The organism is Streptomyces radicis (assembly GCF_003626575.1).
Taxonomy (GTDB): Bacteria; Actinomycetota; Actinomycetes; order Streptomycetales; family Streptomycetaceae; genus Streptomyces; species Streptomyces radicis.
This window is the reverse complement of record NZ_RBDY01000002.1, coordinates 57343-113830: the sequence shown is the minus strand read 5'-3', so window position 1 is coordinate 113830 and position 56488 is coordinate 57343. Positions and strand designations below refer to the sequence as shown.

50 protein-coding genes and 3 tRNA genes (1 of these 53 cut by a window edge) are annotated in these 56488 nt (G+C 73.6%); 42 read left to right on the top strand and 11 right to left on the bottom strand.

Features of this window, described 5'->3' with window-relative positions; genetic code table 11:
* Positions 1 to 224: 224 nt before the first annotated feature.
* Positions 225 to 431, top strand: a complete 207-nt coding sequence (gene bldC / locus D7318_RS03415) for a developmental transcriptional regulator BldC (RefSeq protein WP_019431930.1) — start codon at positions 225 to 227, stop codon at positions 429 to 431.
* A gap of 330 nt (positions 432 to 761) precedes the next feature.
* Here bldC and D7318_RS03410 read toward each other — a convergent pair.
* Both D7318_RS03410 and hrpA read right to left on the bottom strand, forming a co-directional pair.
* A tRNA-Asp gene (locus D7318_RS03410) sits at positions 762 to 836 on the bottom strand.
* A 51-nt stretch (positions 837 to 887) separates the two neighbouring features.
* Positions 888 to 4847, bottom strand: coding sequence for an ATP-dependent RNA helicase HrpA (gene hrpA, locus D7318_RS03405; RefSeq protein WP_120695335.1), 3960 nt, complete (start codon positions 4845 to 4847; stop codon positions 888 to 890).
* 163 nt (positions 4848 to 5010) lie between these two features.
* On the opposite strand from hrpA, the gene D7318_RS03400 reads away from it, so the two are divergent.
* On the top strand, positions 5011 to 5940 hold the full coding sequence (locus D7318_RS03400) for an ABC-2 transporter permease (protein WP_230423308.1): 930 nt from the start codon (positions 5011 to 5013) through the stop codon (positions 5938 to 5940).
* Between the two features lie 18 nt (positions 5941 to 5958).
* Here the strand turns inward: D7318_RS03400 and D7318_RS03395 are convergent.
* Together D7318_RS03395 and D7318_RS03390 are read right to left on the bottom strand one after the other, a co-directional pair.
* Positions 5959 to 6032: transfer RNA gene (locus tag D7318_RS03395), tRNA-Phe, on the bottom strand.
* Between the two features lie 4 nt (positions 6033 to 6036).
* Positions 6037 to 6111 (bottom strand) — tRNA-Asp (locus D7318_RS03390).
* Between the two features lie 212 nt (positions 6112 to 6323).
* Here D7318_RS03390 and mgrA point away from each other — a divergent pair.
* From mgrA to D7318_RS03270, 24 genes are all read left to right on the top strand, one after another.
* On the top strand, positions 6324 to 7319 hold the full coding sequence (gene mgrA / locus D7318_RS03385; protein WP_183091303.1) for an L-glyceraldehyde 3-phosphate reductase: 996 nt from the start codon (positions 6324 to 6326) through the stop codon (positions 7317 to 7319).
* Between the two features lie 208 nt (positions 7320 to 7527).
* Complete coding sequence (locus D7318_RS03380) at positions 7528 to 9492, top strand: DUF2264 domain-containing protein (RefSeq protein ID WP_120695333.1); 1965 nt, start codon at positions 7528 to 7530, stop codon at positions 9490 to 9492.
* 241 nt (positions 9493 to 9733) lie between these two features.
* A complete protein-coding gene (locus D7318_RS03375) occupies positions 9734 to 10258 on the top strand; it encodes an SgcJ/EcaC family oxidoreductase (RefSeq protein ID WP_120695332.1) in 525 nt (174 codons plus the stop codon).
* Between the two features lie 546 nt (positions 10259 to 10804).
* Entirely contained in the window at positions 10805 to 11773 is a 969-nt protein-coding gene (locus tag D7318_RS03370) for a sensor histidine kinase (RefSeq protein ID WP_183091304.1), read from the top strand.
* A complete protein-coding gene (locus tag D7318_RS03365) occupies positions 11770 to 12375 on the top strand; it encodes a response regulator transcription factor (protein WP_120695330.1) in 606 nt (201 codons plus the stop codon). Before D7318_RS03370 ends, D7318_RS03365 begins: the two co-directional genes overlap by 4 nt.
* A 349-nt stretch (positions 12376 to 12724) precedes the next feature.
* Positions 12725 to 14188, top strand: coding sequence for an NDP-hexose 2,3-dehydratase family protein (locus D7318_RS03360; RefSeq protein ID WP_120695329.1), 1464 nt, complete (start codon positions 12725 to 12727; stop codon positions 14186 to 14188).
* Positions 14185 to 15183 carry an NAD-dependent epimerase/dehydratase family protein gene (locus tag D7318_RS03355; RefSeq protein WP_120695328.1) on the top strand — a complete coding sequence of 333 codons (999 nt, stop codon included), beginning with the start codon at positions 14185 to 14187 and terminating at the stop codon, positions 15181 to 15183. Before D7318_RS03360 ends, D7318_RS03355 begins: the two co-directional genes overlap by 4 nt.
* Before the next feature lie 11 nt (positions 15184 to 15194).
* On the top strand, positions 15195 to 15911 hold the full coding sequence (locus tag D7318_RS03350; protein ID WP_120695327.1) for a class I SAM-dependent DNA methyltransferase: 717 nt from the start codon (positions 15195 to 15197) through the stop codon (positions 15909 to 15911).
* A gap of 46 nt (positions 15912 to 15957) precedes the next feature.
* Complete coding sequence (locus tag D7318_RS03345) at positions 15958 to 17067, top strand: DegT/DnrJ/EryC1/StrS family aminotransferase (protein WP_120695326.1); 1110 nt, start codon at positions 15958 to 15960, stop codon at positions 17065 to 17067.
* An 84-nt stretch (positions 17068 to 17151) separates the two neighbouring features.
* A complete protein-coding gene (locus D7318_RS03340) occupies positions 17152 to 17778 on the top strand; it encodes a dTDP-4-dehydrorhamnose 3,5-epimerase family protein (RefSeq protein WP_120695325.1) in 627 nt (208 codons plus the stop codon).
* Positions 17775 to 19265: an FAD-dependent monooxygenase gene (locus tag D7318_RS03335; RefSeq protein WP_230423307.1), complete on the top strand. Its 1491-nt coding sequence runs from the start codon at positions 17775 to 17777 to the stop codon at positions 19263 to 19265. Before D7318_RS03340 ends, D7318_RS03335 begins: the two co-directional genes overlap by 4 nt.
* 101 nt (positions 19266 to 19366) lie before the next feature.
* Positions 19367 to 19690 (top strand): TcmI family type II polyketide cyclase, encoded by a 324-nt coding sequence (locus tag D7318_RS03330; protein WP_120695324.1) that lies wholly within the window; start codon positions 19367 to 19369, stop codon positions 19688 to 19690.
* Positions 19691 to 19721: 31 nt separating this feature from the next.
* Positions 19722 to 20996 (top strand): beta-ketoacyl-[acyl-carrier-protein] synthase family protein, encoded by a 1275-nt coding sequence (locus D7318_RS03325; RefSeq protein WP_120695323.1) that lies wholly within the window; start codon positions 19722 to 19724, stop codon positions 20994 to 20996.
* On the top strand, positions 20993 to 22246 hold the full coding sequence (locus tag D7318_RS03320) for a ketosynthase chain-length factor (protein ID WP_120695322.1): 1254 nt from the start codon (positions 20993 to 20995) through the stop codon (positions 22244 to 22246). Before D7318_RS03325 ends, D7318_RS03320 begins: the two co-directional genes overlap by 4 nt.
* Before the next feature lie 36 nt (positions 22247 to 22282).
* Positions 22283 to 23086: an SDR family NAD(P)-dependent oxidoreductase gene (locus D7318_RS03315; protein WP_120695321.1), complete on the top strand. Its 804-nt coding sequence runs from the start codon at positions 22283 to 22285 to the stop codon at positions 23084 to 23086.
* Positions 23087 to 23135: 49 nt separating this feature from the next.
* Positions 23136 to 24083: an aromatase/cyclase gene (locus D7318_RS03310; RefSeq protein WP_120695320.1), complete on the top strand. Its 948-nt coding sequence runs from the start codon at positions 23136 to 23138 to the stop codon at positions 24081 to 24083.
* 4 nt (positions 24084 to 24087) lie between these two features.
* Positions 24088 to 25536 carry an FAD-dependent monooxygenase gene (locus D7318_RS03305; RefSeq protein WP_230423306.1) on the top strand — a complete coding sequence of 483 codons (1449 nt, stop codon included), beginning with the start codon at positions 24088 to 24090 and terminating at the stop codon, positions 25534 to 25536.
* Positions 25533 to 26444, top strand: a complete 912-nt coding sequence (rfbA, locus tag D7318_RS03300; RefSeq protein ID WP_120695319.1) for a glucose-1-phosphate thymidylyltransferase RfbA — start codon at positions 25533 to 25535, stop codon at positions 26442 to 26444. Before D7318_RS03305 ends, rfbA begins: the two co-directional genes overlap by 4 nt.
* 18 nt (positions 26445 to 26462) lie before the next feature.
* Positions 26463 to 27467: a dTDP-glucose 4,6-dehydratase gene (rfbB, locus tag D7318_RS03295; RefSeq protein ID WP_120695318.1), complete on the top strand. Its 1005-nt coding sequence runs from the start codon at positions 26463 to 26465 to the stop codon at positions 27465 to 27467.
* A 61-nt stretch (positions 27468 to 27528) separates the two neighbouring features.
* Positions 27529 to 28683 (top strand): nucleotide disphospho-sugar-binding domain-containing protein, encoded by a 1155-nt coding sequence (locus D7318_RS03290; RefSeq protein ID WP_120695317.1) that lies wholly within the window; start codon positions 27529 to 27531, stop codon positions 28681 to 28683.
* A 20-nt stretch (positions 28684 to 28703) separates the two neighbouring features.
* On the top strand, positions 28704 to 29888 hold the full coding sequence (locus D7318_RS03285; protein WP_120695316.1) for a glycosyltransferase: 1185 nt from the start codon (positions 28704 to 28706) through the stop codon (positions 29886 to 29888).
* 66 nt (positions 29889 to 29954) lie between these two features.
* Entirely contained in the window at positions 29955 to 30230 is a 276-nt protein-coding gene (locus D7318_RS03280; RefSeq protein ID WP_120695315.1) for an acyl carrier protein, read from the top strand.
* Positions 30230 to 31291, top strand: coding sequence for a ketoacyl-ACP synthase III family protein (locus tag D7318_RS03275; RefSeq protein ID WP_120695314.1), 1062 nt, complete (start codon positions 30230 to 30232; stop codon positions 31289 to 31291). Before D7318_RS03280 ends, D7318_RS03275 begins: the two co-directional genes overlap by 1 nt.
* Positions 31284 to 32270 (top strand): acyltransferase domain-containing protein, encoded by a 987-nt coding sequence (locus tag D7318_RS03270; RefSeq protein WP_120695313.1) that lies wholly within the window; start codon positions 31284 to 31286, stop codon positions 32268 to 32270. The genes D7318_RS03275 and D7318_RS03270 overlap by 8 nt, the downstream gene beginning before the upstream one ends.
* Positions 32271 to 32374: 104 nt before the next feature.
* Here D7318_RS03270 and D7318_RS03265 read toward each other — a convergent pair whose 3' ends face one another.
* Positions 32375 to 32572 (bottom strand): MerR family transcriptional regulator, encoded by a 198-nt coding sequence (locus tag D7318_RS03265; RefSeq protein WP_120695312.1) that lies wholly within the window; start codon positions 32570 to 32572, stop codon positions 32375 to 32377.
* A complete protein-coding gene (locus tag D7318_RS32375; protein ID WP_147437605.1) occupies positions 32569 to 33162 on the bottom strand; it encodes a hypothetical protein in 594 nt (197 codons plus the stop codon). Before D7318_RS32375 ends, D7318_RS03265 begins: the two co-directional genes overlap by 4 nt.
* Positions 33163 to 33440: 278 nt before the next feature.
* Between D7318_RS32375 and D7318_RS03255 the strand changes: the two genes are divergently transcribed.
* Both D7318_RS03255 and D7318_RS03250 read left to right on the top strand, forming a co-directional pair.
* Positions 33441 to 34481, top strand: a complete 1041-nt coding sequence (locus D7318_RS03255; protein ID WP_120695310.1) for an ATP-binding cassette domain-containing protein — start codon at positions 33441 to 33443, stop codon at positions 34479 to 34481.
* Complete coding sequence (locus tag D7318_RS03250; protein ID WP_120695309.1) at positions 34478 to 35335, top strand: ABC transporter permease; 858 nt, start codon at positions 34478 to 34480, stop codon at positions 35333 to 35335. Before D7318_RS03255 ends, D7318_RS03250 begins: the two co-directional genes overlap by 4 nt.
* 36 nt (positions 35336 to 35371) lie before the next feature.
* Here the strand turns inward: D7318_RS03250 and D7318_RS03245 are convergent, their stop codons facing one another.
* The gene (locus tag D7318_RS03245) at positions 35372 to 38500 is read right to left on the bottom strand and encodes an ATP-binding protein (RefSeq protein WP_120695308.1); all 3129 of its coding nucleotides are present in this window, start codon (positions 38498 to 38500) and stop codon (positions 35372 to 35374) included.
* A gap of 203 nt (positions 38501 to 38703) precedes the next feature.
* Here D7318_RS03245 and D7318_RS03240 point away from each other — a divergent pair, with 203 nt between their 5' ends.
* Positions 38704 to 40242 carry a vanadium-dependent haloperoxidase gene (locus tag D7318_RS03240; RefSeq protein ID WP_147437604.1) on the top strand — a complete coding sequence of 513 codons (1539 nt, stop codon included), beginning with the start codon at positions 38704 to 38706 and terminating at the stop codon, positions 40240 to 40242.
* 156 nt (positions 40243 to 40398) lie between these two features.
* Positions 40399 to 41205 carry a transposase gene (locus tag D7318_RS03235; protein ID WP_120695306.1) on the top strand — a complete coding sequence of 269 codons (807 nt, stop codon included), beginning with the start codon at positions 40399 to 40401 and terminating at the stop codon, positions 41203 to 41205.
* Between the two features lies 1 nt (position 41206).
* Here D7318_RS03235 and D7318_RS03230 read toward each other — a convergent pair whose 3' ends face one another.
* Positions 41207 to 41848 (bottom strand): NAD(P)-dependent oxidoreductase, encoded by a 642-nt coding sequence (locus D7318_RS03230; RefSeq protein WP_120695305.1) that lies wholly within the window; start codon positions 41846 to 41848, stop codon positions 41207 to 41209.
* Between the two features lie 192 nt (positions 41849 to 42040).
* Here D7318_RS03230 and D7318_RS03225 point away from each other — a divergent pair, with 192 nt between their 5' ends.
* Complete coding sequence (locus tag D7318_RS03225; protein ID WP_120695689.1) at positions 42041 to 42925, top strand: SMP-30/gluconolactonase/LRE family protein; 885 nt, start codon at positions 42041 to 42043, stop codon at positions 42923 to 42925.
* Positions 42926 to 43054: 129 nt separating this feature from the next.
* Here the strand turns inward: D7318_RS03225 and D7318_RS03220 are convergent, their stop codons facing one another.
* Together D7318_RS03220 and D7318_RS03215 are read right to left on the bottom strand one after the other, a co-directional pair.
* Entirely contained in the window at positions 43055 to 44647 is a 1593-nt protein-coding gene (locus D7318_RS03220) for a S8 family peptidase (protein WP_120695304.1), read from the bottom strand.
* A gap of 258 nt (positions 44648 to 44905) precedes the next feature.
* Positions 44906 to 45499 (bottom strand): hypothetical protein, encoded by a 594-nt coding sequence (locus tag D7318_RS03215; RefSeq protein ID WP_147437603.1) that lies wholly within the window; start codon positions 45497 to 45499, stop codon positions 44906 to 44908.
* A gap of 348 nt (positions 45500 to 45847) precedes the next feature.
* Between D7318_RS03215 and D7318_RS03210 the strand changes: the two genes are divergently transcribed.
* The 4 genes from D7318_RS03210 (at position 45848) to D7318_RS03195 (ending at position 50281) form a co-directional block, all read left to right on the top strand.
* Positions 45848 to 47119, top strand: a complete 1272-nt coding sequence (locus tag D7318_RS03210; protein WP_120695302.1) for a hypothetical protein — start codon at positions 45848 to 45850, stop codon at positions 47117 to 47119.
* 65 nt (positions 47120 to 47184) lie between these two features.
* Positions 47185 to 48576 (top strand): sensor histidine kinase, encoded by a 1392-nt coding sequence (locus tag D7318_RS03205; RefSeq protein ID WP_120695688.1) that lies wholly within the window; start codon positions 47185 to 47187, stop codon positions 48574 to 48576.
* 4 nt (positions 48577 to 48580) lie between these two features.
* Complete coding sequence (locus D7318_RS03200) at positions 48581 to 49234, top strand: response regulator (protein WP_120695301.1); 654 nt, start codon at positions 48581 to 48583, stop codon at positions 49232 to 49234.
* A 594-nt stretch (positions 49235 to 49828) separates the two neighbouring features.
* A complete protein-coding gene (locus D7318_RS03195) occupies positions 49829 to 50281 on the top strand; it encodes an ATP-binding protein (protein ID WP_120695300.1) in 453 nt (150 codons plus the stop codon).
* 17 nt (positions 50282 to 50298) lie between these two features.
* Here the strand turns inward: D7318_RS03195 and D7318_RS03190 are convergent, their stop codons facing one another.
* Positions 50299 to 51027: a restriction endonuclease gene (locus tag D7318_RS03190; RefSeq protein WP_120695299.1), complete on the bottom strand. Its 729-nt coding sequence runs from the start codon at positions 51025 to 51027 to the stop codon at positions 50299 to 50301.
* Between the two features lie 368 nt (positions 51028 to 51395).
* Between D7318_RS03190 and D7318_RS03185 the strand changes: the two genes are divergently transcribed.
* From D7318_RS03185 to D7318_RS03155, 7 genes are all read left to right on the top strand, one after another.
* Entirely contained in the window at positions 51396 to 51770 is a 375-nt protein-coding gene (locus tag D7318_RS03185) for a hypothetical protein (RefSeq protein ID WP_147437602.1), read from the top strand.
* A gap of 299 nt (positions 51771 to 52069) precedes the next feature.
* Positions 52070 to 52624, top strand: coding sequence for a hypothetical protein (locus D7318_RS03180; RefSeq protein ID WP_230423305.1), 555 nt, complete (start codon positions 52070 to 52072; stop codon positions 52622 to 52624).
* Between the two features lie 147 nt (positions 52625 to 52771).
* The gene (locus tag D7318_RS03175) at positions 52772 to 53365 is read left to right on the top strand and encodes an SAF domain-containing protein (protein ID WP_230423302.1); all 594 of its coding nucleotides are present in this window, start codon (positions 52772 to 52774) and stop codon (positions 53363 to 53365) included.
* Positions 53362 to 54138: a P-loop NTPase family protein gene (locus tag D7318_RS03170; protein ID WP_147437601.1), complete on the top strand. Its 777-nt coding sequence runs from the start codon at positions 53362 to 53364 to the stop codon at positions 54136 to 54138. The genes D7318_RS03175 and D7318_RS03170 overlap by 4 nt, the downstream gene beginning before the upstream one ends.
* The gene (locus D7318_RS03165; protein ID WP_120695295.1) at positions 54135 to 55490 is read left to right on the top strand and encodes a CpaF family protein; all 1356 of its coding nucleotides are present in this window, start codon (positions 54135 to 54137) and stop codon (positions 55488 to 55490) included. The genes D7318_RS03170 and D7318_RS03165 overlap by 4 nt, the downstream gene beginning before the upstream one ends.
* Complete coding sequence (locus tag D7318_RS03160; RefSeq protein ID WP_120695686.1) at positions 55487 to 56416, top strand: type II secretion system F family protein; 930 nt, start codon at positions 55487 to 55489, stop codon at positions 56414 to 56416. The genes D7318_RS03165 and D7318_RS03160 overlap by 4 nt, the downstream gene beginning before the upstream one ends.
* Positions 56413 to 56488 carry the beginning of a type II secretion system F family protein gene (locus D7318_RS03155; RefSeq protein WP_120695294.1) on the top strand. It continues 821 nt past the right edge of the window, so 76 of the gene's 897 nt are visible here — the first part of the coding sequence; its start codon is at positions 56413 to 56415; the stop codon falls past the right edge of the window. The genes D7318_RS03160 and D7318_RS03155 overlap by 4 nt, the downstream gene beginning before the upstream one ends.

Sequence of the window (56488 nt, the reverse complement as noted above, 5' to 3'; positions counted from 1 at the left end):
TTATGGCATGGTCCAGTGGGCTTCCGCCGAGGTTGAACACCTGAGAGGGCAATTCCATCGGTTTGGCCGACCCGGCTAGACGGATGGTGTAGTTGTAGTGCCGAGGACAAGCCGTTCGTCCTATAACCGACTCGACCCCCGTCTCCCATTTCGGGCAACGTGGGTCAAGGTGCAGAATTTAGAGGAAAGAACCGTTTGGTTCGGTTCTCCCGAGGAGGCCGCTCATGACCGCTCGCACCCCTGATGCCGAGCCGCTGCTGACCCCGGCTGAGGTTGCCACGATGTTCCGCGTCGACCCCAAGACGGTCACACGCTGGGCAAAGGCGGGCAAGCTCACGTCCATTCGCACGCTCGGCGGGCATCGCCGCTATCGCGAGGCGGAGGTGCGCGCACTGCTCGCGGGCATCCCGCAGCAGCGCGGCGAGGCCTGAGCAGCACAGCACGACCCAGGCGCCGGGGCCCCCACCCCGGTCCGTCTGGACCCCGATCGCGTCGGACTCCGCCGGGTCCGACGCGATCTTTTTGTGCGTCCTGGCCATGTCCGACACCCCGTACAATTGCACATATTAAATTGGCGGGTGTCTCTACGGGGTCGGACGAGCTCAGCCCGCAATCAAGTTCAGTGACTCCCGTCACACCCCCCGCGCCTTGCCCACGCAGATGATCTTGCGGTAGGAAGCGCCGTTCATCCTCTCCTTCCCCTTCCCTTACCCAACAAGAGAGCCCGGATCCCCACTGTGGGGGATCCGGGCTCATGTGAGCGGTCCTGACGGGATTTGAACCCGCGGCCTCCACCTTGACAGGGTGGCGAGCACTCCAAACTGCTCCACAGGACCATCTGTGCGAGCGAGACTCTACCGCAGCGCGGGCGCGCTGGGCCAATCAGTTCACCGAGGGGGCGCCAGGGCGTCCACGGCCTTCACGATCCGCTTGTCGGAGACGGGATACGCCGTGCCCAGGGCGTGCGCGAAGTAGCTCACGCGCAGCTCCTCGAGCATCCAGCGGATCTCCCCCGCCGCCGCGGGCACGGGCCGCCCAGGGCCGAACTGCTCGAGCAGCCACGCGTATTCGTCCCGCATCTGGTGCACCTTGGCCATCCGCGCCCGGTCCTTCTCCGCCTGGTGCGGCAGCTGTTGGAGCCTGCGGTCCGCGGCCATCAGGTAGCGCAGCAGGTCGGGCAGCCGCCGGGCGCCGTGCGCGGTGACGAAGCCGGGGCCCACCAACGCGTCCAGCTGCTCGCGCACATCCTCGACCGCGGGGCGCAGCACCGGGCTCGTGACGGTCGCCAGGCGGCGCTCGCACGCCTGCCACGCGCCGAGCACCTCGCGCACCTGGCGCACGATCCGCTGCGTCAGGTCGACGATGTCGGCGCGCACCGCGTCGAACAGCTTGGTCCAGCCCTCCTCGTCCCACGCGGGGCCGCCGTGCGCCGCGATCAACTGGTCGGCCGCCGCCGTCACACAGTCGTCGAAGAGCGCCCCCACGCTGCCGTGCGGGGTGCTCGAGAGCGCGAGCTTGGCGGCGTTGTCCAGCTGCCGCTGCGCGAACTTGGCGGGATCGGAGGGGAGGTTGATGAGGATCAGCCTCCGGGTGCCGAGGGCCATCGCGGCGCGCTGCTCGTCCTCGGTGTCGAAGAGCCGCACCGCGACCGACGTCCGCTCGTCCACCAGCGCCGGATACGCCTTCACCGGCTGCCCGCCGCGCCGCGTCTCGAACGCCCTGGGCAGGGTCCCCACGGTCCAGGTGGTCAGCCCCGACGCGGTGGCCGTGAACGCCTCGGTGAGCGCCTGTCTCGCCTGCGGGCGCAGCCGCTCGCGCAGCGCGTCCAGGTCCTTGTCCTCGGCGTGCTCCCGCGGTCCTGGCAGCGGGCGCCCGCGCTCGTCCACGACGCGGAACGTGATCCGCAGATGGCCGGGGATCCGTTCCTCGTCGAAGTCGTCGGCCGCGACCCGCACCCCGGTCATCCGCGTCAACGAGCGGGCCAGCGCGGCGCGCAGCGGCTCCCGCGCGGGGTCGCCCGCCGCGTCGGCGGTCTCCGCGAGGAAACGGCGCGCCACATCGGGCGCGGGAACGCAGTGCCGCCTGATCGGCTTCGGCAACGACCTGATCAACTCGGTCACCAACTGCTCGCGCAGGCCCGGGATCTGCCAGTCGAAGCCGTCCGCGGTCACCTGGTTCAGCACGGGGAGCGGCACATGCACCGTCACGCCGTCCGCGTCCGCCCCCGGCTCGAACTGGTACGTCACGTGGAACGAGAGCCTGCCCTGCCGCCAGGTGTCCGGGTAGTCGTCCTTGGTGACACGCCCCGCCCGCTCGTTGATGAGCATGGACTTCTCGAAGTTGAGCAGATCCGGCTCGTCCCTGCGCTTCTGCTTCCACCATGCGTCGAAGTGCGCCCCGGAGACGACCTCTTCGGGAACGCGCCGGTCGTAGAAGTCGTAGAGCGTCTCGTCGTCCACCAGGATGTCGCGGCGCCTGGCCCGGTGCTCGAGCTCCTCGACCTCGGCCAGCAGCTTCCTGTTGTCGTGGAAGAACTGGTGCCTGGTCCGCCAGTCGCCCTCGACCAGGGCGTTCCTGATGAACAGGTCGCGCGAGACCACCGGGTCGATCCGCCCGTAGGACACCTTCCGCTGCGCCACGATGGGCACCCCGTAGAGCGTCACGCGCTCGAACGCCACCACCGCCGCCTGCTTCTGCTCCCAGTGCGGCTCGCTGTACGTGCGCTTCACCAGGTGCCCGGCAAGCGGCTCGATCCACTCCGGCTCGATCTTCGCGTTGATCCGCGCCCACAGCCGCGACGTCTCCACCAGCTCCGCCGACATCACCCAGCGCGGCGGCTTCTTGAACAGCGCCGAGCCGGGGAAGACGGCGAACTTGGCGCTCCTGGCCCCCAGGTACTCGTGCTTGTCCGGGTCCTTGAGGCCGATGTGCGACAACAGCCCCGCGAGCAGCGACTGATGGACGGGCCCCGGCTCAGCGTCCCGGTCCGACAGCTCGATCCCCAGCGACCTCGCCACCGTCCGCAGCTGCCCGAAGATGTCCTGCCACTCGCGTATCCGCAGGTAGTTGAGGAATTCGGTGCGGCACATGCGGCGGAACGCCGAGGAGGACAGGGCGCGTTGCTGCTCGCGGACATATCCCCACAGGGCGAGCAGCGCCAGGAAGTCCGACTCCTCGCCAGGGCCCTCGCGGAACCGCGCGTGCTTCTGGTCCGCCTGCTGCTGCTTGTCGGACGGGCGCTCCCTCGGGTCCTGGATGGAGAGCGCCGCGGCGATCACCATGACCTCGCGGGCACAGCCGTTCCGGTCGGCCTCCAGGACCATGCGCGCGAGGCGCGGGTCCACGGGCAGCTGCGCCAGCTTGCGGCCCGTCTCGGTCAGCTTGCCGCCGGGCCCCAGGGCGTTGAGCTCCTCGAGCAGCTGCACGCCCGCCTTGATCGACCGGTGGTCGGGCGGGTCGATGAACGGGAAGCGCTCCACCTCGCCCAGGCCCGCGGCGTTCATCTGGAGGATCACCGACGCGAGGTTGGTGCGCAGGATCTCCGCGTCCGTGAACTCGGGCCTGGAGAGGAAGTCGTCCTCCGAGTACAGCCGGACGCAGATGCCGTCGCTCGTGCGCCCGCAGCGGCCCTTGCGCTGGTTCGCGCTGGCCTGCGACACCGGCTCGATCGGCAGCCGCTGCACCTTGGTGCGGTGGCTGTAGCGCGAGACGCGGGCGGTGCCGGGGTCGATGACATACCTGATGCCGGGGACGGTGAGCGAGGTCTCGGCGACATTGGTGGCGAGCACCACCCTGCGGCCCGCGTGCGCCTGGAAGACGCGCTGCTGCTCGCCGTGCGACAGGCGCGCGTACAGCGGCAGGATCTCGGTGTGCGGCAGGCGGCGCTTCTCCAACGCGTCGGCGGTGTCCCTGATCTCGCGCTCGCCGGAGAGGAACACCAGGATGTCGCCCGGGCCTTCGGCCTGGAGCTCGTCGACCGCGTCGGAGATCGCGGTGATCTGGTCGCGGTCGGGCGCGTCGCCCTCCTCCTCGAGCAGCGGCCGGTAGCGCACCTCGACGGGGTAGGTGCGCCCCGAGACCTCGACGATCGGCGCGTTCCTGCCCTCGCGGTCCTTGAAGTGACGGGCGAAACGTTCCGGGTCGATCGTCGCGGAGGTGATCACGACCTTGAGGTCGGGGCGCCGGGGGAGCAGCTGGGCGAGATAGCCGAGCAGGAAGTCGATGTTGAGGCTGCGCTCGTGCGCCTCGTCGATGATGATCGTGTCGTACGCCCGCAGCTCGCGGTCGTGCTGCACCTCGGCCAGCAGGATGCCGTCGGTCATCAGCTTGACCAGGGTGGTGTCGCTCGCCTGGTCGGTGAACCTGATCTTGAAGCCGACCGTCTCGCCCAGCGGCCCGCCCAGCTCGTCCGCGACACGCTGCGCCACCGTGCGGGCGGCGATCCTGCGCGGCTGGGTGTGGCCGATCAGGCCCTTGACGCCGCGGCCGAGCTCCAGGCAGATCTTCGGGATCTGCGTCGTCTTGCCCGACCCGGTCTCACCGGCGACGATCACCACCTGGTGATCGCGTATCGCCTCCAGGATCTCGTCCTTCTTCCGGCTGACCGGTAGCTGCTCGGGGTAGGTGATCGCGGGAACGGCCGCCCGCCTGGCCTCGACGCGCAGCTCGGCGGCGTCGATCGCCTCGGCGATCTCGGCGAGGACGGCCCGCTGGGCCTCGGGCTTGCGCACGCGGCGCGCTCCGTCGAGCCGTCGGCCGAGCCGCCGCTGGTCGCGCAGCGTCAGCCCGGGCAGCCGCGTGGCCAGGCCCGAGAAGGAGGGCGATGCGGGGGAGGGATGTGTAGACATACGCACCCAAGCGTCTCACCTCCGCGCGGTGAGCGGCGAGCCGTTATCCGGCTGGGCGTGTTGTGGTGAATTGCCCGCATAGGGTGACCGGGTGGGTCGTTCCCTGCGCGCTTTCCGTCACTCTCGGTACTTTCCGGACTCTCGGTACCTTCCGGCCGCGGTCGTGGGGCTGCTCACGGCCGCATCGGCCGGTCTCTTCGCGGGCTCCTACACCTACGCCATGGCCAACCCCACGCCGCGCCACGTTCCGGTGGCGATCGTGGACCGCGCGGATCCGGCGTTCGTCGACGCCCTGGGCGATGGCCTCGGCACGTCGCTCGAACGTCACCACTACCGCACGCGTCCACAGGCTGTGGACGCCGTCCAGGATCAGCGGGTCTTCGGGATCGTGAGCGAGCGGGGCGGCGTCGTCGAGCTCGACACCGTGGGTGCTGCGGGCTCCGAGGTGGCCGCGCTGCTCGCCAGGACGGGGCGCGAGGCGGCGGCGGAGTCCGGCACCCGCCTGCGGGTGCGCGACATCAGGCCCCTGCACCGGGGCGACCCGCGGGGCCTCGCGCTCTTCTACGTCACGATCGCCGCGGTGATCGTCGGCTTCCTCGGCGCCGTGCAACTGGCGATCAACGCACGGGAGTTGCGGCCGCTTGAACGCGTCGCCTGCACGGCGGGCTACGCGGTGCTCGGCGGCTTCGCGATCGTCGGGGTGGTCAGCTGGCTCACGGGGGCCGCGGGCCTGCCGTTCGTCCAGTCCTGGGTGATCCTGTCGCTCACGATGTTCGCCTCGGGGATGATCTACACCATGTTCAACGCCCTGGTCGGGCGGTGGGCGCTGCTGCCGACGTGGGTGCTGATGGTGATGCTGGGCAACCCCTCGTCCGGCGGCGCGGTCTCGTGGCCGCTGCTCCCCGCGCTGCTCGGCGCGATCGGCCGCTGGCTCCCCCCTGGCGCGGCGGTCAACGCCCTCCACAACGCCGTCTACTTCCCGGGGCACCAGCACGCGCAGCCCTACGCGGTGCTGCTGGCCTGGACGCTGCTCGCCACGACGATCTTCGCCGTCCGGCGCGATCGCCACCCGGGCGGGAGGCCGGGGCGCTGAGCGGGGGAGGAAAGAAGGTGGCTGGGGCCGGGGTCGAACCGGCGACCTTCCGCTTTTCAGGCGGACGCTCGTACCAACTGAGCTACCCAGCCAGAGCGGTCCTGACGGGATTTGAACCCGCGGCCTCCACCTTGACAGGGTGGCGAGCACTCCAAACTGCTCCACAGGACCTGGCTTGTGCGACGCCCTGATCCGGGCCGATGTCGCTGAAGCAGCCTATCACGGGACGGGGGGCGGCCCGTTCGCGTTGTCCGAGGCAGGGCGCGGGGCGCCGACCCCAAAGTCCGGGTTGTGACGTTGCAAGGGGTGTGTCAGGATGCGGCGGTTCGTTCAGAACCACACCCGGAACGACGCGCAGGACGAGGCAGAGACGAGGGAGAATCGTGACATACGTCGCCTCCGAAGGCCGCTATGGCCCCATGCCCTATCGACGCAGCGGCCGGTCGGGCCTCCGGCTGCCCGCCATCTCGCTCGGCCTGTGGCACAACTTCGGGGACGCCCACCCGCTCGAGGGCCAGCGGGCCATCCTGCGGCGCGCGTTCGACCTCGGGGTGACCCACTTCGACCTCGCCAACAACTACGGCCCCGAGCCGGGCGCCGCCGAGCGCAACTTCGGGCAGATCCTCGCCGCGGACTTCCGCCCCTACCGCGACGAGCTGATCATCTCCACCAAGGCGGGCTACCACATGTGGGCCGGCCCCTACGGGGAGTTCGGGTCGCGGAAGTACCTGCTGGCCAGCCTCGACCAGAGCCTGGGCCGCATGGGCCTCGAGTATGTCGACATCTTCTACTCGCACCGCCCCGACCCGGACACGCCCCTCGAGGAGACCATGGGCGCGCTGGACACGGCCGTGCGCCAGGGGAAGGCGCTCTACGCGGGCATCTCCAACTACACGGCCGAGCAGACCCGCGAGGCCGCGCGGATCCTGCGGGAGCTCGGCACGCCGCTGCTGATCCACCAGCCGTCCTACTCGATGGTCAACCGATGGGTCGAGGACGGCCTGCTCGACGCCCTCGACGAGGTGGGCGCGGGCTCGATCGCGTTCTCGCCGCTGGCCCAGGGGCTGCTGACCGACCGCTATCTCAACGGCGTTCCCGAGGGCTCGCGGGCGGCGGGGGCCAGCCCGTTCCTCACCGAGGACCGCGTCGTCGGCGCCGTGGAGACCGCGCGGGCGCTCGACGAGATCGCCAAGCGGCGCGGCCAGACCCTCGCGCAGCTGGCCCTGGCGTGGGTGCTGCGCGGGGGCCGGGTCACCTCGGCGCTGATCGGCGCGAGCAGCGTCCGTCAGCTCGAGGACAACGTCGGGGCCGTCGCCAACCTCGGCTTCGAGGACGAGGAGCTGGCCGAGATCGAGGCGGTCCTCGGCGCGCGGGGCTGAGGCGCGGGGTCAGGATCTCGAGGGGGCGCGGGGCCGGGCTCACGGCCCCGCGCCCCTTCGCCGTGCGCGTCAACGGCCGGGGTGGCGGCGTCGAGGAGGGTGCGCGGAAACGGTTCGGTGCCCTCGTGGGGCGGAAGGATGGCCGAGTGGCGCCGGGAGATCGGCGACCGGATCCGTGCCGCATGCGAGGACCGAGGGAGAGCTTGCCGTGACCGACCCCCTGACCCGAGCCCCCGACCGCGCGTTCTGGACCGCGGCCGCCGACCGGCTGCTGCTCGCGCCCCGCGCGCACGCCACCGAGCGCCATGCCCAGATCCACCTGCCGGGCCCCGCCAGCGCGAGCGGCCGGTGGAGCGACGGCCTCGAGGGCTTCGCCAGAACGTTCCTGCTCGCGGGCTTCCGGCTCGGCGGCGCGGGCGGCGACGACCCGCACCACCTCGCCGAGTGGTACGCCGAGGGCCTGGCCGCGGGCACCGACCCCGAAAGCCCCGAGCGCTGGCCCACGTTCGCCGAGGTCAACCAGGCCAAGGTCGAGGCCGCGTCGATCGCGATCGCCCTGCACGAGACGCGCCCCTGGATCTGGGACCGGCTCGACGACCGCGTGCGGGGACACGTTCTCACCTGGCTCGGCCACATGGTGAACACGGACATGCCGGGCAACAACTGGGTCTGGTTCCAGGGGATCACCGAGGCGTTCGCCCGCACGGCAGGGGGGCGCTGGGACCAGGCCGACCTCGACCGCGCGATCGAGCTGACCGACCTCTGGTACGCGGGCGACGGCTGGTACTCCGACGGCCTGACGGGCGGGGCCCACCGCAACTACGACCACTACAACGGCTGGGCGATGCACTTCTACCCGCTGTGGTTCTGCCGGATCCTCGGTGACACCGTCGGCGACGTGGCGCCCGCGGGCCTGGCCGACCGGTACCGCGCGCGGCTCACCCGCTACCTCGACGACCACCGCCACCTCACGGGCGGCCATGGCTCACCGTTGATCCAGGGCCGTTCACTCACCTATCGGTTCGCCGCGCTCGCGCCCGTGTGGGCGGGCGCGCTCTTCGACGCGACGCCGCTGCCGCCCGGTCAGACCCGCAGGCTGGCCGGGCTGACGCTGCGCCACTTCGTCGACAACGGCGCGGTCGGCGACGACGGCCTGCTGCCGCTCGGCTGGCACCGTCCGTTCCCGCGCATCCGCCAGCTGTACTCGGGGCCCGCCTCGCCCTACTGGGCGTCCAAGGGCTTCGCCGGGCTGCTGCTGCCGCCGGAGCACCCCGTGTGGACCGGGCCCGAGGTGCCGCTTCCCGTTGAAGAGGGCTCGTTCACCCGGGTGTTGAACGCGCCCGGGTGGCTGGTGTCGGGCACGCGCGCGGACGGCGTCGTCCGCGTCGTCAACCACGGCAGCGACCACACCGACCCCGCCCGCCTCGTCGCCGACGACCCGGTCTACGCCCGCCTCGCCTACGCCACGCACGCCGCGCCCGAGATGCCCGCCGACCCCGCCCCTGGGCCGCTCGACTCCACGGTCACGCTGGTGGACGCCAGGGGCCGCGCCGCCCATCGCCGCCCGCTGGCCAGGATCGAGGTGGCCGGGCACACCGGCGTCTCGCGCAGCCGCGCGCACTGGCCCGTGGACGCGACGTGGGACCCGTTCGGGGGGCCCGAGATCGAGCAGCGCACCGGGCCCTGGATCACCGTGGCCTCCGTGGTCCGCGGCCCCGTCGAGGTGCGGCTCGCCCGGGTCGACCCGGGCGAGGACGACCTCGAACGCGGCCCGTTCACGCTGCGGTTCGGCGGCTGGCCGCTGACCGGACCCGGCGGGGCCGCGGTGTCCCAGGGCGCCGACGCGGCGGCGTCGTTCACCGGCGCCGGGGGCCTGGTCTCCGCGGTGGTCGCGCTGCGCGGCCTGCCGCACGCCGATGTCGCCATGGCGAAGGGGAGCAACGCGCTCGGGCCCGAGTCCGCCACCCCGCTGCTGACCACGGGCGGCGACGCGCCACGCCCGGGAGCGCTCCACGCCGCCGCGGTGGTGCTGGGCGCGGGGCCGCTCGACCCCGCGCGGCTCCCCACGCTCGCCGAGGGAGCCGACCCGGACACGGCGGTGCTGAGCTGGCCCGACGGGACGACCGACACCGTTCGCCTGCCCGCGCCCCCGGGCGCGCCCACCCCTCCGTAGCCGGACGCCTCACCGCGCCCGATGAGATCGACGAGCACGCCGCCGCGTCGGGCCTCGACCGGGTGGCCCCGTGGTCCGACCGGTCACACGCCCCGTACCGCGAGGACGCGGGTCCGTATATCGCCGTCTACCGCCGCCCTGCGGGGTGAGGACAACTCCTGGACAACTCCTGGGTCTTTCTTTGCCGTTCTTTGTTGTGATCGTGCGCTGGGCTTGACCGCACGCGAGCAAGGCTGGCGCCATGCAGATCACCTTCCGCGCCCGCCCGGCGCGTGTCGCCCTCGCCGTCGTCGCCGCGGGAACCCTGCTGGCCGGAGCCGCCTCCGGTGTCGGGGCGGCGGCGCCCGAGCAGCGCTCGGCGGGGCACCACCAGCCGAGCGAGGCCGAGATCCGGGCCCTCTTCGACGACTGGAACGACGCGCTCGCCACCGAGGACCCCGAGGCCGTGGCCGACCTCTACGCGCCCGACGCCGTGCTCGAGCCGACGCTGTCCGACGTCATACGCACCGACCGCGCCGGGATCGTCGACTACTTCGAGCACTTCCTGCTCCAGCGGCCTTCGGGCGAGATCGACGCGTCGTACGTCGAGCTGCTCGGCCGCGACGCGGCCGTCGACTCGGGCGCGTACACGTTCACGTTGACCGACCCGGAGACGGGCGAGGTATCCGAGGTGCCCGCCCGCTACACGTTCGTCTACGAGCGCGACACCCACACGGGCGCGTGGCGGATCGTGAACCACCACTCGTCGGCCATGCCGGAGGGCTGACGCCGGGTCAGCCGTTGACCGGCCGGGGGTGGTCGGGCGTTGGCCCTCCCGGTGCTCAACCGGCGGGGCGGCTCGCCTTCGTGCCCCCGGCGCGGGGTGGTTCCGGAAAGGCCGACGGGGCCCGAAGCCGGTGCGGGCAGCCTTCCTTGCCGCCGGACCTTGTGCCTATCATCGCTGTGCGTCTGCGTGTTCGCTGAAGGGGGCGGAAGCGGTGGGCATCGTGCGGAACGCGGGGGGAGTTGAGCTCGCCCCCGTCGTATTCACCCTGCTGTCAAAGGTTCAAGCACCACTGCGTATCGATTGACGTTTCATCGGTGCCGTTCCGACCAGGCGGCACTTCGCGGAGGCAACCGCACCGGGGGAATTCACATGATGGAGAGTGTCGAGGAATCCAGGCTCTCGGCCGATTCGACTGCGCGCCTCGCGGCCCTTGTCGTCGGATTGATCGGGCTGAGCGCCGTGGCACATGGCAAAATCAACTGGCTGAACAGCGGCCCCGCCCCTTCCCTGCTCCTTCCCGCCATCGTGCTCACCACCATTCTGGCGGTGACAAGTTACCGATTGGTCTCGTCTTCGGTGACCGACGGGTTCGATCCCGCCGATCACCCGGTGGACCTGGCGCTCTTCTCGTGCTCGACGCTGCTGCTGATCGCGGTGCTCGGCGTCTACGCCCAGAGCGTCGCCATCGCCTTCGTCGGCATCGCGTCCCTGGTGCTCCGACTGGTTCTCGCCGTCCTGCTGTGCCTGCCCGTCCTCGGCGTCGCCGCGGCGGTCCTGACGTCCAACGGCTTTCCGCCCGTCCATGTGCTGACCGTGATCGCGGCGGCGGTGACCACCGGCGGGGCGTGCTACTTCCTCGGCTGGCTGGCGTTCCGCTACCGGGAGATGCTCAGGGCCGCCTCGTGGGAGAAGCGCGCGGCGCTCGTCGAGGAGCGGCTCCGCTTCGCGCGTGACCTGCACGACATCCTGGGCCACAGCCTGTCGGTCATCGCGCTCCAGAGCGAGCTCGCGTCGCGGCTCGTCGGCTCGGACCCCGAACACGCGCGCGGCGCCCTGAAGTCGGTCGCCGACCTCTCCCGGCGGTCGATCGCCGATGTGCGCGAGGTCGTGGTCGGCTACCGGATGCCGCCGCTCGCCGCCGAGATCGACGAGGTCGCGGCGGTGCTGCGGGCGGCCGGGGTGGCCGCCGAGGTCAGCGTCCCCCGTGAGGGTGTGCCGCAGCCGGTCGAGCAGGCGCTCGGCTGGGTCGCCAGGGAGGCCACGACCAACATCCTGCGGCACAGCGACGCCGGGCGCTGCCTCATCCGGCTGTCCACGGAGGGCGGTCGGGTGCTCTTCGAGGTGCGCAACGACGGCGCCGGGCGCGGCTCGCGCGAGGGCGGCAGCGGGCTCGTCGGGCTGCGGTCCCGCGTCGAGGCGGTGGGCGGCACCCTCACCTGGGGGCACGACGACGGCTCCTGGTACGGCGTGCGCGCCGACATCCCGCTCGGCGGCGTCCCGGACGGCTGCGGATGATCAGGATCGTGGTGGCCGAGGACGAGGGGCTGACCCGCGAGGCGCTGGTCGCGTTGATCGGACTCGCCGAAGGGCTGTGCGTCGTCGCGAGCACGGGGCGCGGGGACGAGGTGCTGGTCCTGGCCGAGGAGCACGCCGCCGACCTCGTGATCCTCGACGTGGAGATGCCGGGCATGGACGGCATCCAGGTGGTCGAGCGACTCCAGGCCCTGCGAGCCGGGTTCCCCACCCTCATGCTCACCAGCCACGCGCGTCCCGGCAGCCTCCAGCGCGCGCTCAGGGCGGGCGCCCGCGGCTTCCTGACCAAGGAGGTCTCGGCGGAGCGGCTGTGGGACGTGATCCGCCGTGTGCACGGGGGAGACCGCTACGTGGACCCCGGGCTCGCCGCCGCCGCGCTCGCCGCCGGCGACAACCCCCTGACCGCGCGCGAGGCCGAGGTGCTGCGCTGGGCGGGCGAGGGCAACCCACTCGGCGTCGTCGCCGACAAGCTGAACGTCAGCGAGGGCACCGTGCGCAACCACATGTCATCGGCGATCAGAAAGCTGGGCGCGCCGAACCGCATCGTCGCCTTCCACCGGGCGACCGAGGCGGGCTGGATCTGAGCCCATTCCGGCCTGAATTCCCCTTCTCGGCCCCCGGCATGACTTTGTGCGCGCGGCGCCCATGACGCATGTCATGGGTGGGTCCCGGCGTTTCTCACGGTGAATTCCCCACCCAGCGTTCTCTGTTGACACCCGAGGACGGCACGTGTCACGCTCAATTCGGCAGGCGAGGTGTGCCCATATCCGCCCCGCCTCTCGGGCGCCGCCCTTTCCCGGCGGCGCGCCGCATTTCCCCGCGAGCCACCTTCAGGCCGCACTCCTCGCCCGTGGTGTCCCTTCCCGCCCCGGGTATTCCGCCGCGCGGGCGTGGCGATCAGGGGAGCCCGTTCCCGCAGAAAGGTCGGCCGTCATGCCGCCCTCCGCTTCCGCACGTCCGCAGGAGAACACCGAGAGCCGCGTGATCGCCTCCGCGCTGTCCCGCGGGCCCGATGGCTCGGGGACCGCGCGATTCCTCGCCGAACGCGAGCGTGTGGCGAGCCGCCGCTGGACCAGGACGACGCGCGTCCCGCTGGCCGAGCTCACCGGCTGGCACTGCGCCCCCGGGGCCGCCGCGTTCACCCACGAGAGCGGGGGGTTCTTCGCCGTCGAGGGACTGTCCGTCCACGCCGAGGGCGCCGCCGTCCCCCGGTGGCACCAGCCGATCATCCACCAGCCCGAGGTGGGGATCCTCGGCATACTCGCCAGGGAGTTCGACGGCACCCTGCGCTTCCTCATGCAGCTCAAGGCCGAGCCGGGCAACGCCGGGGGCCTCCAGCTCTCGCCCACCGTCCAGGCCACCCGCAGCAACTACCTGGGCCTGCACCGCGGCAGGCCCGTCCCCTACCTGGAGCACTTCAGGAACCCCGACCCCGAGCGCGTCCTGGTCGACGTCCGGCAGTCCGAGCAGGGCGCGTGGTTCCTGCGGAAGCACAACCGCAACATGGTGGTCGAGGCCACCGAGGACGTGCCGGTGCTCGACGGCTTCCACTGGCTGACCCTCGGCCAGCTCGAAGAGCTGCTGTTCGTCGACGACCTCGTCAACATGGACACCCGCACCGTCCTCGCGTGCCTCCCCCGCTGCGGCCCGCCGCCCGCGGGGGCCGACGCCCTCGCGGGAGACGCGTTCACCGCCGCGCTGTGGCGCTCCCTCGACCCGCGCCAGGGCGCGCTCCACCCCATGCGGTCGATCCTCAGCTGGCTCACCGGCACCCGCACGGGCACCCGACTCACCGCGGAGCGCGTCCCGTTGACCCGGCTGCCGGGCTGGGAGCGGGACGGGGAGCGGCTGTACCACCGCAGCGGGCGCTTCTTCGAGATCGTCGGGATGCGCGTCGAGGCGGCGGGGCGCGAGGTCGGCGGCTGGGACCAGCCGATGCTCGCCGTCGCGGGCACCGGGCTGCTGGCCCTGCTGGTCACCCGGATCAACGGCGTCCTGCACGCCCTGATGCACCTGAGGCCCGAGCCGGGGCTTCGCGACGTGGCCGAGCTCGCGCCGACCGTGCAGTGCCACGTCGACAACTACGACGCGCTGCCCCGCGCCGCCCGGCCCCGCTTCCTCGACGTGGTGCTCGACGCCGACCCCGCGGGCGTCCGCTTCGACACCAGGCTCTCCGACGAGGGCGGCAGGTTCGACCGGGTCGGCAACCGGCACCTCGTCATCGAGACCGAGCGGCTGCCCGAACCCCCCAGCCACCGCTGGATGCCCGTGCACCAGCTCGGCGCCCTGGTCGACCACAGCGGCTACCTCAACGTGCAGGCCCGCAGCCTGCTCGCCTGCCTGCACGCGCTCGCGGCCCACCGCCCCGCGCCCACCCGAGGAGGACCACGACCATGAGCGGCAGCGCACCGCGGGGCCTTCCCCCTCTCATCACCGTGCTCGGCGCCTCGGGGTTCGTCGGCGCCGCCGTCACCGCCGCCCTGGCCCGCCGACCGGTCCGGCTGCGCGCCGTCTCGCGTCGGCCGCCCGACGTGGCGGGGGCGGGCGCCGCGTCCTTCGAGGTCCACCCGGCCGATGTCACCGACCGGGCCGCCCTCGCGCACGCCGTCGACGGCGCGGACGTCGTGGTGAACCTGCTGCTCAACAGCGGCGGTTGGCGCGCCGCCGAGGAGGATCCCCGCAGCGAGCTGGTCAACGTCGGCGTCATCCGCTCCACCGCCGACCTGCTGCGCCGCCGCCGTGGAACGGGCCGGCCGCCGCTCGTCGTGTACAGCGGCTCCGCCTCGCAGATCGGCGTCCCGCCCGACGCGCCCATCGACGGCGGCGAGCCCGACCGGCCCGAGACGGCGTACGACCGGCAGAAGCTGGCGGCGGAACGGGCCCTGAAGGAGGCCACCGCCGAGGGGGTGCTGCGTGGCGTCAGCCTGCGTCTGCCCACCGTGTACGGCGAGCCCACGGGGTCGGGCAACGCGGACCGCGGCGTCGTCTCCACCATGATCGGCCGCGCGCTCGCGGGGGAGCCCCTCCGGATGTGGCACGACGGCACCGTGCGCCGCGACCTCGTCCATGTGACGGACGTCGCCCGCGCCGTGGAGGCCGCCATCGACCACCCCGACCGGCTGGTCGGCGGTCACTGGCTGATCGGCTCCGGCGAAAGCCCGGCCCTGGGCGACGCGTTCCGCCTCATCGCCGACTCCGTCGCGCGCCACACCGGGCGGCCACCGGTCCCCGTGCTCTCCGTCCCGCCGCCCGACCACGCCCCGGTGACGGACTTCCGCAGCGTCCTGATCGACCCCTGGCGGTTCCGCGCGGTCACCGGCTGGAAGCCGGAGCTCTCCCTCGCGGAGGGCGTGGACCGCACCGTGGCCGCGCTCACCGCCCACGCCTCTTGAAGGAGACACCCATGTACGGTCCCGAGTTCGCCAGGGTCTACGACCACGTCTACACCCTGCGCGGCAAGGACTACGCGGGGGAGACGGCCGACCTCGTCAAGCTCATCCGCTCGCGGGCCCCCGGGGCCGACTCGCTGCTCGACGTCGGCTGCGGCACCGGCGGCCACCTGGTGCATCTCGCCGGTCTCTTCGGCGAGGTGGAGGGGCTCGAACTCTCCCCCGACATGCTGGCCGTGGCCACCGAGCGGCTGCCCGACACCGTGCTCCACCAGGGGGACATGCGGGCGTTCGACACCGGGCGGCGCTACGACGCCGTGATCTCCCTGTTCGGCACGATCGGCCACGCCTACACCGAGCAGGAACTGCGGGCGGTGTTCCACGGCTTCGCCCGCCATCTGCGCCCCGGCGGCGTCGTGGTGACCGAACCCTGGTGGTTCGTCGAGGACTTCATCGACGGCTACATCTCGGCCGACGTCATCGAACCCGATGGCCTCACCGTGGCCCGCGTGTCCCACACCCGGCGCGACGGCGACAGCTCGCGCATGGAGGTGCACTACCTGGTCTCCGACGCGGAGCGCGGCACGCGGCACTTCTCCGAGTCCTACCGGCACCGGCTCTACACGCGCGAGCAGTACGAGGAGGCCCAGCGCGACGCGGGGTTCGCCACGGAGTACGTCCCAGGGCTGGCCCAGGGCCGCGGCCTGTTCGTCGCCGTGCGCGACGCCTGACGCCGACGAGCCGCGAGCCGAGCACGTGACAGGAGGAGAGATTCGGATGACCACACGCGTGTGGGACTACCTGCCGGAGTACGAGAAGGAGCGGGCCGAGATCCTCGACGCGGTCGAGACGGTGTTCAGGTCGGGCCAGCTCGTGCTGGGCGCGAGCGTCCGCGGCTTCGAGGAGGAGTTCGCCGCCTACCTCGGCACCGCCCACTGCGCCGGGGTCGACAACGGCACCAACGCGGTGAAGCTCGGCCTCCAGGCGCTGGGCGTGGGCCAGGGCGACGAGGTGATCACCGTGTCCAACACCGCCGCGCCGACCGTCGTCGCCATCGACTCCACCGGGGCGCGGGCCGTCTTCGTCGATGTGCGCGAGGACGACTTCCTGATGGACACCTCCCAGGTCGAGGCGGCCATCACCCCGGCCACGACGTGCCTGCTGCCCGTCCACCTCTACGGCCAGTGCGTCGACATGGCCCCGCTGCGCGCGCTGGCGGACCGGCGCGGCCTCGCCGTTCTCGAGGACTGCGCCCAGGCCCATGGCGCCGAGCACCACGGTGCCAAGGCGGGCACCCTCGGGGACGTCGCCGCGTTCTCCTTCTACCCGACCAAGGTCCTGGGCGCGTACGGCGACGGCGGCGCCGTCGTCACCGACGACGCGGAGACCGACGCGGCCCTGCGGCGCCTGCGCTACTACGGGATGGCCGAGCGGTACTACACGGTCGGCACCCCCGCGCACAACAGCCGCCTCGACGAGGTGCACGCCGAGATCCTGCGCCGCAAGCTGACCCGGCTCGACACCTACATCGCCGACCGCCGCCGCGTGGCCAGGCGCTACGCGGAGGGGCTCGGCGACACCGGGCTGCGGCTCCCCACGACCGCCCCCGGCAACACCCACGTCCACTACGTCTATGTCGTGCGCCATCCCCGGCGCGACGACATCGTCGAGCGCCTCAAGGCGTACGACATCCACCTCAACATCAGCTACCCCTGGCCGGTGCACACCATGACGGGGTTCGCCCACCTCGGCCGTGGGCGCGGCAGCCTGCCCGTCACCGAGCGCCTCGCGGGCGAGATCTTCTCGCTGCCCATGTACCCCTCGCTGCCCTTCGACGTCCAGGACCGGGTCATCGACGCCCTGCGCGAGGTGCTGTCCACCCTCTGAACGCGCCCAACCGCGCCCCTTTCTTCCCTCCCTCCCTCCCTCCCTCCCGTATCCCGTCCGTACCGCTGAGAGGCGGAAAGAGACATGAAAGCCAGAGAACTCGCCGTCGCAGGCGCCCTGGAGTTCACCCCGCGCGTCTTCGACGACGAACGCGGCCTGTTCGTCTCGCCGTTCCAGGGCGACGCGTTCGCCAGGGCGCACGACGCGCCGCTCTTCCCCGTCGCCCAGACCAACCACAGCGTGTCACGGCGCGGCGTGGTCCGCGGCGTCCACTACACGCTCACGCCCCCCGGCAACGCCAAGTACGTGTACTGCGCGCGCGGCGCGGCCCTCGACATCGTCGTGGACATCCGCGTCGGCTCGCCCACGTTCGGCAAGTGGGACGTCGTGCTGATGGACCAGCGGCACTTCAGGAGCATGTACTTCCCGGTCGGCGTGGGCCACGCGTTCGTCGCCCTCGATGACCACACCGTGATGTCCTACATGCTCTCCGAGGGCTATGTCCCCGAGAACGAGCTGGCCATCAAGGCGCTCGACCCCGCGCTCGGCCTGCCGATCCCCGACGACCTGGGCGCGCCGGTCCTGTCGGCCCGCGACACGGCCGCCCCCACCCTCGCCGAGGCGCGTGAGCGCGGCGAACTCCCCGACTACGGCAGGTGCCTGGAGATCGAGCGGGCCCACGCCGCGCGGCGGGAGGTGGCGGGCCGATGAGCGCGCGTGACGCGATCGACACCGGGGTGGTCGTCGTCGGCGCGGGGCCGACGGGGCTGATGCTCGCCGGGGAGCTGCGGCTCGCCGGGGCCGACGTCATCCTGCTCGAACGCCTCCCCGAGCCCACGGGGCAGTCCAGGGGCCTCGGCTTCACCGCCCGCACGATGGAGGTGTTCGACCAGCGTGGGCTGCTGCCGAGGTTCGGCGCGTTCCACGCCTCGACCGCGGGGCACTTCGGCGGCCTGCCCCTGGACTTCGGCGTCCTCGACGGCATCCACTTCCAGGCGAACGGCATCCCGCAGTGGCGCACCGAGCGCGTACTCGCCGAGTGGGCCACCGAGTTGGGCGCCGACATCAGGCGCGGCACCGGGCTGACCGCCCTCACCGACCACGGCGACCACGTCGAGGTCGCGACCGAGGGGCCCGGCGGCGCGGGGACGTTGCGCGCCGCCTTTGTGGTGGGCTGCGACGGCGGGCAGAGCACCGTCAGGGAGCTGGCGGGCATCGCGTTCCCCGGCTCGGCCGCGACCATGGAGATGTTCCTCGCCGACATCGAGGGCGCCGGGCTGCCGCCGCGCCCCATCGGGCAGCGCGTGCCGGGCGGGATGGCGATGAACGCGCCCATCGGCGACGGCATCGACCGCGTCATCGTGTGCGAGCGCGGCACGGCCCCGAAGCGGCGCGCGGAGGCACCGCCGTTCGCCGAGGTGGCGGCCGCGTGGCGGCGCCTCACCGGCGAGGACATCACGGGGGCGACCCCGCTGTGGACCAGCTCGTTCACCGACTCGGCCCGCCAGGCCGAACGCTACCGGCGCGGGCGGGTGTTCCTCGCGGGGGACGCCGCCCATGTGCACCTCCCCGCCGGTGGGCAGGGCCTCAACGTCGGCGTGCAGGACGCCGTCAACCTCGGCTGGAAGCTCGGCGCCGCGCTGCGCCGGGACAGCCCCGTGGACCTGCTCGACACCTACCACGACGAGCGCCACCCGGTGGGCGCCAGGGTGCTGATGAACACCCAGGCCCAGGGCCTGGTCTACCTCGGCGGTACCGAGGTCGATCCGCTGCGCACCGTGCTGGCCGAGCTGATGGCGTTCGACGAGGTCAACCGGCACCTCGTCGCCATGGTCAGCGGCATGGAGATCCGCTACGGCGACGTCGCCGAGGACGACCACCCGCTGGTCGGCCGCCGCGTGCCGCCGGTCGAGCTGGTCGTCGAGGGCCGCGCCACCGACCCGGTCGCGCTGCTGCGCGACGCGAAGGGCGTGCTGCTCGGCCTGGCCGGTGGCGACAAGCTCGCGCGCGTCGCCGAAGGCTGGGCCGACCGCGTCACGTTCGTGCGGGCGACCCGCAGGTCGGACGCGGGGCCCGACCCGCTGGCCGGCGCCGACGCCGTGCTCGTGCGCCCCGACGGCCACGCCGCGTGGGTCGCCCCCTGCGCCGCCGACGCGGCGCAGGCCCTCGAGCGCTGGTTCGGACCGCCCACGCGCTGACGCGGCACGCCGGGAGAAGGCCGGGAGAAGACCGGGAGAAGGCCGGGAAAGGCAGACAAGGCCAGCAAGGCAGACAAGGCCGTACGACGAGAGAGGCACCCATGTACAGCACGCTGATCGTGGCGCGGATGAAGCCCGGCGCGGCCGATGACATCGCGCGCGTCTTCGCCGAGTTCGACGCCACGGAGATGCCCTCCCGCATGGGCACGAGGCGCCGGGAGCTGTTCACCTACCAGGGGCTCTACTTCCACCTCCAGGACTTCGACACCGAGAACGGCCCCCGGAACATCGACGAGGCCCGCTCGCATCCGCTGTTCGTCAAGGTCAGCGCGGACATGCGGCCGTTCGTCGACCCGTACGACCCCGACACCTGGCGCTCCCCCGCCGACGCCATGGCCACCCGGTTCTACCGGTGGCGGGGCTGAGGGCGGGGACCGCGGCCGACGAGCGAGGGGGATGGCAGTGGCACGACGCGCAGTGATCACCGGGGTGGGCGTGATGGCCCCGGGCGGCACGGGCACCAAGGACTTCTGGAAGATGCTGGTCGAGGGCAGGACGGCGACCCGGGGGATCACGTTCTTCGACCCCTCGCCGTTCCGGTCCCGCATCGCCGCGGAGATCGACTTCGAGCCCGAGGCGCACGGGCTCGGCGGACGCGAGACGCGCCGCATGGACCGCGCCGCCCAGCTGGCGGTCGTCGCCGCCCGCGAGGCCGTCGCCGACAGCGGGTTCGACCCGGCCGCGGCCGAGCCGTGGCGGGTCGGCGTGAGCGTGGGCAGCGCGGTGGGGGCCTCGATGAGCCTGGAGGAGGAGTACCGGATCGCCAGCGACGAAGGCCGCCTCGCGGCGGTCACCGGCGCCTACCTCCCGCCGTTCTTCCACCACCACTTCGTGCCCAGCTCGTTCGCGGCCGAGGTCGCGTGGGCCGTCGGCGCCGAGGGCCCGGCCACGGTGGTCTCCACGGGCTGCACCTCGGGGCTCGACTCGGTGGGCCTGGCGGCCGAGCTGATCCGTGAGGGCACGGCCGACGTCATGATCTGCGGCGGCACCGACGCGCCCATCTCGCCGATCACCGTGGCCTGCTTCGACGCCATCAAGGCCACCTCGCCGCGCAACGACGACCCCGAGCACGCCTCACGCCCGTTCGACGCGTCGCGCAACGGCTTCGTGCTGGCCGAGGGCAGCGCCGTGTTCGTCGTCGAGGAGCTGGCCGCCGCCAGGCGCAGGGGCGCCCATGTCTACGCCGAGATCGCGGGGTTCGCCTCGCGGTGCAACGCCTACCACATGACCGGGCTGCGGCAGGACGGCAGGGAGCTGGCGGACGCGATCAGCTCGGCCCTCGACGAGGCCGGGCTCGACCCGTCCGACATCGACTACGTCAACGCCCATGGCTCGGGCACCAAGCAGAACGACCGCCACGAGACCGGGGCGTTCAAGCGGGCCCTGGGGGAGCACGCGCGCCGCACGCCCGTCAGCTCCATCAAGTCCATGGTCGGGCACTCGCTCGGCGCGATCGGGTCCATCGAGATCGCGGCGTGCGTGCTCGCGATGCGCGACAACGTGGTGCCGCCCACCGCCAACCACACGACTCCCGACCCCGAGTGCGACCTCGACTACGTCCCGGTCACCGCCAGGGAGTGGCGCACGGACGCGGTGCTCACCGTGGGCTCGGGCTTCGGCGGCTTCCAGAGCGCCATGGTGCTCGCCGACGCGGAAAGGGCGGCGCGATGAGGGCCGCGGCGAACGCCCCGCCGAACGCGCCCGCGAAGGCGCCCGCCGTCCTGGTCACCGGATGCGGCGTCGCCGCGCCCAACGGCCTCGGCACCGACGCGTACTGGGCCGCGACCCTGGCCGGGCGGTCGGGGATCGGCCCCGTCACGCTGTTCGACGCGCGCGGCTATCCGTCCCGGCTCGCCGGGGAGATCCAGGACTTCGCCCCGCGCGACCACCTCCCCGTCCGGCTGATCCCGCAGACCGACCGTATGACCCAACTGGCGCTCGCCACGGCCGAGTTCGCATTCGACGACGCCGGGGTGCGCCCGTCGGACGCGGGCGACTACGGCGCCGGCGTGGTGACGGCTGCCACGGCGGGCGGCTACGCGTTCGGCGAGCGCGAGCTGCGGAACCTGTGGAGCGAGGGCCCCGACCATGTGAGCGCCTACCAGTCGTTCGCCTGGTTCTACGCCGTCAACACCGGCCAGATCTCCATCCGCCACGGCATCCGCGGCGCGAGCGGCGCCCTCGTCACCGAAGGGGCGGGGGGCCTCGACGCGCTCGGCCAGGCCCGCAGGCTGATCCGCGGCGGGCAGCCCCTGATGCTCGCCGGAGGCGTGGACTCCTCGCTGTGCTCCTGGGGGTGGGTCGGCCACCTGTCCAGCGGCCGGATCAGCGGGAGCGCCGCGCACGACCGCGCCTACCTGCCGTTCGACCGCGCGGCCGACGGGCATGTCCCGGGCGAGGGCGGCGCCCTGCTGGTCCTCGAGGACGCCGACGCCGCGCGCCGCCGCGGCGCCCGCGCCCTCGGCGCGATCGCCGGGTACGCCGCCACGTTCGACCCACCGCCCGACAGCGGCAGGCCGGGCAACCTCGCGAGGGCGATCCGCGCCGCCCTGGCCGACGCGGGCGTCGGCCCAGGGGACATCGGCGTCGTCATCGCCGACGCCGCCGCCGTCCCCGACCTCGACCGGGCCGAGGCGGACGCCGTCACCGCCGTGTTCGGCCCCGGGGGCGTGCCGGTCACGGCCCCCAAGACGATGACGGGCCGACTGGGCGCGGGCGGCGGCGCGCTCGACGTCGTCACGGCGCTGCTCGCGCTGCGCGACGGGGTGATCCCGCCCACCGTGCACAGCGTCCCGGACCCCGCCCACGGCCTCGACCTGGTGACCGTGGCCCGCAGGGCGCCGCTGACCGCGGCGCTCGTCCTGGCCCGCGGCTCCGGAGGGTTCAACTCCGCCGTCGTCGTCACCGCCCCCACCCGTTGAACGGCCCCACCCGTGGAAGGTCCAGGTGAGCAGTCCATGGCCCAGCAGACACCGACACCGGCACGGCCCGCGCGCGTCGCGCTCGTCACCGGAGCCACGAGCGGCATCGGCCTCGAAGTCGCCCGCACCCTGGGCGCGCAGGGACACCGCGTGTTCCTGTGCGCGCGGGACGGCGGAAGGGTCGAGTCCACCGTGGAGCGGCTGCGCGACGAGGGCCACGACGTGGCGGGCCGGGCGTGCGACGTCACGTCCCGCGCGGACGTCACCGCGTTCGTCACCGCCGCCGTCGAGCGCTTCGGCCCGGTGGACATCCTCGTCAACAACGCGGGCCGTGGCGGCGGTGGCGTCACCGCCGACCTCACCGACGAGCTGTGGGCCGACGTCATCGCGACCAACCTCACCAGCGTGTTCGTCGTCACCCGCGAGGTCCTGACCACCGGGGGCATGCGGGACAGGAGGTGGGGCCGCGTCATCAACATCGCCTCCACCGCGGGCAAGCAGGGCGTGCTGCTCGCGGCGCCCTACACCGCGTCCAAGCACGGGGTGGTCGGCTTCACCAAGGCCCTGGGCAAGGAGCTGGCCCCCGCGGGCATCACGGTCAACGCCGTCTGCCCCGGCTATGTCGAGACGCCCATGGCCCAGGGCGTGCGCCGACGCTACGCGGCGGCCTGGGGGACGACGGAGGACGACGTCCTCGAGCGGTTCGAGGCCAAGATCCCGCTCGGCCGCTACTCCCTGCCGCACGAGGTCGCCGGGCTCGTCGGCCATCTGGCCACCGACACCGCCGCGTCGATCACCGCGCAGGCCCTCAACGTCTGCGGCGGCCTCGGCAACTTCTGAAGGACAGGGCACGGCGCCCGCTCCCACCACCGCACACCGAGGAGGCACCATGGGCCCCACAGGCCCCCAGGAGGTCGAGCACGGGATCACGGTGGCCGCTCCGGCCGCGGCCGTCTACGACCTGATCGCCGACGTCGCCGCCTGGCCTTCGGTCTTCCCGCCCACCCTGCACGCCGAGCGCGTGGCGGGCGACGACAGCGACGAGCGCATCCGCGTCTGGGCGACCGCCAACGGCGCGCCCAAGAGCTGGACATCGCGCCGCCGCCTCGACCGCGAGGCGCTGCGCGTCGACTTCAGGCAGGAGGTCTCGTCCCACCCGGTGGCCGCGATGGGCGGCGCCTGGATCGTCGAGCCGCTGCCGGGGGACCGCTCCAGGGTGCGGCTGCTGCACGACTACCGCGCCGTGGACGACGCGCCCGAGCACCTGGAGTGGATCGCCACGGCCGTCGACCGCAACAGCCGCGCCGAGCTCGCCGCCCTCAGGGACAGGGCCGAGCTGGCCGCCGCTGCCGACGAGCGCACCCTCACGTTCGATGACGCCCTGCGCGTCGACGGATCGGCGAAGGACGTCTACGACTTCCTCGACCAGGCGGGGCGTTGGGACGAACGCCTCCCACACGTGGCGCGCGTGAAGCTCACCGAGGAGGCGCCTGGGCTCCAGCGCCTCGAGATGGACACCCGCTCCCCCGACGGCTCCCTCCACACCACCGTCTCCTACCGGGTGTGCTTCCCGCACCACTCGATCGTCTACAAGCAGACCACGCTGCCCGCCCTGATGACCCTGCACACCGGGCGCTGGCTGCTGACCGAGAACCCCGACGGCTCCACCACGGCCGTCTCCCGGCACACCGTGACGATCGCCGCCGAGCGGATCACGGCCGTGCTCGGCGAGGGCGCCGGGCTCGACGAGGCACGCGCCAGGGTGCGCGACGCGCTCGGCGCCAACAGCCGCGCCACCCTCGGCCTGGCCAGGGCGTACGCCGAGGGGAAGCGTTGATCCGGTGCGCACGCAGGTGATCGTGGTCGGCGCGGGCCCCGTGGGGCTCATGCTGGCCGTCGAGCTGCGGCTCGGCGGCGCGGACACCGTCGTCGTCGAGCGGCGCACGGCGCCCGACGCCGCGTCACGCGCCTCGACGCTGCACGCGCGCACCATGGAGCTCCTCGCCCAGCGAGGACTGCTGCCCGCGTTCGGCGGACCGCCGCACACGGGCACGGGGCACTTCGGCGGAATCCCGCTCGGCCTCGACGAGGTGCCGAGCCCCTACGCGGGCCTGTGGAAGATCCCGCAGGCCCACGTGGAGCACGTCCTGGCCGGAAGGGCGGCCGAGTTGGGCGCGGTCGTCCTGCGCGGGCACACGCTGCGCGCGCTGGCGAACCGGCCGGACGGAGTCACCGCTGAGGTCATGGGCCCCACCGGGCCGATGACCGTCGAGGCCGGTCACCTCGTCGGCTGCGACGGCGAGGACAGCGCCGTACGGCGGCTGGCCGGGATCCCGTTCCCCGGCACCGAGGGGCGCAGGGAGCTGCTGCGCGCGGATGTCACGGGGGTCCGCGTCCGGGCCCGCCGCTTCGAGCGGCACCCGCGCGGCCTCGCCGTCGCCGGGCCGCTCGGCGACGGCGTCACACGGGTGATGGTCCACGAGTACGGCGCCGCGCCCCGCGACCGCGGCCCGGGCGGAGCGGTCGCGTTCGACGAGATCGCCGCCGCCTGGGCCCGCGTCACCGGCGACGACATCGCCGGGGCGACGCCGCTGTGGGCCAACGCGTTCGACGACACCGCCCGGCAGGCCGCGTCCTACCGGCGTGGCCGCGTCCTGCTCGCGGGGGACGCCGCCCACCGCCAGCTGCCCGTCGGCGGTCAGGCCGTCAACCTCGGCCTGCACGACGCCGTCAACCTCGGCTGGAAGCTGGCCGCCACGGCCCGCGGCCACGCGCCGCCGGGCCTGCTCGACACCTACCACTCCGAACGCCACCCCGCGGGTGCGCGCGCCCTGACCGCGATCGCCGCCCAGGCGCTCCTGCTGCTCGGCGGCCCCGGCGTGGACGGCGCGCGCGAGGTCGTCGCCGAGCTCCTCGCCCTGCCGACCGCCCGCGCCCAGCTGGCCGCCGCCATCGGCGGCTTCGACCCGGCCGCACCGCCCGGTCCCCGCCTGCCGCCCCGGGCCCTCGACGGGGCCGCCCCGCGGACCACCGCCCGCGGCCTGCTCATCGACCTCACCGGCGAACCCGCCAGGGCAGAGGCGCTGCGCGCCCGCGCCGCCGGGTGGGCCGACCGCGTGGAGGTCGTCGGCCGACGCCCCCTCACCAGCGGCCCGCTGGCCGGGGCGGGCACCGCGCTCATCCGCCCCGACGGCCACATCGCGTGGCGCGGCGGCCCTTCGGCCGGGCCCGACGAGGCGCTGACCGGGTGGTTCGGCGAGCCCGACCGCACCCAACGGAGGCAACCGTGAAGGGAATCATCCTCGCGGGCGGCAGCGGTACCCGCCTGCGCCCGCTGACCGGCGCCCTCTCCAAGCACCTGCTGCCGGTCTACGACAAGCCCATGGTCTACTACCCGCTCTCGGTGCTCATGCTGGCCGGGATCCGGGACGTGCTGGTCATCTCCTCCCGGTCGCACACCGAGCTCTACCAGGAGATCCTCGGCGACGGCGGACGCCTGGGCATCCGCATCGCCTACGCCGAGCAGGAGGAGCCGAGGGGCATCGCCGACGCGCTGGTCATCGGGGCCGACTTCGTCGGCGACGACCCCGTGGCGCTCATCCTCGGTGACAACATCTTCCACGGCCCCGGCTTCTCCGCGCTCCTGCGGGACAGCCGCCGACACCTCGACGGCTGCGCCCTGTTCGGCTATCCCGTGCGCGACCCGCGGCGGTACGGCGTGGCCACGGTGGACGCCACGGGCCGCCTGCTGTCCATCGAGGAGAAGCCACGGGCGCCCCGCTCCAACCTGGCCGTCACCGGGCTGTACTTCTACAGCAACGACGTGCTCGGCATCGCCAAGAACCTCGGCCCCTCCGCGCGGGGCGAGCTGGAGATCACCGATGTCAACCTCAGCTACCTGGCCCAGGGCCGGGCCCGGCTGACCGAGCTGGGCCGCGGGTTCGCCTGGCTCGACATGGGCACCCATGACTCCCTGCTCCAGGCCGGGCAGTACGTCCAGCTGCTGGAGCGGCGGCAGGGCGAGTGGATCGCGTGCGTCGAGGAGATCGCCCTGCGCATGGGCTTCATCGACGCCGACGCGTGTCACAGGCTCGGCCGCGAGATGGCGGCGTCCGACTACGGCAGGTATGTGATGGAGGTCGCCGCGCGGGGCGCCGCCTCCCCCGCGGCCTCGCCCGCCGCCGCCCCCGCCGACTGACGAAAGGCAGCGGAGACCATGCGTGTTCTGGTGACCGGAGGCGCCGGCTTCATCGGCTCCGCCTTTGTGCGGCAGCTGGTGCGCGGCGCGTACCCCGGCCTGTCGGCCTCCCGGGTGACCGTCCTCGACCTGCTGACCTACGCGGGCAACCTGGCGAACCTGGCCGAGGTCGCGCACCACCCGCGCCTGCGCTTCGTCAGGGGCGACATCTGCGATGTGGACCTGGCAGCGGCTCTGGCACGGGACGCCGACCTGGTGGTGCACTTCGCGGCCGAGTCGCACGTGGACCGTTCGATCGCCGACTCCCGCGACTTCGTCAGGACCAACGTGCAGGGGACGCAGGTGCTCCTTGACGCCGCGCTCGCGGCGGGCACCCGGCGTTTCGTCCATGTCTCCACGGACGAGGTGTACGGCTCGATCGAGCGCGGCTCATGGGCCGAGGACCAGCCCCTCGCACCCAACTCCCCGTACGCGGCGGCCAAGGCGGCGTCCGACCTGCTGGCCCTCGCCCACCACCGCACCCACGGTCTCGACGTCAGGATCACGCGGTGCTCCAACAACTACGGGCCCTACCAGCACCCCGAGAAGGTGCTGCCGCTCTTCGTGTCCAACCTGCTCGACGGGCTGCCCGTGCCGCTCTACGGGGACGGCGGCAACGTCCGCGAGTGGCTGCACGTCGACGACCACTGCCGCGCCATCGCGCTGGTCGCCACGTCGGGGCGGCCGGGGCGCGTCTACCACGTGGGCGGTGGCGCCGAGCTGAGCAACCGGCGCCTGACGGAGCGCCTGCTCGACCTGTGCGGCGCCGACGCGTCGGCCGTGCGCCGGGTGGCCGACCGCAAGGGCCACGACCGCCGTTACTCCCTTGACTCGTCCCGCATCACCCGCGAGCTGGGCTTCGTGCCGCGCGTCCCGTTCGAGCGCGGCCTGGCCGAGACGGTGGCCTGGTACCGCGAGAACCGCGCCTGGTGGGAGCCCCTGAAGCCCGGCGGGCGCGCCCGCGCGCTCGCCACGGGCCGCTGAGCCGCTGAGCCGCTGAGCCGCGCCCGAGCCCACCGAACGACCGACAAGGAAGGAGCGCCGCGTGCGCTACCTGTACGCCGTCATGCCGGGCCTCTCCCACCTGTATCCCCTGGTCCCCTCCGTCCGCGCCGCGCGGCTCGCGGGCCATGACGTGCTGGTCGCCACGTCGGGTGGCGCCGTCGGGCCCGCGGCCGGCGCGGGTCTGCCGGTCGTCGATGTGGCCCAGGACCGGGAGATCGCCCCCGTCTTCGACCGGCTGCTGGTCGATGTCCTCCGACCCGGCCTGAGCGACGAGGAGTTGATGGGGCTGATGGGCGCCGCGTTCGCCACCATCGGCGACCGCATGATCGACGGGCTGCTGTCCACCGCCCTGGAGTGGCGGCCCGACGCGGTGGTCTACGAGCCGGGGCTCGCGGGCGGCCTGATCACCGCGCGCCGACTCGGCGTGCCCGGCGTCGTCCACGGCGTCGGCCTGCGGCACCCCACCAGCTGGGGCATGTACGGCATGGGCCCGACGGCGGCGCGCCTCGGCATCGCCGAGCTGCCCGAGCACCCTGACGTCGAGGTCCGGATCAGCCCCGACTCGCTCGAGGAGCACAACGAGGCACCGGGCGAAGACCTCTCCGTCGTCGCCGAAGTGCCCATGCGCGCCTGCCCGTTCAACGGCGGCGGCGAGGTGCCCGACTGGGCCCTGTCCCGCGGCGACCGGCCCCGCGTGGTCGTCACCATGGGCTCGTCCGCCGCGACCACGGGCGAGGGCCGCGTCCTGGCCGACATCGTGCGCGGCGCCGCGGGGCTCGACGTCGAGGTGGTCGTGACCACGGGCAGCGGGGGGCTGCCCGACGCGCTCGACCCGCTGCCGAAGAACGTGCGGGTCGTGTCCTGGCTGCCGCTGAGCGAGCTGCTGCCGGTCTCGGACGCCGTCGTGCACCACGCGGGGATGGGCACGATGTTCGCCGCCTACGCGGCCGGGGTGCCGCAGCTGTCCGTTCCGCCGACCGGCGGCAGGCCCGCGCCGCACGAGGTGACGGAGGCACGCGGCGCGGGACTGACCGTTCAGCCGGGCGCGTTGACGCCGGACGGCGTGGCCGCGGCGCTGCGCGACCTGCTCGACGACCCCGGGTACGCGGCCGCGAGCCGCGAGGTCGCCGCCGAGATGGCGGCCATGCCGGGGCCCGACGCCGCGATCGACCGGCTCACCCGGCTCATCGGCTGAGACGGAAGGAAGGACACGCCATGCGCCTGCTGTTCACCACCACGCCCGGCTTCTCGCACACCACCCCCCTGCTGCCGCTCGCCCATGGCGCCCGGCTCGCGGGCCACCGGGTGCTGGTCGTCGCGGGCGGCCCGGCCCTGCGCGCCGCCGCCGACTCCGGGCTGCCGACCGTCGACGCGGTTCCGCACGACGATGTGACGCGCCCCTACGCGGCGCTCGCGGCCGCCGCTGCCGAGCGGGACATCCCGCCCGATGAGACGATGCGCCTGGTCTTCGGCGCGTTCGGCGAGATCTCGGCCATGATGCTGGAAGGGCTGGTCGCGGCCGCCCGCCGCTGGGGCGCGGACGCCATCGTGTACACGCCCATGCTGTCGAGCGGCCCGATCGCCGCGCGTGCCGTGGGGGCGCGCGCGGTCCTGCACGGCATGGGCCTGCGGCACCCCGCGTTCCCCGCCACACCCGCGCTGATCGAGGCCGCAGGGCGGCGGTACGGCGTCGACGCGGCCGATCTCCGCCCCGACGCCGAACTGGTCCTCGCGCCCGCCTCGTTGGAGCGTGTCAACCCCGCCGCGCCGCCCCCGGACGCCGCCGTGCCCACGCTTCCGACGCGCCCGGGGCCCGACAACGGCGGCGGCCGGGTGCCCGGCTGGGCGCTGTCCCGCGGCCGCCGACCCCGCGTGGTCGTGACCCTCGGCTCGGTGCCCTCGCACACCGACGGGCGCCAGGACGTGATGGCCGCGGCGCTCACCGGCCTCGCCGACCTGGGCGTCGAGGCGGTGCTCACCACCGGAGGGGCCGCGCTCGACACGCTCGGGCCGCTGCCGCCGTGGGCCCGCGCGGTCGGCTTCGTGCCGCTCACCAGCCTGCTGCCGTCGTGCGACGCGGTGGTGCACCACGGCGGCATGGGAACGATGTTCAGCGCGCTGGCCGCGGGCGTGCCGCAGGTCATCGTCCCGACGACGAGCGGCGACGCGCTCAGCAACGCCGAGGTCGTCGAGAAGCGCGGCACCGGCCTCGGCCTGATGCCCGCCGCGCTGTCCCCGGCGAGCCTCGCCGCCGCGGTGGGGGAGCTGCTCGACGAGCCCCGCCACCGCGCGGCCTCCCGCGAGGTCGCCGCCGAGCTGACCGCCATGCCGCACCCGGGGACCGTGGCCGACCTGCTGGCCGCGCTGCCCTTCCGACACCGGATCCGCACCGCCACGTGACAGCGACGACACGGCGACGGGACAGCCACGAGACAGCGACGAGACAGCGACGAGAAGAGGACGACGATGAGCGCGTTGAGCCTGGACAGCCTGCTGGAGACCATCAACCGGTGCCTGGGGGACGACGAGGAGGCCGTGGTCGGCCCCGACGCCGTGGACACCGACTTCGACGACCTCGGCCTCGACTCCCTCACGGTGCTCGAGACCCTCAACCAGATCGAGCGGCAGCTCGGCCTCAAGGTGCCCGAGGAGCTGCTCGCCGAGGTCCGCACCCCCGGCGCCCTGCTCACCCTGGTCAACGACCGCGCCGCGGCCCCCGACGCGGCGACGGGCGCGGGCTGATGACCGTCGGCGACATCTTCCTGGCGGGCACGGGCACCCGGCTGCCCCCCGCGGTCCCGGTGGCGGACGCGGTGGCCGCCGGGCGGTGCGACCCGGCCCTCGCGCGGGCGGCCGAGCTGCGGTCCGTCGTCGTCTCGAACGACGAGTCGGGCCCCGAGATGGCCGCGGCCGCGGCCATCTCCGCGCTGGAGCGCGCCGGGGTCGCGGGCCCCGACGTGGACCTCGTGCTGCACGCGCACGTCTACCACCAGGGCCACGAGATCTGGGCCCCCGCCTCCTACGTCCAGCGCGTCGCGCTGGGCAACCACTGCCCGTCACTCCAGGTCAAGCAGGCGTCCAACGGCGGGCTCGGCGCGCTCGAGCTGGCCTCGGCCTATCTGCTGGCCGACCCCAGGCGCTCGGCCGCGCTGGTCACCACGGGGGACCGGTTCGCGCCGCCGCGCTTCGACCGCTACGGCAGCGACCCCGGCACGTTCTACGGCGACGGCGGAACGGCGCTCGTGCTGTCGCGGCGCGGCGGGTTCGCGCGCCTGCGGAGCCTGGTGACGGTCGCCGAACCCGAGCTCGAGGGGATGCACCGGGGGGACGACCCGTTCGGGCTCGCGCCGTTCGACCACAGGCCCGTGGTCGATCTCGGCGCCCACAAGCGGGACTTCGTCGAGCGGCACAGCATGTCGTTCAGCATCGCCAGGGTGGGCCTCGGCCAGCGGACCGCGATCAAGGAGGCGCTGAGCCGCGCGGGCGTCGACCTGGCCGACATCGACCGTTTCACGCTGCCCCATCTGGGCCGCCGACGGCTGCGGTCGGGCTACTTCGGCAAGCTCGGCATCGACCAGGACCGCACGACCTGGCACTGGAGCAGGACCGTGGGGCACCTGGGCGCGGGGGACCCGATCGCCGGGCTCGACCACCTGGTCACGTGCGGCGAGCTGCGCCCGGGCGACCTGGCCCTGCTGGTGAGCGTCGGCGCGGGCTTCAACTGGTCGTGCGCCGTGGTCGAGATGCTCGACGAGCCGACCTGGGCGACGGGGCGCTGCGCGGTGGAGGCGGCCGATGGATGACCCCGCCGTTCCTCCCGTGGCGTTGCTGCTGCCGGGCCAGGGCGCGCAGTACGCGGCGATGGCCGCCGGGCTCTACCCCGGCGAACCGGCCTTCGCCGAGGCGATCGACGCGGTCTTCGGCGCGCTGGGCGCGGAGGGCCGTCGCCTGCGGAACGACTGGCTGAGCGACAGGCCCGAGGTGCCGCTCGACGCGTCGATCCGCTCCCAGCCGCTGATCTTCGCCGTCGGCCACGCCCTCGGCAGGCTCGTGCTGAGCTGGGGCGTGGCCCCGGCCGCGCTGCTCGGCCACAGCGTCGGCGAGTTCGTGGCGGCGACGCTCGCCGGGGTGTTCACCGTGGAGGACGCGGCCCGGCTCACCGTGGAGCGGACCCGCGCGCTCGCCGCCACGGCCCCAGGCGGGATGCTCGCCGTCTCCGCCGCGCCCGAGCGGGTCGCGCACGTGCTGGGCGGCGACGTGGTGGTCGGGGCCGTCAACGCGCCGCGGCAGACGGTGCTCGCGGGACCCGATGACGGCCTCGACAAGGCCGCGCGGACGCTGGCCGATGAGGGGATCACCTGCCGGCGGGTCGCCGCGCGCACCGGGTTCCACAGCCCGATGCTCGCGGCCGCGGCCGTCGCCACCGCACCCCTCTTCGCGGCCGTGCCGACCGCGCCGCCCCGCATCCCGGTGTGGTCGGCGTACACCGGCGGCCCGTTGACGCCCGAGCACGTGGCCGACCCGCTGTTCTGGGCGCGGGGCCCCGCCGAACCGGTGCTGTTCCGCGACGCGTTGGGCGCGTTGCTCGCCACCGGGGACCACCTGCTCGTGGAGGTCGGCCCAGGCCAGGGGCTCACCCAGGCCGCCCGCCGCCACCCGGCCGTGCGCGCCGGGCGCAGCCGCGTCCTGCCCCTGCTTCCCGCCCGCGCGCTGGGCGGGGAGGCCGAACGCGCGTCGGTGCGGCGGGCCGAGGAGGCCCTGCGGCACGTGGCGTCGGCCTGAGCCCGGCCGTTCGTCCCCTCCCACATGGGGGAGAGGACGAACGGCCGGGCTTCTCGGCGTTCATTCCCGGGCGTTCATTCCGGGGCGTTCGGGCGTTCGCGCGGTCAGCCCCGCGTGGTGCCGCCGCGGCTGACCGCGATCGCCACCAGCTCGTCGAGGTCGTACCGCGCGCGCCGTGCGCTGCCGTAACGGGTGATCTTGCCGCGGCTCGCCCACTTGCGGATGGTCGCCTCCGAGACGCCCACGGCCAGCGCGGCCAGCTCGGTCGGCAGCGTGCGCCGCGGGGCGCGCCCGCCGCTCATGCCGACAACCGCAGGCGGTGGGCCAGCAGGAGCAGTTGGGCGGGCTGCCAGCGGTGTCCCGCGGCGCAGCCCGCCTCGCCGCCGGGCAGCGGCAGCAGGACGCCCGAGCAGCCGGGGTGGACGCAGGGACCCAGCTCCGCGACCGGCACGGCGGGCCCGGCCGCGTGCCGGGCACGGGCGAGCACCCCGGCGATCTCGGCCGCGAACTCGCCCGCGGCCCGATGCCCCCCGAGCCAGTCGAGGCGGCGCAGCAGGAACGCCGCGAGCGCGCCCGCCTCCCGCGGGGGCGCGGGCTCCGCGCGGCCCTCGGCCACCACGCCGGACCACGACGCGAGCACCGCGAGGGTCTCCCCGCGTGACTCGACGGCCGCCGCGGCCATGGGCGCTGGGCGCGAGCGGCTGCCGCTCACCCGCTCCCGGCGCGGCCCGCAGGACCGCCCCGGTGGCATGGCCAACGCCTCGTACAGCGTGGGCAGTTCGATCAGGGCACGGGCGGCCTTCCCCCGGCAGCCCTCGCACAGCCCCCCGACCCTTCCGCCCGGGCTCGGCACCTTCTCGCACTCCGGGGCGGGGCAGCGACACGTGGTCATTCGTCCGTGCTCTCCTTCGGGCATCGTGCTGGCTCTCACGGTCACCCAGCCTCGCCCGCGCTCCCCCGAGCCGGAACGGAAGTGCGGAAGGCGCCCGGCCCACCCCCCTGACCAGCGGCGGCGTCGGCGCGCGACGTTCCGCAGACGGTTTCTGCGGTCGCCAGACGCGAACTCGCGCCTTCGGGGCGACGGTCGGCACCGCGGCGCGCCATCGAAACGGCACGCCACCGAAGCAGGCGCGTCACCGGAACAGCACGACGGAGAAGAGGAGTCGCGGTATGGAGCGAACCCCGGGGAAGGGCGTGGGCGACGACGTCGGCGCCGCCATCGTCACCCGCGGTCTGGTGAAGGTCTTCGGGGCCCACCGGGCGGTCGACGGCGTCGACCTGACGGTCCCGGCGGGCACCGTGTACGGCGTGCTCGGGCCCAACGGCGCGGGCAAGACCACCATGGTCAGGATGCTGGCCACGCTGCTGCGCCCGGACGCGGGCCAGGCCCGCGTCTTCGGCCACGACGTGGTCCGCGAGCCCGACACGGTGCGCTCCCTGGTGAGCCTGACCGGGCAGTACGCGTCGGTCGACGAGGACCTGACGGGTGTCGAGAACCTCGTCCTGCTCGGGCGGCTGCTCGGCTTCGGCAAGGCCGACGCCGGGCGCCGCGCCGAGCTGCTGCTCGACGCGTTCGGGCTGGCCGACGCCGCGGGGCGGCAGGCCAAGACCTACTCGGGCGGCATGCGCCGACGGCTCGACATCGCCGCCAGCCTGGTCAACCGGGCGCGGCTGCTGTTCCTCGACGAGCCGACCACGGGTCTCGACCCGCGCAGCCGGGCGCGCGTGTGGGACGTGGTGCGGATGCTCACCCGCAGCGGCACCACGGTGCTGCTGACCACCCAGTACCTGGAGGAGGCCGACCAGCTGGCCTCCCGCATCGCCGTCATCGACCGGGGCGGTGTCATCGCCGAGGGCACCCCGGGCGAGCTGAAGTCGCGCCTCGGCGCCGGCACCGTGCGGCTGCGCCTGGTCGACGCCACCCAGCGCCTCGAGGCCGAGTACACGCTGCGCCGCGTGCTCAACGTCCCCGTGCAGTCCGGCGGCGAGCCGGGGACCCTCTACGCCCTGCTCGACCGCGAGGACCTGGCGGGGAAGGCGGCCAACCACCGCATCGGCCACGCGCTGGCCGAGCTCACCCGCGCGGACATCGCCGTCGCGGAGTTCGCGCTCGGCCAGCCCAGCCTCGACGAGGTCTTCCTCGCCCTCACCGACCGCCCCGCCGCGGCCTCGACCGCGGCGCCCTCCCTCGCGGCCAAGGAGGCCGAATGAGCATCGAGGACCGGGTGTCGCCCACGGCGGCGCCGCCGGAACCGACCGACCTCGACGCGTTGCGCACGCTGATCGAAGGCACCCGCGTGCCCCGGCGCCCCGGGCCCGTGTCCACGTCGCTGACGTTCGGCTGGCGGGCGATGCTGAAGATCAAGCACGTGCCCGAGCAGCTCTTCGACGTCACCGTGTTCCCGGCGATCATGACGCTGATGTTCACGCACCTCTTCGGGGGCGCGCTCGCCGGGTCGACCGAGGAGTACCTCCAGTTCCTGCTGCCCGGCATGATCGTGATGAGCGTCATGATGACCACGATGTACACCGGCACCGCGCTCAACATCGATGTCCACAAGGGCATCTTCGACCGTTTCAGGACCCTGCCGATCTGGCGCCCCTCCGCGCTGGTCGGCGCGCTGCTCGGCGATCTCGCGCGCTACACGATGGCGTCGGTCGTGATGGTCGGCCTCGGGCTCGCGATGGGCTACCGCCCCGACGGCGGGGCGCTTGGCGTGCTGGGGGCGCTCGGGCTGCTGCTCGTGTTCTCGTTCAGCTTCTCGTGGATCTGGACGATGTTCGGGCTGCTGATGCGGTCGGAGAAGTCGGTGCAGAGCGTGAGCTTCGCGGTGGTGTTCCCGCTGGTCTTCACGAGCAACGTGTTCGTCGACCCCGACACCATGCCCGGATGGCTGCGCGCCTGCGTCGAGGTCAGCCCGATCACGCACATGGTGGACGCGGAGCGGGCGCTCATGGACGGCACGTCGGCGGCCGGGCCCGTGGGGTGGGTGCTGCTGTGGAGCGCCGCGCTGACCCTGGTCTTCGGCGTCGCCACGATGCGCCTGTACAACGGGAGGCGTTGACGGCCGCGCGGCCGTGCCCCGGCGTTCGGGTCTCGTTCAGAGGGTCCAGGCGACGCGGCGCTCGGGGCGGTAGGAGCAGACGGCGCCCGTGGTGACGGTGGCGCTCAGGTGGCGGGCCAGCTCGGGGTGCTGCCGGTCGAGGCGGCGCAGCGCGTAGCGGATGCGGCCCGAGACCGCCTTCCTCGCGCGTTCCGCCTCGTCCCCAGGGGCGCCCCCGTGGCTCGCGCGCAACTCATCGAGCAACGCGGCCCGTTCGCGGTCGGCCGCGGCGGCGGCCCCGTCGTCGCCCGCGGCCAGCGCCCGCGCGACGCGCTCGTCCGCCGCGCCCAGGTGCCGCCGGGCGGCGGCCCGGTCCGAGGGCCATGGACCTCCGCCCTCGCCCTCGGGGAGGAGCAGCCGGAGCGCCGGCACGTCGGCCCCGGGGCGGGCCAGCAGGCGCCGCAGGTCGTGCAGCCCCTTGGCGTCCGGCACATGGACCGTGCGGCCCGCGAAGCGCAGCGTCCAGGCGCCGTCGCCAGGGCGGAACACGTTGCCGCTCGGCGCGCGTTCCCCCGGGGCCTCGACGCCCCCGATGCCCCCGATGCCCATGGCCTCCGCCTCGCGCCGCGCTTCCGCGCGCAGCGCGGCGCCGCGTACGGCGTCGCCGGGCGCGGCGCGCGACGCCAGTGCGTCGGCCAGCCGCAGCCGTGCCGCGACCGACCAGGGGGCGGCGCCGAGGCGTTCAGCGCCCCGCCACGCCGCGGTCAGGCCCGCGACGGCGGCGTCCCAGCGGCCAAGCGCCGCGTCGAGCACCGAGGCCCACAGGACATACGGGCCGTGCACGTCGTAGCCCGCGATCGACACCGCCCACCTGTCGCCGAGCGGCGCGAGCTCCTCGCGCACGCGGCGGCACAGCTCCGCGTCGCCCGAGGCCGCGGCTGTCTGCGCCCTGAAGCGCAGCCACAGCGGGGCGAACCACTCCGGGTGCCGCGCGCCGCCCGCCTCGCACTCCCCCAGGTAGCGCACCGCGCGGTCCACGTCACCGCGCTGCACCGCGGTGAGCGCCACGATGAGCCCATCGGCCGCCTCCGCGTCCTCTCCCGCGGCGGACTCCCACAGCGCGTCGATCTCCCCCCACCGCCCCGAAGCCAGCAGCAGCGCCCACCGTTGGTGCCGCCAGAGGCTCGCCCGGTCGAACGCCCACTGTTCACCGCCGGGGCGGGCGCGCCCGATGAGCTCCTCCGCCTCGTCGAACCGCCCGGTGAGCGTCGCCACCGCGCACCGGCTGAGCAGCGCCTCGTCCCGGTCGCGTGGCAGCCCGGAGCGCTCCGCCCGCTCCACGAAGGCGCGGTGCTCGGCGAGATAGCGCGGGTCCCCCTCCTCGAGCAGCGCCCCGAGTCGGCGCACCGCGGCCTGCGACTCCAGCTCCGCGTCCCCGCCGCGGCGCGCCACTGCGAGCAACTCCTCGGCGAGGGACCGCCGTTCGGCCGTGGTGGCGGGGGACCAGATGGCGTCGTGCCGCGCCAGCAGGGCAAAGCCGAGCGCCGTTTCGTCACCGTCGGCCCTGGCGAGCCGCACCGCGCGCAGGCTCAGCTCCCGCGCCGTGCGGTCGAGCGGAAGCCGGTCGAGAGCAGGGCGGTCGAGGGGAGGGCGCCCCCGTACCCCGCCGCCGTCCCCGGCCAGCGCCTCGTGCGCCTCCCGGATCGCCTCCGCGTGCAGCGGCTCGTGGCGCGCCGGGTCGCGCAGCGCGTGCAGGGTCAACGCCGCGCGCGCGAGCAGCTGATGGTCCCCCGCCTCCCGCGCGAGGACCAGCGCCTCGTGAAACGCCGCCCGCGCGCCCGCGGCGTCGCCCAGGGCGTTGAGCGCGGCGGCCAGGTCGAGCGTGACCCGCGCCCGGGCGCCGCGTCGGCCCTCGGGGATCCGCGCCTCGGCCCTGCCGTAGTGGTCCACGGCCTCGTCGAGCGCGAGCCGCCCCACCGCGTCGCGGGCGGCGGCGAGCAGCAGGGCCACGGTCTCGGCCGCGGGGACCTCGTCCCCCGAGGCCACGGCGTGCCGGGCGAGCTCCGTCGGCAGGGAGTCATCGCGCGCGGTGCGCAGCACCCGCAGCGCGGCGGCGTGTGCGCGGCGCGCCTCGGGCGGTGCGAGCCCGGCGTACAGCGCCTCGCGGATCAGGTCGTGGGCGAAGCGGAACGCCCCTTCCTCCCCGGGCGCGAGCAGCCGCGCGGACACCGCGAGTGCCACGAGGGCGTCGGCGCGTTCCGCCGCGAGACCCAGCGCCGCCCCGGGGTGCTCCGCCCTGAACTCCCGCCCGAACACGGCCGCGGCCGAGAGGAACGCGCGGAGCGCGGGCGGGAGTTGGGCCAGCCGCCGGTCCAGCGTCCAGCGCAGGCCAGGGGCCATGCCGGGCACGGGGCTGCCGCTGGCCCAGAGCCGGGCGGTCTGCTCGACGAAGAACGGGTTGCCCCCGGTGCGCCGCCACACCTCGTCGGCCGTCGCGGGCTCGGGGCGCCGCCCGGTGGCGCGTTCCATGAGCGTGGCCACCTCGTCGGCGCCGAGCCCGGTCAGGGGCAGGAGGCGGGCCCGCGCGAGCAGCGGCGCGAACAGCGCCCGAACGCCCTCGGCGCGCGCGTCGACGGTCAGGTCGGCGTCGCGGTAGGTGCCCACCACCAGGATCCGTTCGGACCAGGCGTGCCCGACCAGGAACTCGAGCAGCCGCAGCGAGGCCGCGTCGGCCCGGTGCAGGTCGTCGATCACCACCATGACCGGGTGCAGGGCCGCCGCCGCGAGCAGCAGGTTGGTCACGGCGTCGTGCAGGGGGAAGTCGCCCTGCCCGTGCGCGCCGTCACCGCGCGGCGCCTCCTCGCCGAGCAGCGCCGCGAGGCCACGCCCCGCCCCCTCGGCCAGGCCCGGCCAGCGCTCGGGGCCGACCGCGCGGCGCAGGGCCCGCGCCACCTGCGTCCAGGGCCAGTAGCCCGGGCTGCCGTCGTGCTCCCAGCAGGTGGCGGGGAGCACCAGCGCGCCCCGCGCCCGCGCGTGCCCGAGCACGCTGGTCACCAGCGTCGTCTTGCCGATCCCCGCCTCGCCCGCGACCAGCACCAGACCGCCGTGGCTCTCGGCGGTGCGGTCGATCTCGGAGCGCAGGACCGCGGCGGGGTGCTCACGCCCCGGTGGATCGGATGACTTCACGGTGCGCTGACTCTCCCCGGCAACTCCGCGTACACGTGCCACGTCCCGCCCTGACCGTCCCGCCCGAACACCGAGCGTAGCAGGGGGAAATGGCGCCTTCCGCAGTTCTGCTGACGGCCCCTGGCCCCGCTGTGACGCTGGATCACCGACCGGTGAACACCGGGATCACGGCCGCGCGAGCGGCCCTCCGAAGGGATGGATCCATGGCAGAACGGGGGAGCCGAAGGCTCCGAGGACTGCGCGGCAGAGTGGCGCTCGTGTGCACCCTGGTGGCCACGCTCGCTCTTGGCGGCAACGCCACCGCCGACCCCTCCGGCGGGGACGACGGGTTCGACTTCCGGCGGGGCAACGCCGCCCTGGAGATCGTCGTGCCCACCGCGCAGGAGAAGATCAGGGAGTCGCTTTCGCCGCACGGCATGGATGTGCCGCTGGTGCTGCGCCATGTGGCGCTGATGGAGACGGCGTGGTTCGACGCGGTGGCGCCCTACCACCCGACCGCCGTCGGGATCTACTCCGACCTGGGGCGGCGCCCGGCGCGCGAGACGCGGGACAACACGCGGCTCAACACGGCGATGCTGCACGCCTCTTACCACACGCTGCGATGGCTGATGCCGGACCATGAGGACGACTGGCGGGAGATGCTCACCTCCGTCGGCCTCGACCCCGACGCCGGATCGACGGATCTCAGCACCCCCGAGGGCATCGGCATCGCCGCGGCCGAAGGCGTCGTCGAGGGCCGGGCGCACGACGGCATGAACCAGCTCGGCGACGAGGGCGGTCGCGAGTACCACCGGGCCCCCTACGCCGACTACACGGGCTACCAGCCGGTCAACAGCGCCTACGAGATCACCGATCCGGGGCGTTGGCAGCCCGACCTGGTGCCCCAGGACAACGGCCTCTTCCGGGTGCAGAGCTTCATCACGCCCCAGTTCGGCCGGACGCAGGCGTACTCCTTCGACGACGTCGGGCAGTTCCGCGCCGAGCCACCGGTCGACAGCGACCCGGCCGACGAGGAGGCGTACCGGGCGCAGGCCGACGAAGTGCTCGAGGCCTCGGCCGGGTTGACCGACCGGGACAAGATGATGGCGGAGTTCTTCGACGACAAGATGCTGTTCCTCGGCGGCTCCTTCACGATCGAGGCCGCCGACGCGCTCAGCGCGGGGCGCGCGGATCCCGTCGACGAGCTGTTCGCCTTCGTCCACCTGGCGACCGGGCTGCACATCGCCGCCTTCGACGGAGCCATCGCGGTGTGGGACAGCAAGCTGGCGTACGACGCCCCCAGGCCGTTCACCGCCATCCGCCACCTCTACGAGGGCGAGGAGGTGTCCGCCTGGGGCGGTCCAGGGCGCGGCACCGTGCACGACATGCCGGGCGAGCACTGGGACAGCTACATACCGGTCGGCGACCACCCCGAGTACCCGTCGGGCTCGGCGGGGATCTGCGCCGCCGTCGCGGCGGCAGGCGAGCCGCTGACCGGCTCGTCCGACCCGATGATGAGCTTCACCTTCCCCGCGGGCTCCTCCTGGATCGAGCCGGGCGTCACCCCGGCCGCCGACACCACACTGGCGTGGGACACCTGGGACGCGTTCGTCAGCGACTGCGGCGAGTCCCGCATCCTGGCCGGCGTGCACTTCAGGCCCTCGATGCAGGCGGCCTGGACCATCGGCGAGCAGGTGGGCGCCCTGGCGTTCGACTTCGTCGACGGCCACATCCAGGGCGAGCCGACGCGCACGCTGCGCTGAACGCCTCCCTCAGCCGGTGCGCCGCCCATGACCGATGTCATGGGCGGCGCACGCTTCCTTCCCGGTGCATCGGTGACATGAACCGCATGGGAAAAGGGCCGTCCCGAACTTAGGCTCATCGCGTAGGAAGAGTTTCTCGGGGGAGGAGCACATTCCATGCGAGACGTCGCGCACGCGGCCGCTGCGGAGCGGACGGGAGATTTTCCCAACGGGCTCAGAAGGCTCTTCAGATCGGTCGAGGGCGAATTCGTCCGTGAGGAGCCGAGGGAGCACGCGTTCGCCTATGTGTGCGGGCTGCTCTCCAGGTCGCCCACGTGGCACTCCGGTGGCATCGACGGGCGCAACAGGCTGCTGACAACGGCGCGTTGGGACGAGGACCGGGTGCGGGACCGCATCAGGGACATCGTGACCCGCCACGGGGGCGCCACCGGTTCCACGCTGGTCGTCGCCGAGGAGGGATTCCTGAAGAAGGGGCGCGAATCCGCCGGGGTCGAGCGGCAGTTCTGCGCCGCCTCAGGGCGGGCGGGGAATTACCAGATAGGGATCTTTCTGCTGTGCTTCGATTCAAGGGGCACGGTAGCCGCCATCGACAGGGAGCTTTTTCTCCCCCCGTCGTGGCTCGATTGCGGAACCCGCAGAAAACGCGGCGGAATTCCCGCCGATCTGGCGCCCGCGACGCGTGATCAGCTCGGCGAGCGGATGCTGGCGCGGGCGCTCGCCGCCCTCACCCCCGAGCGGGTCGTGGCTCCCGCGACGCCCCGGGTCACGGCGCTGCTGCGGGGCCATGGCATCGCCCACACGCCCACCACACCCGCGTCGGCGCGCCGCGCCGCGCGCCACTTCAGGACGGCCCGCGACCGGGCCGGGCTCGACCGCTACTCCGCCCGCAGGTGGCGCGCGTGGTACCGCCACATCACGCTGTCGATGCTCGCGCACACCTTTCTGACCACGGCCCCCGGCTGAGTCAGTACGCCACCCCCACCGCCCGCCCGAAGGTCGCCGGGTCGGTGAGCGCCCCGAGCATCGCGTGGGCCAGATCCGCCCGCGCGAGGGTGCGGCCACCGCGGACGTTGCCGCCGATCTCGCGGCGGTAGCGGCCGGTGAGCGGGGCGTCGACCAGGCGCGGCGGGCGGATGACGGTCCAGTCGGTGCCGCCGCCGCGCAACTCGGCCTCCATGGCGGCCAGGTCCCGGTAGACGTCCCGGAAGATCCCGCTGATCAGCGGGTGCAGCACCGCCCGGTGGAACAGCCCCTCGCCCTCGGGCACCGGGCCCACGGGCACCGCGCTCACCACGACGATGCGGCCCACCCCCGCGGCGGCCATCGCGGCCGTCGCCGCACGGGTCACGGCGGTGACGGCGCCCGCCCCCTTGCGCGTGGTGCCCAGCGCGGAGAGCACGGCGTCCCGGCCGTCGAACGCCGCGCGCAGGGCCCGTTCGTCGGTCTGGTCCGCCACCTCGGCGACCTCGGCGGCTCGGGCGGCGATGCCGGGCGCGAGCCGCGCCGCGCTCCGCACGACGGCCGTGACCTCGTGCCCCGCGTCGAGCGCTTGCCCGACCACCTCGGCCCCGGTGCCCCCGGTGGCTCCGAGAACGGCGAGCCGCACGTCCCCCCACCCCCTCCCTGGTCCGTTCCCCCACGCCCCGGATTCTGTCATCGCGTCCACTTCCCCGCGGTCGTCCCCCGCGAACGCGGCACGCGTCCTCGACGGCCGCCTGCCAGGACCGGCGACCCGCCGCGTTCGTCCTCCGGCGCGACCTCCGCCGGTGGCCCGGGCCCGCCCCTTACCGTGGCGTCGATGACCGAGCACCCCGTCCCCGCCGCCCCCGACCGCCTCGAGCACGGCGAGGGCTCCCGCTGGACCGGCGACCGCCTGGTCCTGGTCGACCTCCTCGCGGGCCGCCTCCTCAGCGCCCCCGACGAGCCAGGCCCGTTGACCGAGCTGCTGCGCGTCGACGAGCCGTTGGGCGCCGTCGCCCCCGTCGCGGGCCACCCGGGCCGCTGGATCGCCGCGGTGGGCCGCGGCCTCGCCCTGCTCGGGCCCGGCGGCGCGACGACGTGGCTGGCCCGCCCCGAGGCCGGGACGCCCGCGCCCTCGCGCATGAACGACGGCGTCGCCGACCCCGGCGGCCGGTTCTGGGCGGGCAGCATGGCCTGCGACGGGACGCCGGGCGCGGGGTCGCTCTACCGCGTGGACCACGACCTCACCGTGACCCGCGTGCTCGAGGGCATCACGATCGCCAACGGCCCGGCGTTCACGCCCGACGGGCGGCTCATGTACGTGGCCGACACGGCCGCCGGGCTCGTCCGCCGCTACCCCGTGGACCCCGACTCGGGCGAACTCGGCGTGCCCGAGCCGTTTCTGACCGTCCCGGCCGACGAGGGCGGCCCCGACGGGATGACCGTGGACCGCGAGGGCGCCCTGTGGGTCGCGCTGTGGGGCGGCGCCGCCGTGCACCGCTACCTCCCCGACGGAACGCTCGACCACGGGCTCCCGCTGCCCGCGCGGCAGCCCACGAGCGTGTGCCTCGGCGGGGCCGACGGCCACCTCCTGCACATCACGAGCGCCACGACGGGCCTCGACGCGCCCACGCCCGATGACGGCGCCCTGTTCACCGCGCGCGTGCCCGTGCCCGGCGTCCCCGCCTGCCCGTTCCGCCCCGGCGTCCCGCTCCCCGGGTGAACGGCACCTGAACGCCCGCCGCCCGAACAGGCGACAGGGGCCGCCTCCCTGGTGGGAGACGGCCCCTGCTTCAGGGGGTGCCGAGCGGTGCGCCGGTCGACGGCCGGTCAGGTACCGGTCAGGGACCGATCAGAACTGGAGCGCCCAGGAGTTGAGCGTCCCGGTGTCATACGTGGCGTTGTCCGTCACCTGGAGGGTCCAGGTGCCGTCGGCCGCCAGGCCTGTGCCGGAGAGCGGGAAGGTGGCGGCCAGGTCCTGCTGGCTGCCGCCCGTCTGGTCCCTGAGCACCGTGGCGGTGCCGTCGGGCGCGACCAGGGTGAGCGTCAGGTCGCCGACCCAGGTGTGCGCGATGTCGACGTCGACCTCGAACCCGCCGGCCAGGGTGCCGACGCCGCTGACCTCGATGGCCGACTCGGCCGTCGCGTTGTCCGCGATGGCGACCGGGGTCTCGTTGGTGAAGCGCTCACCGGTCGGCGGCTCCTCGGGCTCGCCGGGGCCGCCGCCCTCGCCGCTGGTGTTCAGCAGGAGGTTGGCCGTGCCCGAGGGGATGCCGGTCAGAACGTCGGCGACGCCCGTGCCGACCAGCGAGGACGCCACGTCGGCCGGGGTGGCACCGGGGTTGTCGGCCAGGAACAGCGCCGCCGCGCCGGCCACGTGGGGGGTGGCCATCGAGGTGCCGGAGATGGTGTTCTCCGCGGTGTCACCGGTGTTCCACGCCGAGGTGATGTCGGTGCCGGGGGCGAAGATGTCCACCACGGAGCCGACGTTGGAGAAGTCCGATATCGCGTCGGTCTCCGCGCTCGACCCGACCGTGATGGCCGACTCCACGCGCGCCGGGGAGAACTGCGACGCGTCCGCGCCGTAGTCGTTGCCCGCGGCGATCGCGTAGGTGACGCCCGCCGCGATCGAGCTCTCGACGGCCGCGTCGAGCGTGGTGTCCACGCCGCCGCCGAGGCTCATGTTGGCGACCGAGGGGCCCGAGGCGTTGGCGGTGACCCAGTCGATGCCGCTGACCACGGACTCGGTGGTGCCGGAGCCCGAGTCGTCGAGCACCTTGACCGAGACGATGTCGGCGCTCTTCGCCACGCCGTAGTCGCTGCCCGCCACGGTGCCGGCGACGTGCGTGCCGTGGCCCTGGCCGTCGCTGCCGTCGCCGCCGAAGGCGTCGAAGCCGAGCGTGGCCCGGCCGCCGAAGTCCTCGTGGCTGTAGTGGACACCGGTGTCCAGGATGTACACGGTGACCCCGGACCCCGCGCTGTCCGGGTAGGTGTAGGACGAGTCGAGCGGCAGCGCGGCCTGGTCGAGCCGGTCGAGGCCCCAGGACGGCGGGTTGGACTGGGTGCCGCTGGCGTGGAACACCTGGTTCTGCGTCACCTCGGCCACGGCCGGGTCGGCGGCCAGCTCGAGCGCCTCCTGCTCGGTCGCCTCGATGGCGAAGCCGTTGAGCGCGTGCTCGAACACGCTGGTCACCTCGGCGCCATGGGTGTCGGCCAGCGTGCTCGCGGCCGCCTCGGCGCTGGCCGAGAGGCGGCTGTCGTCGAGGGTGACGATGTAGCTGCCGGCGACGGTGCCCTCGGCGCCGGCGTTGGCGATGGTCCCGGTGGGGGCATCGGCGGCCAGGGCGACGCCGGGAAGCGTCGCGCCGAGGCCGAGGCTCACGAGGGCGGCGGTCGCCAACCCCGCGCTTCTGCGGAGCCGGGTCGGCTTTCGCGTCAGTGCCATGAAGAGAGTTCCTTCGGATGGGGGGACTTGTGATGCGTCCATGACAGTTGCAGAGGCATGAACACGAACCCACCTTCTGTCTACGCGGGCAGAATGGCAAGCGACATGGGGGAAGGTTTACTTGATGTCCATAGACGCGCAGCATTCGGTGAGTTGACAGGTGCTCAGTGTCACAGACAGGCCAACGGCCCCGCGAGGCGGGGCCGTTGGCGCGCGACGGTGGTCGCGGGGTGGTCGGACGGGTGGTCGGACGGCTGGTCAGGCGCCCTCGGGGGCGGGGATGCCCGTGCCCTTGCCCGGGCAGGAGATGTTCGGGTTGATGTGCTCGAAGACGCCGTTGGGGTTCTCCTCCCAGACCCAGGCGTGCAGCGTGTAGTAGGGGAGGATGCTGGGCGGGGACAGCTCCTCGCCGAAGAGGGCGGCCTCCCGCTTGGAGACGTAGCCCACCCCGGCGAGCTTCAGGCTGCCGTCCTCCTGGGGCACGTACAGCATGGAGTTGGGCTCGGTGATCTCCAGCTCGTCCTGGCTCTCGGCCACCTGTCTGACGAAGTGGTACCCGAGCCCCGGGATGCAGGACTCGCCCAGCGTGTAGCCGTCGGCCTCGGCGAGCCGCACGTCCTGGTAGCGGACCGTGGCGGCCCGCACCTTCTTCAGCTGCGTCTCGACGGACCCGGTGTCCTGGGGCACGGCGCGGGGCGCGTCGGTCGTGTGGTGGGGCGCGTGGCTCTCGCCCGCCACTTCCGTGGTGGGCCCGGTCAGGGCGGCGCTCGCCAGGGCGGCGCTCGTGGGGGTCAGGGTGAGGGCGGCGGCGAGGCCGAGCACGCCGAGGGCTCGTGCAGAGCTCCTGTTCATGTACAGCTCCATGGTGTCTACGAGGTACGGGGGGCCGCGCGAAGCGGACATGACCGAGCCTCATGCGCGTTCCGGGCCGCCGCATCACGGGCGGTCCGAAAGGGCGAAGGGCTGGCCGGATGGCTCACACCCGCGCACCGGGACGCGGCCCCGACGGCCGCGCGGTGCGGGACAGCCCCTAGGGTCGTTCGACGTGCTCCGTCGCGGAGCCGCCTCCGCCGTGCGGGCCGATGTCCCCCGGCCGGTGTGCCGATCGGACGGGGAGTGTGGCCGGTCGGCCGACGCGGTCGCGCGGAGAGTGCGCGAACGTTGTCCCGAACGGAACGCCACGCAGGGAGAGGGAAGTTGATGGGGCAGGGAGAGACGACCGGGGCCCACGCCGACGGCAAGGCCGCGGCCGGGACGACGACGGAGTTCGAGTCCGAGGTCACGGACGCGTTCATGGAGGCACTGCGCCGCGCGATCAAGCTCGAGATGCCCGTCGTGGGGACGGATACCCTGCTGGGCGTGGTGGTGCTCGAGGACCCGGACATCGGCGCCGCGGTCGCCGGTGGCATGCGCAAGGTGGGCTCCCTCAGCGGCTCGGCGTTCGGCAGGGCGGGCCGCGGCTGGGTGAGCGACGACGAGACGCCCGAGGCCTCGGACGCGGTCGGCGCCGGCGCGGAGGCCGATCAGCGCGAGGTCGACGCCGCGTGGCGCGAGGCGCGGTGGAGCTTCGGCCGCAGGAAGCGTCGGCCCGCCGAGCAGGGGCCCCCTGAGCTGCCGGAGATGACCGGCGCGCTGCGCGCGTCCCTGCTGCGCGCGGTGGCGTCGGCCCGCGCCGAAGGGACGGTCGCGGTGCGCCTGCGGCATGTGGCCCGCGCCCTGCTCGACCTGCCGGGCAGCAGGGCGAGGGAGGCCATGGCGCTCGAACGCCTCGACCTCGACGCCGCGGCGGCCGCGCTCGACCGCCTTGACGCGAGCGCCAGGGCGGAGGAGGCCGGGGCGGAGGGCAAGGGCCCCGAGTCCGTCGGCGTCGCCCTGCTGCGCCAGGCCGGAACGCTGGGCAAGAGCGGCAACCGCCTGACGCGGGCGGTCATGTCGTGGATGACGGGGTCGAGCGTGAACGGCTCACCCGTGCTCACGGCGATGTCCGTCGAGGCCGCGCGGCACGCGCTGCGGTGCGGGCGCGCCGAGACGCAGCCGGTGGACCTCCTGCTGGGAACGCTGGCCCTCGACCGCGCGCTGTTCGTCGCGGGGCGCTCGCTCCCCGAGCGCCTGGCGGCCGTCAACGCCGCTCCCGCCGTGCTGCGTCGGCACGGGGTGCGGCAGGACTCGCTGGTCGTCGCGGCTTCGGTGCACCCGCCCTTGGATCCCGAAGGCGACGTGCCGCCGTCCTCGGACGCCACCCGACGGGCCATGGCCGTCGCGCGGTTGGTCGCCGCCGAGCACGGCTCGCCCACGGTCGGCACGGTCCACCTGATATCGGCGCTGCTCGGCGAGTCGACGTCGTCAGGCGACGCCGAGCCCGACGACGAGGTCGTGCGGCTTCTGGTGGCCGAGGGCGTGGACGTGGCCGCGCTGCGGGGGGAGCTGCGGGCCGGGCTGCGGGCCGAGCCGAGCCCCCGGCCGGGCGCGTGACCGCGGCGGAGCGGGGGGCGTCGCCCCCGACGGCGCGACGGCGGGCCGCCCGGTTGCGGGACACCGTGACCGGCGCGCCGGGGTGGGCGCGCCGCGAGGCGGCCGCGACCTGGCGCGCGGTGCGGGCGGCGGAGCGGCGCGTGGTCGTCGTCGAGTCGCTGCTGTGCGCCGCGACCGCCGCCTTCGCCCTGCTGCCGCTGATGCTGGCGCCGCCCCACCGGCTGGTGTGGGCCGTTCTCGGGGCGCTGTGGGCGGTGTTGCTCGTCCCCGCAAGGCGCGGCCGCCCGGTCCTCGCGGTCGTCGGGTCCTCCGTGCTGGTCACGGGCGACAACGTGTGGACGCTCGCGGTGGTGCCGTTGCTCGTGCTCTCCGCGACGCGCCGCATCGCGCCGCCGCGCCGGGCGTGGCGGGTGGTCGGCCTCGCCTGCGTCGCCACCGGCGTCCTGGCCGTCGTGCTCGCGCCGGTGCGGCCCGATCCCCTGCTGTTGGAGCTGGCGGGGTACGCGCTCTCCGCGGTGCTGGTGCTCCTGCTGCCCACGTTGGCCGGGACCCTGCTCGGCACGCGACGCCCTCTGGTGCGCCTGCTGCGGGAGCGCAACGCCTATCTGGAACAGGCCCGCACGCTCACCGCCGTGGCGGCCAGGCTCGAGGAACGGACGCGCATCGCCGGGGAGATGCACGACCTCCTCGGCCACCGGCTGAGCCTGATCTCGGTGCACGCCGGGGCGCTCGAGCTCGCCGCGGGCCGACAGGCGCCCGCCCTCGTGGGACAGGCCGAGCTGCTGCGCACGGTCTCGGGCACGGCCATGGAGGAGCTGCGCGACATCCTCGGCGTCCTGCGCCGCGACGACATGGACCCGGACGACAGCACGGGGAACGAGAGGGGCACGCGCGAGGACATCGCCGCCCTCGTCGAGGAGTCGCGGCAGGCGGGCAGCGCCGTCGAGCTCGAGTGGTCGGCCGCCGACCTGCCCGGCGTGGGGCCGCGCGGGCTCCAGGCGATCCACCGGCTGGTCCGCGAGGGGCTGACGAACGCGCTGAAGCACGCGGCGGGCGCGCCCACCAGAGTGGTGGTCAGGGAGGCGGACGGCGGCATCGAGGTGTCCGTCACCAACGGCGCCCCGCGCGCGGGCGGCCGTTCCCAGGGCGGCAACCGCAGCGGGCTCGCGGGCTGCCAGGAGCGGATCGCGCTGCTCGGCGGCACCTTCGAGGCGGGCGCCCTGGCCGAAGGCGGCTTCCGCATGGCCGCCCGGCTGCCCCTCCGCGGGAACGGCGCCCCCGAGGTGCCGACGTTCCCCCGGCCCGAAGGCGCCGAGCCGCGCGGCGCGCGCGCCCCGCAGCCCGACGAGGTCCTGACCTGGCCGCGCGTCCTGGGCTCGGGCTGCCTGGCGTTGCTCGTCGTCCTGCCCACGGTCGCCTTCCTCCTCGTGCTGGTGGCGGACGCGGCTCTACGATGAGCCGATGATCCGAGTCCTGGTGGCCGACGACGAGGCGCTGATGCGCGCGGGTATCCGGCTGATCCTGGAGAACGCCGATGACGTCGAGGTGGTCGCCGAGGCGGGCGACGGCGGCGAGGCGGCCTCGGCGTGCCGCGAGCAGCGCGTCGACGTCGCCCTGCTCGACATCCAGATGCCGCACAGGGACGGCATCGCCGCCGCGCGGGACATCGCCCGCCTCTCGCCGCGCACCCATGTCGTGATGCTGACGGCGTTCGGCGAGGAGGAGAGCGTGACGCGCGCCCTGCGGGCCGGGGCGAGCGGGTTCCTCCTCAAGGACACGGGCCCGACCGAGCTGATCCGCGCCGTGCGCCTCGCCGCGCGCGGCGAGCCGGTCCTCGCCCCCCGGATCACCCGGCAGCTGCTGGAACGCCACGTGCGGTCAGGCCGGGACACCGAGGCGGCCCTGCGCAGGACCGAGGAGCTGACCCCCGCCGAACGCGACGTCCTGCGGCTGCTCGGCACGGGCCTGTCCAACGCGGAGATCGCCGCCGAACTCCACCTGAGCGCGGGCACGGTGAAGGCCCACATCAGCCGCATCCTGACCCGCACGGGCTGCGCGAACCGCGTCCAGGCGGCGGTCCTGGCCCACGACGCGGGCCTCCTGACGGACCACTGAGCGAGTGCGGCGCGGGCGCGTTTCCGCGCCGTGGGGCCACCGTTCGGCCACGGTGCTGTGGGGCGCCGGACAACAAGAAGGCCCGACCGCGCGGCCGCCGGTCAGGCACACGTACCCCCGACGGGAGCCCCAGAACAAGGGAACACCCGAAGTGGCCGGTCGACGGCCGTGTGCTGACGATCGAAGCGGTGGTGTCGCTGAAACGCTGACCTAAGGGTTGTCCCGTAACTGATGGTTGCAGGGCAGCCCTTACCCCGACAGCATGGCAACCGGTAAGTACCGACGACCGGAGACTTACCGTCGGCGAGCACGGGAAATTAATGGGTTACATTTGGAATGTTTCATCGAATCCCAATAATTGAGATCCTCCGGTTCCGCTCTTCGTGGAGCGGATGTTGTCCTGGCTCTTACGTGCCGGATAACGGAGGGTCACATGGGTCAATTCCCATTGCTCGCTGATTCGATTTCCGTAGTCGTCGTGACGGCTTCCGCAACGCTGGTCCTTCGAAGGCTGGCAGCGTGCCTTCGCCCGGGGCCTGGACGTCATCGCCGGGTCGCATCGCGGAAGCGTCACGTGGTGTGCGGAGGTGCCCGATGACCGCTGAGGCGGATGCCTCGTACGACCTCTACCGTAGGTGGACGGAGTACACCCCAGACGCGCACTTCCAGGCACGCGCCGCTCTTTCCCGCTTGGCCCGGGATCACGGCTTGTCGGCCGATATGGCCTCGGACGTGGTTCTGGCCGCTTCCGAGCTCATGGCCAACGCGGCCGAACACGCCAGGGGCCCATTCGAGTTGCGGGTACGCGTAAAGGATCTGCGGTTGCTCTGCGAAGTGGTCGACCGCGAGACGCAGATGCCGGAGATTCTCCGTTTCCAGCAGGGCGAAGTCGCGCATCGACCCGGCGACGATGCCGAAACTCCCCTCTCCGCTCTGGAGGAACGAGGACGCGGCCTTCTCATCGTGCACACGGTGTCCCGAGGGCGATGGGGGGTGCGGTTTCACGAATCAACGAAGGCGGTCTGGTTCGCCCTCTCGCTGCTCTGAGGAGTTCGGTGGTGCGTTCAGGTGTCTCTCGGTCGGGGGCGTCTGGTGCGTTTGCGGGGGCTGTAGGTACCTTTCCAGCGTTGCTGGTGCTGGCGGTTTCCCTGGCCCGAGCCGTTGACCTGGGCGATGGAGGTGAGGGGCGCGCCGCTGTGCCAGGAGGCGAAGAGGTCGCGGTGGAGGGCGATGATGCCGTTGGTGACGGCGAACTCCTCGGCTTTCCGCGTGATGCGGGCGGTGGTGACGAAGAGGGCCACGTCCGCGCCGAAGTGGGTGCGGGAGCCGAGCAGTCCGCGCATGTCGGGGCTGCCGATGGCGCGGTGGGGTGCGTAGCGCTTGCACTGGATGACCATGGTCCGCCCGTCCGGGAGGCGACCGATGACATCGGCGCCGTCGTCGCCGGTGCGGCCGACCCGCTCGACCTCGGTGCAGCCGTCGCGGCGGCAGAGCGCGGCGACCAGCTGCTCGAACGCTTCGCCCGGCAGGGTGTCGACCTCGGCGAGCGAGTGGTGGTTCTCAAGGACCCGCTGCTCCTCGCGCCAGCGCCGGTCCTTCTCTCGTAACGCCCGATGTGTTCGCCACCCCCACCATCCCGCCGTGCCAAAGCCGCTCGCCAGCGCCACGATCAGCAGGACGAGCCAGATCTTCGCCCCCAGCACGGCCACCGTTACCAGGGCGACGGCAGCGGCGAAGATCGTTGCGCGCCGCCGCTGTTGACGCCTGCGTGCTTTGCCTCGTCGCTTCGTCATTACTCTCCGCCCCTTCGTCGGCGCCGTCCGCGACCACCTTGGCGAACGTGCTCGCGATGCGGAAGACCGCCTCGGGCGTAGGTGGGTCCGGCGACGTCGGCGGTTCCGTCGTGGATTTCTGCTCTGTCCGGGGTAATCGGCACCCCTGCGAGGTTGCTCCTGGTGCATGATTGGGCGCGTTGAGTAGCAGTGGCGAGTTGATCGTGGGGGTAGGTGCCGTGCGCTGGAGGTGCCGTTTGGTGTTCGCCGTCGCGGCGAGCCTGCTCGTCGCTGGATGCGGGGGCAGGACGGAGGTTGACGGTGCCTCGGGGGACGGCTCCGGGCAAAGCACTTCCGGGGAGCACCCCTCAGAGCACGGTGACGAGGGCGTGACCGCCTACCTGGCCATGTGGGAGGACGCCACCGTGGCTTCGTGGACTTCTGACGCCAACCATCCGCGTTTGAATGATCACGCGACTGATGAAGCTTTGATGCTTCTGGAATTCGTCCTAGAGGAAAACGCTGGACGCCAACAGGTCTCCCAAGGTGCTCCGAAGCATGACGTGCAGGTCGTGGAGTCTTCAGCCGAGCGCCGTAGGCTCCGCGATTGCATGGACGAGACGGACTGGCTGCTGTACGACTCCGACGGTGAACTGGTGAATAGCGTGCCGGGTTCGCATCGGTGGGTACACGCAACGGTCGAGCGTAGGGACGCGCAGTGGATCGTCACCGACCTCGTCCTTGAAGAGCAGGCGACCTGTTGACACCGCGAACCACTGGAGTAGGCGGCGTGGTGGCAGTCGTTGTGCTCACCACGGTTTGGGGCGCGGAGGCGGCCTTCGGCGATGCGACGCTTCCGGGTGGAGGCGTGCGTTGCTCAGAGAGTGGGTGCGAGGTAGTTGCCGCCACCAGAGCGCACTCGGCGGGCGCAACCGAGGAGCCGGTTCGCGCTGAACGTCGCTCGCGAGAGACGGGTGGTGGTGGCGAAGTCGCAGTGCCTTTTGTGTCGCCTTCAGCGCGGCGCGGCGAGCGCGGGATCGAGTACGAGACGGGTGGTTGTCGGGTGGAAGTTCCCGAGGCCGGGTTCACCGAGATCGATTGCTATGGCGCCGAGCCGAAGGAGTCGGATGCCGGTCGGTTGTCCGCTGGTGAGGTGGCTCGGTTGGCGGTGGAGGAGTTGCGGTTGCCTTCGCCGGTGGTTCGGTTGAGTCCGTCGGTGGATGCGGTGCAGGTGGTGCGGGTGCCGACGTGGTTGTGGGTGGAGGGTGGGGTGTGGCGTCCGGTGTCGGAGACGGCGGAGGTGCCGGGGGTGTCGGTGACGGCGACGGCGCGTCCGGTGCGGGTGGTGTGGTCGTTGGGGGATGGTGGCGAGGTGGTGTGTGGGGGGCCCGGTACGCCGTGGGACGGGTCGTTTCCGGCTGATGCCGCGTCGCCCGACTGTGGTTACACCTACGTGCGGTCCTCGGTGGGCGAGCCGGGAGGCACGTTCACGGTCTCGGCGGCGGTGGTCTGGGATGTGACGTGGGAGGGCGATGGCCAGTCCGGGCGGGTGCCGGGACTGGTGACGGTCGATGAGGTCGCGGTGACGGTGGACGAGATACAGGCTCTGGTGCGTTAGCGGGCTCGTTCTTTCGTCGTTCCTCTCTTGTGGAGTCGGGTGTTGGGTACCTCGTTGTCTTCTCCCGCGTCGCAGCGACGCGTTGGTGCGTTGGCCGCCGCCCTGAGTGAGGGCCGCGCGTCCGGTGGGGCGCCGGTGTCTGGCGGTGTGCGGCGGCGACCCGTGTGGATCTGGGGCGGGGCGTCGGTGGTGGTGGCGTCGGCGGTGGGCTTTGCGGCGGTGGTCGCTGTGGCGGGCGAGCGTGATCCGGTGCTTGCCGTGGTGCGGGATCTTCCGGCGGGGCATGTGATCGAGGCGGGCGACCTGCGAGAGGTGCGGGTGGCGGCGGACGACGCGGTGGTGCCCGCCGGGCGGGCGGAGTCGGTGGTCGGGAGAATGACGGCCGTTCCCCTGGTGGCCGGGTCGCTGCTGGCTCCCGGGCAGGTCGGGCCGGAGGGGAGCTATCCGCCGCGGGGACGGTCGGAGGTGTCGTTCGCCGTCGCCTCCGGTGACGCGCCGCCGTTGGAGCGTGGTCAGCGGGTGGCCGTCTTCGCCGGACCTTCCGCCGCTGGTCTGCCGGGCGCGGGGGAGGAGGCGTTCGCGCCGGTGGTCGGGACGGTGACCGGCGTACGGGAGGGCGACTCGGCCGGTCAGCCGTTCACCCTGACCATGCTGATCGAGTCCGTGGGGGCGGAGCGGGCGGCTGTGGTGGAGAAGCCCCGGGTGGTCGTGCTGTCCTCGGCGAACGGCGATGCGCGATGAGGCGGATGATCGCCTGCGCGTCGGTGAAGGGCGCTCCCGGGGCGACGACGACGGCGTTGGCGCTGGCGGTGGCCTGGCCGGACGTGGCCGTGGACGAGGTGCGGCCTGTGGTGGTCGAGGCCGATGTCGCCGGGGGTGATGTGGCGGCGCGAATGTCCCGGTCGCACGCGCCCGGCCTGCTGGACCTGGCGGCTGCGGCTCGACGCTCCCATCCCGGTTCGGTGCTGGGCGCGGCGCAGGAGCTGCCGTTCGGCGTACGCGCCGTGCTTGCCCCTTCGGGGGCGAGGCAGTGCCGCGAGGCGGTACGCCTTCTGGCGACGGACGGCGGGCGCGTGCTGCGGGGTGGGGAGGAGGACTTCGGGACGGTTGTGCTGGACGTGGGGCGTGTGGGCGACTTCACGGAGGGTGTGGTGGCGTTCGCGGACGTGGTGGTGCTGGTGACGCGGGCCGGGGTGGATGGCCTGGCCCATGTCTTCGCGTGCCGCGAGGCGTTGGCGGCGCGGGAGGGGCGGGTGGTGCTCGCGGTGGTGGGCCCCTGCCCCTTCCCGGCTGACGAAATCGCCGAGGTGGTGGGGATCGACCGGGTGGTGGTGCTGCCGTGGGCGCCGCGTTCGGCCGCCGCGCTCGGGGGCGTGCAGCCAGGACGACTGCGCGGCTCGGGCTGGCGCCGCTCCGCGCTGCTCGCGGCCGCCGGGGAACTCGCGGCGGCTGTACGGCTGGTGGCCTCCGAGCGGGCCGAGGCGCGGGCTGGCGCGGAGGTGGGCGTTCGATGAGGGCGGTGACGGACCCGGCGGCCGTGCCGACGCAGACGGTGTCGTCTGTGTCGTCGGCGTGGGTGGACGCGCTCGCCGGGCGGGTGGCCGACCGGTTGGCCGAGTACGCGCACGCCCGGGAGACGGCGGGTCTGCCGCCGGAGGACGAGGCGGGGCGTCGGGAGACCGTGGCCCGCCTGGTGGCCGACGAGTTGGAGCGGTTCGCGAGGACGGAGCTGGCCGCGGGCCGTCCGGTCCTGGGTGAGGAGGATGAGGCGTCGGTGTCGCAGCTCGTCCTCGACCGGCTGCTGGGGGCTGGCGTCCTGGAGCGGCTGCTGGCTGACCCGCAGGTGGAGAACATCCTCGTCAACGGCGCCGACCGGGTGTGGCTGCGCTGCGCGGACGGCAGCAAGCGGCGCGGGCCCGCGGTGGCGGATTCGGATGAGGAGCTGGTCGAGCTGGTGCGGCTGCTGGGCGCGCGCAGCGGGGTGGAGGAACGGCGTTTCGACCGGGGCTGCCCGAGCCTTAACGTGCGGCTGCCGGACGGCTCGCGGATGTTCGCGGCGATGGCGGTCACGCGGCGGGTGTCGCTGTCGATCCGCAAACACCGCTTCACCACGGTCACCCTCCGGGACCTGGTGCGGCTGGGGGTGTGCGACGAGGCGATGGCCGCCTTCCTGGCGGCGCTGGTGCGGGCGCGGAAGAACGTCGTCGTCGCGGGCGGCACGAACGTCGGGAAGACCACGTTCCTGCGGGCCCTGGCCTCCGAGATCCCTCCGGAGGAACGGCTGGTGACGATCGAGGACACCCTCGAACTCGGTCTGGAGCAGGACCAGCGGGCGCATCCGGATGTGGTGGCGATGCAGGCGCGCGAGGCGAACGTCGAGGGCCAGGGCGCGGTCGACCAGGCGGAGTTGGTGCGCTGGGGCCTGCGGATGGCACCGGACCGGGTGATCGTCGGCGAGATCCGCGGGGCGGAGGTGGTGCCGATGTGCAACGCGATGTCCCAGGGCAACGACGGCTCCCTCTCGACGATCCACTCCTCCACCTCACGCGGGGTGTTCACCAAGCTGGCCGCCTACGCCGCGCAGTCGCCGGAGCGGCTGTCGCCGGAGGCGACGAACCTGATGGTCGCCGCCGCGGTGCACTTCGTGGTCCATCTCGGGTGGGACGCCGCCGGGCGGCGGGTGGTCGACTCGGTCCGCGAGGTGCTGGCCGCGGACGGGGTCCAGGTGGTGTCCAACGAGGTGTTCCGCCCCGGTCCTGAGGGCCGGGCCGTGCCGGGAACGCCGCTGCGGTCGGAGACGCTTCAGGAGCTTGCGGCGGCGGGGCTGGATGCCGAGGCGTTCAGCGTGGGGTGGTGGTCGGCATGATCCTCGACGTCGTGGCCGTGCCGCTGGGCGCGTTGCTGGGGGCCTGCGCGGGGCTTGGCCTGGTCCTGCTGGTCGCGGGCGCCATGCGGCGACCCGCGAACGGTGAACGGCAGCGCGGCCGAAGAGGAATCGCTTCCCGCCTTCCTCGGGCGTTGCGCGGGCACCGAGGTGTCGGAGCTGTCGCGGCCGGGCTGATGGCGGGCGCGTTGACCGGCTGGCCGGTCGCCGGACTGCTCGTGGCGGCCGGGACGGTGACGTTGCCGAAGCTGCTCGGCCCGGATCGCGAGGCCGTGCGACGCGTCGAGCGGATGGAGGCGGTGGCCACCTTCACGGAGATGCTGCGCGACACGCTCTCCGCCGCGGCCGGTCTTGAGCAGTCGTTGCTGGCCGCCGCCGAGGTCGCTCCCGCCGCGATCCGGCGGGAGGCGAGGGCTCTCGCCGGGCGGATCAGGATGGGGCAGCCGCTGTCCAGAGCGCTGGAGGCGTTCGCCGAGGAGATGAACGACCCGGCCGCCGACGCCGTGGTCACCGGCCTGCTGATGGCCTCCCGCAGGCAGGCCGGGCAACTCGCGCCGCTGCTGGGATCGTTGGCCGAATCGGTCCGCGAGCAGGTCGCCATGCGGCAGCGGATCGCGGCGGGCCGCACCAGCGCGCGCACCTCCGTGCGCGTGTGCTGCGCCACGACGATCGCCTTGGCGGCCGGGCTGATCTGCCTCAACCGCCCCTACCTCGAACCGTTCGACAGCCCGGCCGGACAGCTCGCCCTCGCCACCGCGGGAGGGCTGTTCGCCGTCTCCTTCGCCTGGCTCCACTCCATCGCGGCCATCGAGGAGACACCCCGCCTGCTCGCCCCGCACGCCCCAACGCCCCAGGGCGCGCCGTTGGTTGTGCCCGCGCAGGCACGGGAGGCGGTGACCCGGCCATGACCGCGATCCTGCTGGGTGCCGTCTTCGGTACCGGTCTCGTCGTTTTCGCCGCGGGTCTTCGCCCGCCGCGCC

Excerpts from the sequence above, each read along its gene's own strand:
- D7318_RS03320 (WP_120695322.1), top strand. The coding sequence starts at position 20,993 with ATGAGGGCCGCGGCGAACGCCCCGCCGAACGCGCCCGCGAAGGCGCCC.
- hrpA (WP_120695335.1), bottom strand. The coding sequence starts at position 4,847 with ATGTCTACACATCCCTCCCCCGCATCGCCCTCCTTCTCGGGCCTGGCC.
- D7318_RS03310 (WP_120695320.1), top strand. The coding sequence starts at position 23,136 with ATGGGCCCCACAGGCCCCCAGGAGGTCGAGCACGGGATCACGGTGGCC.
- D7318_RS03255 (WP_120695310.1), top strand. The coding sequence starts at position 33,441 with ATGGAGCGAACCCCGGGGAAGGGCGTGGGCGACGACGTCGGCGCCGCC.
- D7318_RS03360 (WP_120695329.1), top strand. The coding sequence starts at position 12,725 with ATGCCGCCCTCCGCTTCCGCACGTCCGCAGGAGAACACCGAGAGCCGC.
- bldC (WP_019431930.1), top strand. The coding sequence starts at position 225 with ATGACCGCTCGCACCCCTGATGCCGAGCCGCTGCTGACCCCGGCTGAG.
- D7318_RS03325 (WP_120695323.1), top strand. The coding sequence starts at position 19,722 with ATGGCAGTGGCACGACGCGCAGTGATCACCGGGGTGGGCGTGATGGCC.
- D7318_RS03240 (WP_147437604.1), top strand. The coding sequence starts at position 38,704 with ATGGCAGAACGGGGGAGCCGAAGGCTCCGAGGACTGCGCGGCAGAGTG.
- D7318_RS03335 (WP_230423307.1), top strand. The coding sequence starts at position 17,775 with ATGAGCGCGCGTGACGCGATCGACACCGGGGTGGTCGTCGTCGGCGCG.
- D7318_RS03215 (WP_147437603.1), bottom strand. The coding sequence starts at position 45,499 with ATGAACAGGAGCTCTGCACGAGCCCTCGGCGTGCTCGGCCTCGCCGCC.
- D7318_RS03280 (WP_120695315.1), top strand. The coding sequence starts at position 29,955 with ATGAGCGCGTTGAGCCTGGACAGCCTGCTGGAGACCATCAACCGGTGC.
- D7318_RS03200 (WP_120695301.1), top strand. The coding sequence starts at position 48,581 with ATGATCCGAGTCCTGGTGGCCGACGACGAGGCGCTGATGCGCGCGGGT.
- D7318_RS03170 (WP_147437601.1), top strand. The coding sequence starts at position 53,362 with ATGAGGCGGATGATCGCCTGCGCGTCGGTGAAGGGCGCTCCCGGGGCG.
- D7318_RS03220 (WP_120695304.1), bottom strand. The coding sequence starts at position 44,647 with ATGGCACTGACGCGAAAGCCGACCCGGCTCCGCAGAAGCGCGGGGTTG.
- D7318_RS03285 (WP_120695316.1), top strand. The coding sequence starts at position 28,704 with ATGCGCCTGCTGTTCACCACCACGCCCGGCTTCTCGCACACCACCCCC.
- D7318_RS03315 (WP_120695321.1), top strand. The coding sequence starts at position 22,283 with ATGGCCCAGCAGACACCGACACCGGCACGGCCCGCGCGCGTCGCGCTC.
- D7318_RS03165 (WP_120695295.1), top strand. The coding sequence starts at position 54,135 with ATGAGGGCGGTGACGGACCCGGCGGCCGTGCCGACGCAGACGGTGTCG.
- D7318_RS03235 (WP_120695306.1), top strand. The coding sequence starts at position 40,399 with ATGCGAGACGTCGCGCACGCGGCCGCTGCGGAGCGGACGGGAGATTTT.
- D7318_RS03375 (WP_120695332.1), top strand. The coding sequence starts at position 9,734 with ATGCAGATCACCTTCCGCGCCCGCCCGGCGCGTGTCGCCCTCGCCGTC.
- D7318_RS03340 (WP_120695325.1), top strand. The coding sequence starts at position 17,152 with ATGAAAGCCAGAGAACTCGCCGTCGCAGGCGCCCTGGAGTTCACCCCG.
- D7318_RS03345 (WP_120695326.1), top strand. The coding sequence starts at position 15,958 with ATGACCACACGCGTGTGGGACTACCTGCCGGAGTACGAGAAGGAGCGG.
- D7318_RS03275 (WP_120695314.1), top strand. The coding sequence starts at position 30,230 with ATGACCGTCGGCGACATCTTCCTGGCGGGCACGGGCACCCGGCTGCCC.
- D7318_RS03195 (WP_120695300.1), top strand. The coding sequence starts at position 49,829 with ATGACCGCTGAGGCGGATGCCTCGTACGACCTCTACCGTAGGTGGACG.
- D7318_RS03190 (WP_120695299.1), bottom strand. The coding sequence starts at position 51,027 with ATGACGAAGCGACGAGGCAAAGCACGCAGGCGTCAACAGCGGCGGCGC.
- D7318_RS03350 (WP_120695327.1), top strand. The coding sequence starts at position 15,195 with ATGTACGGTCCCGAGTTCGCCAGGGTCTACGACCACGTCTACACCCTG.
- D7318_RS03330 (WP_120695324.1), top strand. The coding sequence starts at position 19,367 with ATGTACAGCACGCTGATCGTGGCGCGGATGAAGCCCGGCGCGGCCGAT.
- D7318_RS03355 (WP_120695328.1), top strand. The coding sequence starts at position 14,185 with ATGAGCGGCAGCGCACCGCGGGGCCTTCCCCCTCTCATCACCGTGCTC.
- D7318_RS03270 (WP_120695313.1), top strand. The coding sequence starts at position 31,284 with ATGGATGACCCCGCCGTTCCTCCCGTGGCGTTGCTGCTGCCGGGCCAG.
- D7318_RS03250 (WP_120695309.1), top strand. The coding sequence starts at position 34,478 with ATGAGCATCGAGGACCGGGTGTCGCCCACGGCGGCGCCGCCGGAACCG.
- rfbB (WP_120695318.1), top strand. The coding sequence starts at position 26,463 with ATGCGTGTTCTGGTGACCGGAGGCGCCGGCTTCATCGGCTCCGCCTTT.
- D7318_RS03225 (WP_120695689.1), top strand. The coding sequence starts at position 42,041 with ATGACCGAGCACCCCGTCCCCGCCGCCCCCGACCGCCTCGAGCACGGC.
- D7318_RS32375 (WP_147437605.1), bottom strand. The coding sequence starts at position 33,162 with ATGACCACGTGTCGCTGCCCCGCCCCGGAGTGCGAGAAGGTGCCGAGC.
- D7318_RS03265 (WP_120695312.1), bottom strand. The coding sequence starts at position 32,572 with ATGAGCGGCGGGCGCGCCCCGCGGCGCACGCTGCCGACCGAGCTGGCC.
- D7318_RS03365 (WP_120695330.1), top strand. The coding sequence starts at position 11,770 with ATGATCAGGATCGTGGTGGCCGAGGACGAGGGGCTGACCCGCGAGGCG.
- D7318_RS03160 (WP_120695686.1), top strand. The coding sequence starts at position 55,487 with ATGATCCTCGACGTCGTGGCCGTGCCGCTGGGCGCGTTGCTGGGGGCC.
- D7318_RS03210 (WP_120695302.1), top strand. The coding sequence starts at position 45,848 with ATGGGGCAGGGAGAGACGACCGGGGCCCACGCCGACGGCAAGGCCGCG.